Source organism: Burkholderia sp. HMSC10F09, assembly GCF_001806955.1.
Classification (GTDB): Bacteria; Pseudomonadota; Gammaproteobacteria; order Burkholderiales; family Burkholderiaceae; genus Burkholderia; species Burkholderia multivorans.
This window is the reverse complement of record NZ_KV786629.1, coordinates 1-53958: the sequence shown is the minus strand read 5'-3', so window position 1 is coordinate 53958 and position 53958 is coordinate 1. Positions and strand designations below refer to the sequence as shown.

The 53958-nt window shown below is 65.0% G+C and carries 48 protein-coding genes; 14 read left to right on the top strand and 34 right to left on the bottom strand.

Annotated features, from left to right (window positions below; genetic code table 11):
- On the top strand, window positions 1-1072 hold a 1072-nt coding region (locus tag HMPREF3115_RS09050; protein WP_256276109.1), incomplete at its 5' end, for an MFS transporter.
- 259 nt (window positions 1073-1331) lie between these two features.
- Here the strand turns inward: HMPREF3115_RS09050 and HMPREF3115_RS09045 are convergent.
- Window positions 1332-1769, bottom strand: coding sequence for a RidA family protein (locus HMPREF3115_RS09045; RefSeq protein ID WP_070554169.1), 438 nt, complete (start codon window positions 1767-1769; stop codon window positions 1332-1334).
- Window positions 1770-1872: 103 nt separating this feature from the next.
- On the opposite strand from HMPREF3115_RS09045, the gene HMPREF3115_RS09040 reads away from it, so the two are divergent.
- Window positions 1873-2811: a LysR substrate-binding domain-containing protein gene (locus tag HMPREF3115_RS09040; protein WP_070554167.1), complete on the top strand. Its 939-nt coding sequence runs from the start codon at window positions 1873-1875 to the stop codon at window positions 2809-2811.
- A gap of 142 nt (window positions 2812-2953) precedes the next feature.
- Here HMPREF3115_RS09040 and HMPREF3115_RS09035 read toward each other — a convergent pair whose 3' ends face one another.
- Window positions 2954-3607, bottom strand: coding sequence for an HD domain-containing protein (locus tag HMPREF3115_RS09035; protein WP_006403932.1), 654 nt, complete (start codon window positions 3605-3607; stop codon window positions 2954-2956).
- Window positions 3608-3793: 186 nt separating this feature from the next.
- On the opposite strand from HMPREF3115_RS09035, the gene HMPREF3115_RS09030 reads away from it, so the two are divergent.
- The 4 genes from HMPREF3115_RS09030 (at window position 3794) to HMPREF3115_RS09015 (ending at window position 7021) form a co-directional block, all read left to right on the top strand.
- Window positions 3794-5206: a MocR-like pyridoxine biosynthesis transcription factor PdxR gene (locus tag HMPREF3115_RS09030; RefSeq protein ID WP_070554165.1), complete on the top strand. Its 1413-nt coding sequence runs from the start codon at window positions 3794-3796 to the stop codon at window positions 5204-5206.
- 118 nt (window positions 5207-5324) lie between these two features.
- Window positions 5325-5750: a cupin domain-containing protein gene (locus HMPREF3115_RS09025; RefSeq protein ID WP_006409898.1), complete on the top strand. Its 426-nt coding sequence runs from the start codon at window positions 5325-5327 to the stop codon at window positions 5748-5750.
- A gap of 25 nt (window positions 5751-5775) precedes the next feature.
- Window positions 5776-6231 (top strand): carboxymuconolactone decarboxylase family protein, encoded by a 456-nt coding sequence (locus HMPREF3115_RS09020; protein ID WP_006409901.1) that lies wholly within the window; start codon window positions 5776-5778, stop codon window positions 6229-6231.
- A gap of 238 nt (window positions 6232-6469) precedes the next feature.
- Window positions 6470-7021 carry a 4-hydroxylaminobenzoate lyase gene (locus tag HMPREF3115_RS09015; RefSeq protein WP_006403937.1) on the top strand — a complete coding sequence of 184 codons (552 nt, stop codon included), beginning with the start codon at window positions 6470-6472 and terminating at the stop codon, window positions 7019-7021.
- Between the two features lie 199 nt (window positions 7022-7220).
- Here the strand turns inward: HMPREF3115_RS09015 and HMPREF3115_RS09010 are convergent, their stop codons facing one another.
- The 3 genes from HMPREF3115_RS09010 to HMPREF3115_RS09000 form a co-directional block, all read right to left on the bottom strand.
- On the bottom strand, window positions 7221-7928 hold the full coding sequence (locus HMPREF3115_RS09010; RefSeq protein ID WP_006403938.1) for a nitroreductase: 708 nt from the start codon (window positions 7926-7928) through the stop codon (window positions 7221-7223).
- A 97-nt stretch (window positions 7929-8025) separates the two neighbouring features.
- Window positions 8026-9015 carry a LysR substrate-binding domain-containing protein gene (locus tag HMPREF3115_RS09005; RefSeq protein ID WP_070554163.1) on the bottom strand — a complete coding sequence of 330 codons (990 nt, stop codon included), beginning with the start codon at window positions 9013-9015 and terminating at the stop codon, window positions 8026-8028.
- Window positions 9016-9223: 208 nt separating this feature from the next.
- Window positions 9224-10126 carry a DUF72 domain-containing protein gene (locus HMPREF3115_RS09000; RefSeq protein WP_070554161.1) on the bottom strand — a complete coding sequence of 301 codons (903 nt, stop codon included), beginning with the start codon at window positions 10124-10126 and terminating at the stop codon, window positions 9224-9226.
- A 243-nt stretch (window positions 10127-10369) separates the two neighbouring features.
- On the opposite strand from HMPREF3115_RS09000, the gene HMPREF3115_RS08995 reads away from it, so the two are divergent.
- Complete coding sequence (locus tag HMPREF3115_RS08995; protein WP_070554159.1) at window positions 10370-12199, top strand: RecQ family ATP-dependent DNA helicase; 1830 nt, start codon at window positions 10370-10372, stop codon at window positions 12197-12199.
- A 110-nt stretch (window positions 12200-12309) separates the two neighbouring features.
- A complete protein-coding gene (locus HMPREF3115_RS08990; RefSeq protein WP_070554157.1) occupies window positions 12310-13407 on the top strand; it encodes a patatin-like phospholipase family protein in 1098 nt (365 codons plus the stop codon).
- A gap of 69 nt (window positions 13408-13476) precedes the next feature.
- Here the strand turns inward: HMPREF3115_RS08990 and HMPREF3115_RS08985 are convergent, their stop codons facing one another.
- From HMPREF3115_RS08985 to HMPREF3115_RS08915, 15 genes are all read right to left on the bottom strand, one after another.
- Window positions 13477-13746 (bottom strand): DUF4148 domain-containing protein, encoded by a 270-nt coding sequence (locus tag HMPREF3115_RS08985; protein ID WP_053298760.1) that lies wholly within the window; start codon window positions 13744-13746, stop codon window positions 13477-13479.
- A 119-nt stretch (window positions 13747-13865) separates the two neighbouring features.
- Window positions 13866-15086, bottom strand: coding sequence for an MFS transporter (locus HMPREF3115_RS08980; protein WP_059936441.1), 1221 nt, complete (start codon window positions 15084-15086; stop codon window positions 13866-13868).
- The gene (locus tag HMPREF3115_RS08975; protein ID WP_070554155.1) at window positions 15064-16383 is read right to left on the bottom strand and encodes an MFS transporter; all 1320 of its coding nucleotides are present in this window, start codon (window positions 16381-16383) and stop codon (window positions 15064-15066) included. The genes HMPREF3115_RS08980 and HMPREF3115_RS08975 overlap by 23 nt, the downstream gene beginning before the upstream one ends.
- Before the next feature lie 48 nt (window positions 16384-16431).
- Window positions 16432-17325, bottom strand: a complete 894-nt coding sequence (locus HMPREF3115_RS08970) for a type 2 periplasmic-binding domain-containing protein (protein WP_070554154.1) — start codon at window positions 17323-17325, stop codon at window positions 16432-16434.
- Window positions 17326-17369: 44 nt separating this feature from the next.
- Window positions 17370-18914 carry an acetolactate synthase large subunit gene (locus HMPREF3115_RS08965; RefSeq protein ID WP_006403945.1) on the bottom strand — a complete coding sequence of 515 codons (1545 nt, stop codon included), beginning with the start codon at window positions 18912-18914 and terminating at the stop codon, window positions 17370-17372.
- Window positions 18915-19772 carry an HpcH/HpaI aldolase family protein gene (locus HMPREF3115_RS08960; protein ID WP_006403946.1) on the bottom strand — a complete coding sequence of 286 codons (858 nt, stop codon included), beginning with the start codon at window positions 19770-19772 and terminating at the stop codon, window positions 18915-18917. It abuts the gene before it with no gap.
- A gap of 31 nt (window positions 19773-19803) precedes the next feature.
- Window positions 19804-20652, bottom strand: a complete 849-nt coding sequence (locus HMPREF3115_RS08955; protein ID WP_006403947.1) for an amidohydrolase family protein — start codon at window positions 20650-20652, stop codon at window positions 19804-19806.
- 30 nt (window positions 20653-20682) lie between these two features.
- Window positions 20683-21708 carry an amidohydrolase family protein gene (locus tag HMPREF3115_RS08950; RefSeq protein ID WP_006403948.1) on the bottom strand — a complete coding sequence of 342 codons (1026 nt, stop codon included), beginning with the start codon at window positions 21706-21708 and terminating at the stop codon, window positions 20683-20685.
- Between the two features lie 21 nt (window positions 21709-21729).
- Window positions 21730-22701 carry an ABC transporter substrate-binding protein gene (locus HMPREF3115_RS08945; protein ID WP_070554152.1) on the bottom strand — a complete coding sequence of 324 codons (972 nt, stop codon included), beginning with the start codon at window positions 22699-22701 and terminating at the stop codon, window positions 21730-21732.
- Window positions 22702-22833: 132 nt separating this feature from the next.
- Window positions 22834-23850: a LysR substrate-binding domain-containing protein gene (locus HMPREF3115_RS08940; RefSeq protein ID WP_006403949.1), complete on the bottom strand. Its 1017-nt coding sequence runs from the start codon at window positions 23848-23850 to the stop codon at window positions 22834-22836.
- Between the two features lie 28 nt (window positions 23851-23878).
- Window positions 23879-24499, bottom strand: a complete 621-nt coding sequence (locus tag HMPREF3115_RS08935) for a carboxymuconolactone decarboxylase family protein (RefSeq protein WP_227747544.1) — start codon at window positions 24497-24499, stop codon at window positions 23879-23881.
- Window positions 24447-26426 (bottom strand): tripartite tricarboxylate transporter permease, encoded by a 1980-nt coding sequence (locus tag HMPREF3115_RS08930; protein WP_256276108.1) that lies wholly within the window; start codon window positions 26424-26426, stop codon window positions 24447-24449. The genes HMPREF3115_RS08935 and HMPREF3115_RS08930 overlap by 53 nt, the downstream gene beginning before the upstream one ends.
- 75 nt (window positions 26427-26501) lie before the next feature.
- Window positions 26502-27356 (bottom strand): amidohydrolase family protein, encoded by an 855-nt coding sequence (locus HMPREF3115_RS08925; protein WP_006403952.1) that lies wholly within the window; start codon window positions 27354-27356, stop codon window positions 26502-26504.
- A 30-nt stretch (window positions 27357-27386) separates the two neighbouring features.
- Window positions 27387-28427 carry a Bug family tripartite tricarboxylate transporter substrate binding protein gene (locus HMPREF3115_RS08920; RefSeq protein ID WP_006403953.1) on the bottom strand — a complete coding sequence of 347 codons (1041 nt, stop codon included), beginning with the start codon at window positions 28425-28427 and terminating at the stop codon, window positions 27387-27389.
- Between the two features lie 124 nt (window positions 28428-28551).
- Window positions 28552-29520 carry a LysR substrate-binding domain-containing protein gene (locus HMPREF3115_RS08915; protein WP_006399677.1) on the bottom strand — a complete coding sequence of 323 codons (969 nt, stop codon included), beginning with the start codon at window positions 29518-29520 and terminating at the stop codon, window positions 28552-28554.
- Between the two features lie 121 nt (window positions 29521-29641).
- Between HMPREF3115_RS08915 and HMPREF3115_RS08910 the strand changes: the two genes are divergently transcribed.
- Window positions 29642-30658 carry an ABC transporter substrate-binding protein gene (locus HMPREF3115_RS08910; protein WP_070554149.1) on the top strand — a complete coding sequence of 339 codons (1017 nt, stop codon included), beginning with the start codon at window positions 29642-29644 and terminating at the stop codon, window positions 30656-30658.
- A gap of 67 nt (window positions 30659-30725) precedes the next feature.
- Here the strand turns inward: HMPREF3115_RS08910 and HMPREF3115_RS08905 are convergent, their stop codons facing one another.
- The 3 genes from HMPREF3115_RS08905 to HMPREF3115_RS08895 form a co-directional block, all read right to left on the bottom strand.
- A complete protein-coding gene (locus HMPREF3115_RS08905) occupies window positions 30726-31871 on the bottom strand; it encodes a porin (RefSeq protein WP_006403955.1) in 1146 nt (381 codons plus the stop codon).
- Between the two features lie 212 nt (window positions 31872-32083).
- Entirely contained in the window at window positions 32084-33256 is a 1173-nt protein-coding gene (locus HMPREF3115_RS08900; RefSeq protein WP_006403956.1) for a lactonase family protein, read from the bottom strand.
- 151 nt (window positions 33257-33407) lie between these two features.
- Entirely contained in the window at window positions 33408-34334 is a 927-nt protein-coding gene (locus HMPREF3115_RS08895) for a helix-turn-helix domain-containing protein (RefSeq protein ID WP_227747545.1), read from the bottom strand.
- A 271-nt stretch (window positions 34335-34605) separates the two neighbouring features.
- Between HMPREF3115_RS08895 and HMPREF3115_RS08890 the strand changes: the two genes are divergently transcribed.
- Window positions 34606-35670: a RodZ family helix-turn-helix domain-containing protein gene (locus tag HMPREF3115_RS08890; protein ID WP_227747546.1), complete on the top strand. Its 1065-nt coding sequence runs from the start codon at window positions 34606-34608 to the stop codon at window positions 35668-35670.
- A 48-nt stretch (window positions 35671-35718) separates the two neighbouring features.
- On the top strand, window positions 35719-36756 hold the full coding sequence (locus HMPREF3115_RS08885) for a porin (RefSeq protein WP_227747547.1): 1038 nt from the start codon (window positions 35719-35721) through the stop codon (window positions 36754-36756).
- 146 nt (window positions 36757-36902) lie between these two features.
- On the opposite strand, the gene HMPREF3115_RS31520 is transcribed toward HMPREF3115_RS08885, so the two are convergent.
- The 5 genes from HMPREF3115_RS31520 to HMPREF3115_RS08865 form a co-directional block, all read right to left on the bottom strand.
- Window positions 36903-37247: a hypothetical protein gene (locus HMPREF3115_RS31520; RefSeq protein ID WP_175835625.1), complete on the bottom strand. Its 345-nt coding sequence runs from the start codon at window positions 37245-37247 to the stop codon at window positions 36903-36905.
- Window positions 37208-39019, bottom strand: coding sequence for a hypothetical protein (locus HMPREF3115_RS08880; protein WP_227747548.1), 1812 nt, complete (start codon window positions 39017-39019; stop codon window positions 37208-37210). The genes HMPREF3115_RS31520 and HMPREF3115_RS08880 overlap by 40 nt, the downstream gene beginning before the upstream one ends.
- Before the next feature lie 217 nt (window positions 39020-39236).
- On the bottom strand, window positions 39237-40223 hold the full coding sequence (locus HMPREF3115_RS08875; protein WP_006399668.1) for a DODA-type extradiol aromatic ring-opening family dioxygenase: 987 nt from the start codon (window positions 40221-40223) through the stop codon (window positions 39237-39239).
- A gap of 90 nt (window positions 40224-40313) precedes the next feature.
- Window positions 40314-41609, bottom strand: a complete 1296-nt coding sequence (locus tag HMPREF3115_RS08870; protein WP_070554143.1) for an MFS transporter — start codon at window positions 41607-41609, stop codon at window positions 40314-40316.
- A gap of 141 nt (window positions 41610-41750) precedes the next feature.
- Window positions 41751-42725 (bottom strand): ABC transporter substrate-binding protein, encoded by a 975-nt coding sequence (locus HMPREF3115_RS08865; protein ID WP_006399660.1) that lies wholly within the window; start codon window positions 42723-42725, stop codon window positions 41751-41753.
- 297 nt (window positions 42726-43022) lie between these two features.
- Here HMPREF3115_RS08865 and HMPREF3115_RS08860 point away from each other — a divergent pair, with 297 nt between their 5' ends.
- Complete coding sequence (locus HMPREF3115_RS08860; RefSeq protein ID WP_053298772.1) at window positions 43023-44048, top strand: porin; 1026 nt, start codon at window positions 43023-43025, stop codon at window positions 44046-44048.
- A 582-nt stretch (window positions 44049-44630) separates the two neighbouring features.
- On the opposite strand, the gene HMPREF3115_RS08855 is transcribed toward HMPREF3115_RS08860, so the two are convergent.
- The 5 genes from HMPREF3115_RS08855 to HMPREF3115_RS08835 all read right to left on the bottom strand — a co-directional run bounded on the left by HMPREF3115_RS08855 (window position 44631) and on the right by HMPREF3115_RS08835 (window position 50326).
- Entirely contained in the window at window positions 44631-45500 is an 870-nt protein-coding gene (locus HMPREF3115_RS08855; protein WP_006399656.1) for an IclR family transcriptional regulator, read from the bottom strand.
- Window positions 45501-45595: 95 nt separating this feature from the next.
- The gene (locus HMPREF3115_RS08850) at window positions 45596-47005 is read right to left on the bottom strand and encodes an MFS transporter (RefSeq protein WP_006403965.1); all 1410 of its coding nucleotides are present in this window, start codon (window positions 47003-47005) and stop codon (window positions 45596-45598) included.
- A 103-nt stretch (window positions 47006-47108) separates the two neighbouring features.
- The gene (locus tag HMPREF3115_RS08845; RefSeq protein ID WP_006403966.1) at window positions 47109-47942 is read right to left on the bottom strand and encodes a sugar phosphate isomerase/epimerase family protein; all 834 of its coding nucleotides are present in this window, start codon (window positions 47940-47942) and stop codon (window positions 47109-47111) included.
- A 30-nt stretch (window positions 47943-47972) separates the two neighbouring features.
- Complete coding sequence (locus HMPREF3115_RS08840) at window positions 47973-48584, bottom strand: NIPSNAP family protein (RefSeq protein WP_006403967.1); 612 nt, start codon at window positions 48582-48584, stop codon at window positions 47973-47975.
- Window positions 48581-50326 (bottom strand): FAD-dependent oxidoreductase, encoded by a 1746-nt coding sequence (locus HMPREF3115_RS08835; RefSeq protein WP_053298773.1) that lies wholly within the window; start codon window positions 50324-50326, stop codon window positions 48581-48583. Before HMPREF3115_RS08835 ends, HMPREF3115_RS08840 begins: the two co-directional genes overlap by 4 nt.
- A 138-nt stretch (window positions 50327-50464) precedes the next feature.
- On the opposite strand from HMPREF3115_RS08835, the gene HMPREF3115_RS08830 reads away from it, so the two are divergent.
- Window positions 50465-51385 (top strand): NAD-dependent epimerase/dehydratase family protein, encoded by a 921-nt coding sequence (locus tag HMPREF3115_RS08830; protein WP_070554141.1) that lies wholly within the window; start codon window positions 50465-50467, stop codon window positions 51383-51385.
- Here HMPREF3115_RS08830 and HMPREF3115_RS08825 read toward each other — a convergent pair.
- Window positions 51382-52440, bottom strand: coding sequence for a Gfo/Idh/MocA family protein (locus HMPREF3115_RS08825; RefSeq protein WP_006403970.1), 1059 nt, complete (start codon window positions 52438-52440; stop codon window positions 51382-51384). The genes HMPREF3115_RS08830 and HMPREF3115_RS08825 overlap by 4 nt on opposite strands.
- 183 nt (window positions 52441-52623) lie before the next feature.
- Here HMPREF3115_RS08825 and HMPREF3115_RS08820 point away from each other — a divergent pair, with 183 nt between their 5' ends.
- Window positions 52624-53922 carry an ABC transporter substrate-binding protein gene (locus HMPREF3115_RS08820; RefSeq protein WP_070554139.1) on the top strand — a complete coding sequence of 433 codons (1299 nt, stop codon included), beginning with the start codon at window positions 52624-52626 and terminating at the stop codon, window positions 53920-53922.
- Window positions 53923-53958: the final 36 nt, after the last annotated feature.

The following is a 53958-nucleotide window of genomic DNA, read 5'->3' as shown; positions in this document are numbered from 1 at the left end:
CTGGATCGCGCGGATCATGATCACGTGGGGCATCGTCTCGTCGTCGCTCGCGTTCATCGCGCCGCTCGCGCGGTTCTTTCACGTCGAAGCGTCGACGATGTTCTACATCCTGCGGTTCCTGCTCGGTGCATGCGAGGCCGGTTTCTTTCCGGGCGTGATCCTTTACATGAACTACTGGTTCCCTGCGCGCCGCCAGAGCACCGCGATGTCCGGCTTCCTGATCGCGATTCCGGTGAGCCTCACGCTCGGCGGCATCGTCTCCGGCTGGCTGATGGAAAACACGCACGGGCTGCTCGGCCTCGGCGGCTGGCAGTGGATGCTGCTGCTCGAAGGCATTCCGTCGATTCTCGTCGCGTTCGTCGTGCTCGCGTTCATGGGCGACGGCATCGCGTCCGCCAAGTGGCTGTCCGCGAGCGAAAAGGCGCTGCTGCAGCGCAATCTCGAACAGGAAAGCACGCGCAAGACGCACAGCATCGGCGCGGCGTTTCGCAATCCGCACGTCTGGCTGCTCACGTTCATTCTGCTCACGTTCAACACGGGCTTTTACGGGCTCGCGTTCTGGTTGCCGTCGATCATTCGCGCGTCGGGCGTGCAAAGCCCGCTGAGCATCGGGCTGCTGACCGCGATTCCGTATCTGAGCGCCGTCGTCGCGATGCTGTGGAATGCCGCGCATTCGCGCCGTACCGGCGAGCGGCGGCTGCATGCGGCGATTCCGGCCGGCATCGGCGGCGTCGGACTGATGCTCAGCGCGTTCTTCGCGAGCAACGTGCCGCTGTCGATCCTGTTCCTGACGATCTCGACCTGCGCGATCCTCGGCCTGATGCCGATCTACTGGACGTTCCCCGGCCAGATTCTCGCCGGCACGGCCGCCGCGGCCGGCATCGCGCTGATCAACTCGATCGGCAACCTGTCCGGTTTCACCGGCTCGATGATTACGAGCGTCGCGAAAAACCTGACCGGCAACATCAACAACGGCACGTATGCGCTCGGCGCGTGCCTACTCGTCAGCTGCGTGCTGATTCTCGCGATTCCGAAACGGCTGCTCGACAACCGCGTCGACGAGCGGGAGTGAGGTCGGCGGGTCGGCATTCGGCGGTGCGGCGAACGCGTGTCGAACGGTTCGCGGACGCGCACCTGCCGGGGAAATATGCGCGCTTGCCGGAACGCGGCGCGCATTCGCGTTTGCGTCCGATCGGCTAACGCAACGCCGAAAGCTGCACGCTCCCTTCTTCTTTGATCGCCGGTGCGTCGTCGTCGACGCGGCGCACCGCGCGGCCGATGCGTCATCGATCGGCTTCGATGCCGGTTGTCGCGTTCGCGAATCGTCTGCTTCAACTGCCGCCGCTCGCTAATACGGCGGCTCGCTCACCGGCCGACCTCGAATCCGACACGACCGCAATCGCTTCGACTTCGATCAGCGCATCCGGCGAAAACAGCGCGGACACCTCGACGAGGCTCTCCGCCGGATACGGCGCGGTAAACCATTTCCGCCGAACATCGACCATCTTGTCGAGATACGACATCGACGACAGGAATACGGTCGTCTTCACGACGCGATCCATGCCGGAGCCGGCCGCCTGCAGCACGCGTGCGAGATTGCCGAACGCGCGCTCGGCCTGACGGTCGAAGTCGCCCGGCCCGTCGATCTCGCCATCCTCGCCGATCGCCGGCTGGCCGGAAACGAATACGAAGTCGCCGACACGGATTGCCTGTGATAATAGGAACGGCGCATAAGGGTCCGGATTCGTGTGGACTTGCTCGATTTTCATGCGGATCTCCCGATTCGGTTCATCGTGGGGACGGCAGTATCGGTCGAGCGCCCGCGCACAACAAATGGTCAATTCTCACCCGACAGATGAGCCGTTCTAATCCATGCGCAAACTCCCTCCCCTGAGCGCGCTGCGCGCGTTCGAAGCCGCGGCGCGGCGCGGCGGCTTCAAGGCCGCGGCCGAGGAGCTCAACGTCACGCCGACCGCGATCAGCCACCAGATCCGCCAGCTCGAGGACTGGCTCGGCGTGAAGCTGTTCGAGCGCCGCACGCGCAGCGTGCGATTGACCGAAGGCGGCACCGCGCTGTTTCCGGCGCTGCGCGACGGGTTCGACAGCTTCGAGCGCGCGATCGAAACGACGCGAAACCTCGACGGCGGCAAGGTGGCGACACTGACCTCGACCGTCGCGTTCACGGCCAAATGTCTCGCCGCGCGCGCGGGCGGTTTCCGCGCCGCGTATCCGGACTGGACGCTGCGGCTCGATGCGACCAACGCGATCGTCGATCTCGACCGGTCCGCCGACGCGTCAATCCGGTACGGTCCCGGCTACTATGCGGGGCTCGTGTCGGAGCTGCTGTTCAAGGATCATTTCGCGCCGGTGTGCCGCCCGCATCTGGCGATCGCGACCGCGCAGGACTTGCAGCGCGCGACGTTGATTCACTTCGACTGGGGTGCGCCCGTTCGCGACGATCCGCGCGCGATCACGTGGGCGCACTGGCTCGACGCGGCGAGGATGTCGGCCATCGATCCGAACGCGGGGCTGCGGTTCAACGACGAGATTCATGCGATGCAGGCGACGCTCGCCGGACAGGGCGTCGGCCTGATCAGCCTGACGCTCGTGGCCGACGAACTCGCCAACGGTACGCTCGTACAGCCGTTCGATCTCGCGCTGGAGAGTTTTCAGTACGACCTCGTCTACAGCCCGCGGTCCGCGAGCCGACACGCGACCGGGATATTGAAAAGCTGGGTGCGCGGGGAATTTGCGGACGCGCATGCGCGGGTGTCGGGTTGCGGCGTGCCGTGCGAGGCCGAGGAGGATTGACGCGGCGCATCGGCGCGCTGCAATGCCCCGATCGGCGGACGTCGAAAGCTGCCCCGCTCATCGTTTGCCAACGGCAGCCGGGCCTGGCGCCGCGTCGCCGCGCGGACCGCCCCGGAAGGCCCCGATGCAAGAGCCTGCGCAGTCAGTGGCAATCGCACACCCAGCGCGAATTCAGCATGACGCTGCACATATTCACCCTGACGAACCGAGGATCCTTGTGTGCAAGAAAGTCGTCGTTGAAGGTGCCGAACGTCGTTTCCGGACGGTGCTTCATCCCGTCGTAGAACGCGTCGATCATCTTGTTCGCAAAATCGGCTTCGCGCGGATACGCGGCGACCACCGCCGCGCGCTGCTCGTCGGTGAACTGCTCGAAGCCGCGTCCGGCCACGTCCATACCCGCGCCGGCCTGCACGAGCGCAATTTCGCCGTGCATGTGCTCCGGAATGCCCGGCGTCGTGTGCAGCGCAACAGCGGTCCACACCTTCTCGATGTCCGCGTCCGAGATGCGATGGCTCCGAAGGAAATCGCGCGCCGCATTGGCGCCGTCCACTTCGAAGCGAAGCCGGCTGTCGCGATAGGCGGACGTCAGCCCGATGTCGTGGAACATTGACGCAACATAGAGCAGTTCGGGATCGAACACGATGTTCCGGCGTTGTCCGAGCAGTGCGCCCCACAGGTATACGCGCGCCGAGTGGTTGAACAGCAATTCGCCCTCGGTGTCGCGGATGAGTTGCGTGACCTCGCGCGCCAGCTGGCTGTCGGGGATCACGGCGTCGATCGATCCATTCGTCTGCACGGTATCTTCCTTCGTCTGTTCGCTCGATTGGATGCGGCCCGCTCGAGCAGGCCGCCGAAGCCGACGGCCGAAGGCGGTCGCCGGATTCGGGCTGCGGCCGATTGGCCGCGTCGATACGACAAAGTACGCTTCCGTCCGGGCAGCAAACAGTCCCAAGATCGAAAAATCGAAATGCACCATCGACCCATGACGACGCTCTCCATTGGCCTCGACCGCTCCGGACGCACGTCGCTGTCCGCCCAGATCTACGGCTCGATCCGCGATGCGATCGAGTCCGGCAAGCTCGCTTCGGGCGCACGGCTGCCATCGTGGTCCGATCTGGCCGCGCAGCTCGGCGTGTCGCGCGGCACCGTCCGCGCCGCTTACGAGCGCCTGATCGACGAGCAGTTCGCGATCGGGCTCGGCGCCGCGGGCACGCGCGTCGCCGAGCGTCCCGCGGTGCCGGTCGCGGGCGGCTGGTCGCCGGAGGCGCCGCCCCTTCCCGACCTGTTCGCCGGATTCGGCAACGCACCGCTGCCGTTTCAGATGGGCGTGCCGTCGCAGGCGGCGTTTCCGTTCAAGCTTTGGTCGCGCGTGCAGGCGCGCGCGGCGCGGCGCGCATCGGCGGCGCCGGTCGGCTACCCCGACCCGCGCGGCGATCCGGACCTGCGCAGGGAAATCGCCGCCTATCTCGCCGTCGCGCGCGGTCTTCGCTGCAGTCCGTCGCAGGTATTCATCACGGCGGGGTTCTCGGGCGCGCTGGGCCTCGCGATCCGCGGGCTCGGACTGGAAGGCCGACACGCGTGGATCGAAGACCCCGGCTTTCCGCTCACGCGGACGGCGCTCGGTCTGGCCGGCATGACGGTCACCGCGGTGCCGGTGGACGCGGACGGACTCGATGTAGACGCCGGAATCCGGGATACGAACGACGCGGCGCTGGCCGTCGTCACGCCCGGCCAGCAGGCCCCGCTCGGCGTGACGATGTCGCTGGCGCGGCGGATTGCGCTGCTTGCATGGGCACGACAAAACGACGCGTGGATCGTCGAAGACGACTATCTGAGCGAGCTTCAGTTGACCGGGCGTGCGGCGCCCGCGCTTGCGTCGCTCGATCAGGACGGGCGCGTGCTGCATATCGGCAGCTTCAGCAAGACGCTGAGCCCCGCGCTGCGTCTCGGCTTTCTCGTCGTGCCGCCGGACATCGCGCGGCGCTTCGGCGACGTTGCAGCGTGCCTCGCACCCGCGCCGGCCGCATGCGCGCAGCACGCAGTGACGGAGTTCATCCAGGACGGACACTATCTTCGGCATTTGCGCCGAATGAAGCGGCTGTACGCAGCGCATCGCGAGGCGCTGCTACGCTGTCTGAACGAGCAGCGTTCGACTGCGATCGCGGTTCAGGCGACGGCCGGCATGGCCGTGGTGACGGCGCTGCCGGCCGACGTGTCGGACGTCGATATCGCGATGCGTGCCCGCGCATGCGGGCTGTCCCCGGTCCCGCTGTCGCCGTGGTACATGGGCGCTGCGCGGCAGCAGGGCCTGCTGCTCGGCGTGACGAACCTGAACCACAGCACGCTTGCCGACGATTGTCGCCGCCTGCTCGCGCTGGTTCGCGAGCATCGCTGACGCACCGGCCACGACTGCACTCCGACGGCCGCTTGGTACAAAGAAAATGTTCATTCCTGGTGCTTTTTCGTGTTCCTTTCGCACACGACAATGGGGAACCTCAACGAGCCAGACAACCATGAACATTCGGAACATTCAGTCGATTGCAACTGCCGCATGCGCAGGCATCGCGTTCGGCATCGCGGTGCCTGCCGCGGCGCACGGCACCGGTGAAACCGTCACGCCGAACTTCCGGCACGCGATTCCCAACCTTCCCGGCAAGACCTTGACGGCCGTCGTCGTGGACTACGCGCCGGGCGCAGCATCGCCGGCGCACCGGCATGCGGGCTCCGCTTTCATCTATGCGTACGTGTTGTCCGGCGACATCGAATCGCAGGTCGACGACGGCCCGACACGCGTCTATCACACCGGCGAAAGCTTCTTCGAAGCACCGGGCGCGGTGCATCGCGTCAGCCGCAATGCGAGCACATCGCGGCCGGCCCGGTTGCTCGCGGTATTCGTCGCCGACAGCGACGACACGGTCCTGACCACCCCGGTCAAGTAAATCCCCTTCTTTCAGGAGTTACCTCATGAGCAAGCGTCTCGATTACAACCAGATTGCGCCCGCGGGAGTGAAAGCGCTCGGCGGCGTCTACGGTTATGTGATGCAGAGCGGGCTGTCGCCAGTGCTCGTCGATCTCGTCTATCTGCGCGTGTCGCAGATCAACAACTGCGCGTACTGCCTCGACATGCATACGCGCGACCTGCTGAAGAAGGGCGTGAAGATCGAAAAGCTCGCGCTCGTGCAGGCGTGGCGAGAGGCCGGCAATCTGTTCGACGAGCGTGAGCGTGCGGCACTCGCGTGGGCGGAGTCCGTCACGCTGGTCGCGACGACCGGCGTACCGGACGACGCATTCGAAGCGGCACGTGCGGTATTCAGCGAGCGCGAGCTCGTCGATCTCACGATCGCAGCGAGCCTGATGAACACGTACAACCGGATGGCGATCAGCTTCCGCAACACGCCGCAGGCCGTGCTGGAGCAGTGACGCGCGGGCACCGCGGGTCGGCATCGCGCGGCGAGGATCGACCTCGCGATCCTCGCGCGCGATGCGCAGCACTTCCTGCATGCGGCCGCTGCGGACAATGCACGGCATGCACGACGCTTCTGCAAGACTTTCGCTTCATCAACCGGCTTCGACATGGCATCTTCGGATCGCTGAAGCACGCCCGACGCGCGCATGAGCAGCGGCGACGTGCACGGCGATCGAACCAAGGAGAAAGCGAATGTCCGAAGCATCCACTGCACACCCGCGAGATCAGCTGATCGCGCGTTGCCTGCCGTTTCTCGAAGAAGTCAAAGACATGACCGCGGGCACCGAGGCGGAGCAATGGCTCAACGCCAGGTACGGCGTCGAAAGCGCGTTGTACAAGGATCTTGCACGCCTGATTACGCTCGGCGTCGAACAAGGCTGGGCAGCCGACGTCGAAATCGCCGGCCCGAAGTATCGCCGCGCGCGACTCATGCCGCCCGTCGCCGAAACGTTCTATTTCAGCATCACGGCCGTGCTGATGGACAGTACCGGCAATACGCAACGCAACCCGGAGCACGCATTTCGCGGCGATTATCACGCGCATCCGTATGGCGAGTTCAATCTCGTCGTGCCGCTCGACGACGGCGCGGCGCTCGCGGGCCCGAATGGATGGTGTTACGGCGGCTGGACCGCGCCCGCGCCCGGCAGCCATCACTTTCCGGAGGCCAAAGGCGGTGCGGTGATCGCGCTGTTCTTCTTGCCCGCCGGACGAATCGCGTACGACGTCAAGCCGCCCGCGCACTGAATCGTCGATCGATGCAGGCGTCGCGTGACGCTCGCATCGATCGACCGAAGTCGGCCGATGTGCGCCGACGGTCGCGCACTCGCGCGCTCGTCGGCCCGCGCATTGCCCGTCATCGGATCCAATCGAAAAGCCCGAACAGGGTCGCGAACGACCATGTTCGAGCGCGTGGGGTCTTCAACCCGTCGATGGCCGGGCCGCTTCAGAACCCGTGAAACGATGCGAACGCTTCAACGGGCAGCTTCGGCATCTGCGGACGCTTCTTCGCCCACTCCGGATCGCCATAGCCCATTGCCATCGTGCACACTACCAGCTCCTCGGGCGCGAGCGTCAGCTGCTCGCGAATCACCGCGTGATAGCGCGCCAGGAATTCCTGCGTGCACGTGTCCAGCCCGCGTGCTTTGGCCGCGAGCATCACGTTCTGGATGAACATCCCCAGGTCCAGCCAGCTTCCTTTCTCGAGACGACGATCGATCGTGAAGATCAGTGCGACGGGCGCGTCGAAGAACCGGCAGTTGCGCGCCGTATTCGCCGCGCGCGCGGCGGTGTCCTGCGGGCCGATGCCGAGCGAACCGAAGAACACGGCGCCGAACTCGCGTCGACGCGATGCAAACGGTTCGGGCAGCGGCTCCGGCAGGTAACGATACTCGGACGCGTGATCGTCCGGCGAAGTCGCGTGCGCGGTACCGAGCGCATCGACCAGCCGCTCCTTCGCGGGTCCGGCGGCGACGTGAACGCGCCACGGCTGCACGTTCGCGCCGGTCGCCGCGTAGCGCGCGGCGTTGAGAATGCCCTTCACGACGGCCGGATCGACTTCGCGATTCAGATAGAACCGGTTCGCAAACCGGCTCATCATGATCCGTTCGAGTTCGGTCAGTTCGTGTGCGGTTTCAATATCGTCGGTGAACATGGAGCCGCCCTTCGTTGAATGCGTTGTCGCAGGCTACATGAGCGATCCACGTCGAAGAAGTGCATTTTTCTTAACGGCGAAATGCATCGCATGCAGTTCACAGTGCCGGTTGCCGGCCGTCCCATGCGGCGTTCGCGGCCGCTACGTCGTGCGCCGCGTCCGCAAGCCTGTCTCGCAGCCACGCATGGCCCTGATCGTCGGCGTGCCGCTCGTGCCAGATCATCTGCAGCGCACGCGTGGTCGGCTCCCACGGCAGCTCCGCCGCGTGCACGAGGCCCGACAGCGCGAAGAACCGCGCAAGCGATGCCGGCACGATCGCCGCCGTCTGCGTGCCGGCGAGCAGGCTCGGGATCGCGAGGAAGTGAGGCTGCACGATCCTGAACGCCGGCCATTTGCCGATCGATTCGAACGCGGCGACCAGCGCAGCGCGGTCGAACATCTCGGTCCGGCGCGTCAGCCCCCGTTCGGACAGAAAGCCGTCGTCGGAACCGCCGGTCGACACCACCATCAGCGGCAGAGCAGCGAAGTCCCTCAGCCCGATTTCCCGTCCGGCGAGCGGGTGATCGGCGGCGATCACCATCATGTCGCGCTCTTCCAGCAGCACGCGTTGCTGAATACGCGGCGGCACGTTGGAAAACGATCCGAGCGCGATCTCGACCCGGCCGACGTCGATCTGCGTGGTCAGGTCGATCCGGCTCGCGGGCAGCACCGTGACGTTCGCGTGCGGCGCGTCGGTCGCCAGCGCACGAAAGAACGGTGGCAGCAGCACCGCGGTCATGTAGTCGGTCGCCGCGATGCAGAATTGCCGCTGCGTGCTGCCGGGATCGAACTGCTTCGGCCCGATGGCACGCTCGACGATCACGAGCGCATCGCGCACGAGCGGCGCCATCTCGAGCGCGCGCGCCGTCGGCTCCATGCCGGTGGCCGTCCGCACGAACAGGTCGTCGTTGAGAAATGCACGAAGCCGTGACAGCGCGTGGCTGACGGCCGACGGACTCAGATGGATCGCCTCGCTGGCGCGCAGCACGTTGCGCTCGCGCAGGATCGCATCGAACACACGAAGCAAGTTCAGATCGAGATTACTCATTGCTTTACCCCGCTTTGGCGTCAGCGGCCGGTTCGGTGAGCGCTGAACGATTCGTTTTGACCGGATGAAATCCGGGCGGCGGCCGTGCGACGTCCGCGTTCATATCGCACATGGGATCGTTGCAAAGATAGCGGAATGCCGGGAAGTACGAACGGGACCGGGCATCCGGCATCGCGCGCGTCGCCTGCCGGCCCAAGCCTTTCCCCAATCACGGCCGGGCGCCCGCCGCATCGACCATCCGCATCATCGTCCGCGCATTGCGCTGCGCGACATCGCGGTAGCAGTTATTGAACAACACGTGCGTCTGCGCAGCGCGCCCGGCAATTGCCGTGATCGGCCCCGCCAGATCTCGCAGTTCGTCGTCGCTGTACTCGTAGTTGAACCGCTCGGCCACCGTCGCCGAGCCGTTCCAGGTCGCCGCGTTGCGGCCATGCAGCCGCACGATCGCGAGCTCGCTCGACGTCGCCTCCCACACCGAGTGCACGCGCTTCGTCACGCCTTCCGGCGCATCGACGATCACGTGCACGATCCCGTGCGCGCGCTCCATCGCCAGCGTCGACTCGCGATGCTTCTCGTCGAACCAGCTCTCGTGCCGGAATTCGAATGCGGTGAGCAGCGGATGCATGCGCTCGGCGCAGTGCTCGACGTGCGCGCGCGACTTCGGCGCCGCGGTCACCCAGTGCGGAAACTGAAACAGCACGGCGCCGAGCTTGCCTGCGTCGTGCAACGGCCGCAGCGCCTCGAAGAAGCGCGACCACAATTCCTCGACGATCGACGCCGGCACGTCCTTGTAGTAGAGGTTCTTTTTGCCGGTGCTCGGCAGCTCGATCTGCAGATCCTTCGGAAAGAATCTCGGCTCCGTCTGATGGCCGGTGAAGAGCCGGAACGCCTTCATGTCGAACACGAAGCCCGGCGGCGTCCGCTCGACCCAGAGCGCACTGTTCGTCGCGCTCGGCATCGCGTAGTACGACGAATCCACCTCGACCACCGGAAACACGCTCGCGTAATACCGCAGCCGCGCCTCCGCGCTCTTGAAGCCGGGCGGGTAAAAAGCGCCGCATTCGATCAGCGTCTTGTCGGCCCAGGAAGCCGTCCCTACGAGTATCGACATACGCGTCTCCGGTTAAGCGACGGTGCGCGGGCGCTCTGCGCGCTTCGTTCCGCGTTCGCTGCCCGCGGCAAGGGTTGCCGCGCAAGCGTACGCAAACCGCCGCGAACAGACAATTCGCGCTGTCCCGCAATCGCGCCGCCGCAAAAATTGCGCCAGCGCGACCGCTGCATAGCCGGCGTGGTGGCGCGCGCTCCTGCGTGCGGCACGCGCCTTGCGACAGCCTTCCCGCCTTCACGGACGGGGATGCAGATGACGCTGGATACACGGCTGCGCGACCTGCGCAGGACGATGCGCGAGCGATTCGGGATTGGCCGCCTGCGCGGCGGACAGGAGGCCATCATCCGCAGCGTGCTTGCACGGCGCGATACGCTGGCCACGATGCCTTCCGGCGCCGGCAAGTCGCTCTGCTATCAGTTGCCGGCCCTGCATCTGAACGGCGTGACGCTCGTCGTTTCGCCGCTGATCTCGCTGATGAAGGATCAGGCCGACAAGCTGCATGCGCTCGGCATCGACTGCTTGCTGCTGAACAGCACCCTCAAGCGCAAGGACGAACAATCGGCGTTGCAGGCGTTGCGCGACGGCCGCACGCGAATCGTCTTCGTGACGCCGGAACGACTCGCGCAGCCCGCGTTCGTCGACGTGCTCGCGGGCGGCACGCGCGTGCCGGTCGAACTCGTCGTCGTCGACGAAGCGCACTGCGTGTCGAAGTGGGGCCATGATTTCCGGCCGGCCTTTCTCGACATCGCGCATGCCGTCGACACGATCGGCGGCCCCCCGGTCCTCGCGCTCACGGCCACCGCGACGCCCGAGGTCGTCGACGACATCGTGCACGCACTGCGGCTGCGCGACCCCACGATCGTGCGTACCGGGACGTACCGGCCTAACCTGCACTACCGCGTCGTACACACCGGCGGCGGGCACGGACGCCGCGAAGCCGCGCGCGCGCTCGAACTCAAGCAGCAGCGCCTGCTCGATCTGATCGGCGAACTGCAGGGCGCGGGCATCGTCTATGTCGCGACCGTGCGCGACGTGCAACGCGTATGGGCGTGGCTGGCGGCGAGCGGCGAAAGCGTCGCGCGCTACCACGGGCGAATGCCGGCCAGGCAACGCCGTGACGAGCAAGACCGCTTCATGAACGGCGACGCGCGCCTGATCGTCGCGACGAACGCGTTCGGCATGGGCATCGACAAGCCGGACGTCCGCTTCGTCATTCACTACCAGATCCCCGGCAATCTGGACGCGTACTACCAGGAAACCGGGCGCGCCGGGCGCGACGGCGAAGCCGCCGATTGCGTGCTGCTGTTCGACCTCAACGATCGCCGCATCCAGCAGTTCTTCCTCGCCGGGAAGTATCCCGATGCCGCACTGGTATCGCAGGTGTTCGATGCAATCGCGGCAGCGACCGGCGACGCGCAGCAGGAGGCCGCATCGCCCTCGGCTGGATCGGCACGTACGTCGCTGTCGGGGAAAGCGCTCGCGGAAAAGCTGACGGACGTTCCGTCCGGCAAGCTCGATGTCGCGCTCGCGATGCTGATCGACGCGCGCATCGTTCAGCGCGACCGCCAGCATCGCTACCGGTTGCGCAAGGGCGCGGCGCCGACGCAACTGCGCGACACGATTCCGGCGGCCGCAGAGCAATTCCAGCAGATGCGCGAACGCGATCGCAAGGCATTGCAGCAGATGATCGATTACGCGCAAAGCGGACGCTGCCGCTGGCGACTGATGCTCGAGTATTACGAGGAAGACACGAAGATCGAACGCTGCGGCACTTGCGACAACTGCGTGCATCCGCCGCATGTCGAGCCGCTACCCGAAGTGCATTCGCCGGCCGCGATTGCGCGCCGCCGTGCCGAGCGCGTGGCCGAGCAGACGCGCGGATGGTCCCGTGGAGAGAAAGCGCGCGTCGCGCGATTCGGTGTGGGCGAGGTCGTCATGGCGACCGACGAGCAGGTCGCGATCCTGTTTCCCGATGGCAACGTGCGCACGTTCGTCGCGGATCGCGTGCGACACGTGCGCGATGCCGAGCCGCGCAATCGCAACGTGGGAAGCACATCGGCACGTGAGGACACATAGCGCGCCGGCCGGCGGCACGGCGCTTGCGGCTCGCATGCAGGCGAAGGGCGCGGTCGCGTCGTCTTCGTTGTTCGCGCCGTGCTTGCAAAACGATGGTCAAAGGAACCCCCATGCAGACATCAACCAGCACTGAAGATCATAGGCCACATGTCGCGCTCGCCCTGCAAGGCGGCGGCGCGATCGGCGCGTTTCAGGCAGGCGTGCTCGAGGCGCTCGATACCGCCGGCGTGCACATCGATGCGTGCTGCGGCGCATCGATCGGCGCAATCAACGCGGCGCTGTTCTTTGGCAACGAGCCTGCCTGCAGGATCGAGCGGCTGCGCGCGTTCTGGGATGCGATCTCGGTCCCCGACGGCTTGTCGCATGCGGTATCGGCCGGCTGGCTGCTGCCGTTCATCGACGATGCGACGATGCGGCGCGCGCTCGCGGAAGCGGAGCAAGGCTACGCGATGATGGCCGGGCTGCCGGGCTTTTTCAGCCGCCGGCTCGTGGTGCCCGTGCTGCGCGGCAACGGCAACCCGGCCAACGCGAGCGTGTTCGACATGCAGCCGCTGTTGCGCACGCTCGCGGCACTGTGCGATTTCGATCGTCTCAATGCGAGCAGTACGCGCGTGAGCGTGGTGGCTACGCATGTCGCGAGCGGCGACGCGCATTATTTCGACAATCGGGACACGCGTCTCGACGTCACGCGCATCGCTGCATCGAGCGCGCTGCCGCCGTGGTTTTCGGCCGTGAAGATCGACGACGAATGGTACTGGGACGGTTCGCTGTCCGCAGGCCTGCCGCTGAAGCGTATCGTCGAAACGGCGCCGGCGGACCGACCGACGGTCGTGCTGCGCGCGGATCTCTGGAGCGGCGAAGGCGCCGTTCCGGACAACATGACGGATGTCGAGATCCGGCAGAAAAACATTCTGCAGGCCAGCCGGGCGGCGCTGTTCGAGCAGGGATGGCGCGATGTTTCGGAACTGCAGGCGACGCTCGCCCATGCGCTGGAGCGCATCGATGCGCGCGCGATCGCCGACGATCCTCGGCTGGCGCACGCCGCATCGCGGCTGCCGCGTCACGCGCTTCGGATCGTGCCGGTCGACTACCGCAGGACGCAATGCGAGACGCACTTCAAGGACGGCCAGTTCGGCAAGGCGGCGATCGCCGAGCATTGGGAGAATGGGCGACGCGCGGCGGAGGCCGTGTTGGCGGAGGTGGGTTGACGATGGCAGGAAAGAAGGTGGACGTCGCTCGCCGTCCTGTCGGCTGGAAGCCGTCGATCGCCCGCACCGTCATTTTCCCGACTGCGCCGTACCCTTCGGATCCGGGCCATACGCCGTCGCGACCTTGCGTTGCTCCTCGAGCCTCGCTTGTGCCTGCTGAAGGCTTTCACGGCATTCCCCTGCCGGGCAATCGGCGAGCGGGTTATAGCCGACGCTTTCCAGTTCGGCGAGCTCCGCGCGAACCTGGGCGCGTGTGAGCGCAGCTGTGGATTGTGCGAATCCGATGGCCGGTACGAAGACGGCGATGGCAATGACGGCAGCTTTGATCAACGAGTTCATGGTCCTACCCTTCTAACGAAACGTCAGCCGCGCACGACCGCAGCAACATGGTTAGTATTAGACCTTAAGGGTAATTACCTAGTCCATTGACTTCGTCTGCAGATGGGTTGAGCGTCCGGTTAAGTCGTGCCGCTCCCTCCGTGCAATGTGTCGCGTTCGGCGAGCGGCCGGAAAAACCGGCTCCAGGCGATGCTCACAAGAACCGTCGCACATCCGCCGGCGACGACAGAGGCGACCGGACCCAACGCGGTCGCACTCAAGCCCGATTCGAATTCTCCCAGTTGATTGCTCGCGCCAACGAAGAGGGTGTTCACCGCAGCGACGCGTCCGCGCATGCGGTCCGGCGTTTCGAGCTGAATCAGCGTTTGCCGGACGACGACGCTGACCGTGTCGGCCGCGCCCGAGATCGCGAGCAGCGCAAGCGACAGCAAAAACGAGCGCGACAACCCGAAGGCGGCAATGCAGACGCCATACGTCGCGACCGCAACCAGCAGCTTCTTGCCGACCCCATTGCCGATCGCCCGGCGTGACAGCACGAGTCCGACAGCGAGCGCGCCCACGGCGGGCGCCGAGCGCAACAAGCCGAGGCCTTGCGGCCCCACGTGCAGAAGTTCCTTCGCATACACCGGCAGCAATGCGGTGGCGCCACCAAACAGCACGGCGAACAGATCGAGCGAGATGCCGCCCAGCAACAACGGATGGCTCCATACGAAGCGCAAGCCCGCAAGCACCGAGTCGGTCGTTACCGGTTCGCGCGGCGGCGCGACGTAGTCGTAGCGGATCAAGGCATACATCACCGCGCTCGTGCAAAAAAGCGTCGCACAAGTCAGATAAAGCGCGTTGATGCCGGTCGCGAACAGCAGGCCGCCAAGCGCAGGACCCACGATCACGCACACCTGCTGGACCACCGTGCTCAGCGCCATCGCGCGCGCGAGCAGGTTCTGCGGGACGAGCATCGGCAGCAGCGCCTGCTGCCCCGCCATCTGGAATGGCCGGATCGCGCCCAGTAAGAGAGACAGTGCCAGCAGCAGATCGCGTGTAACGACCTGTGTCGTCGTCGCCGCGGCGAGCACGGCGGCAACCACGGCCTGCCCGACGAGACACGCAGCCACGATCCGCCCGCGGTGCAGGCGGTCCGCACAGTGGCCGGCGAGGAACGTGGTGCCTAGGCCCGGAACAAACTGAAACAGGCCCACCAGCCCGAGATACCACGCACTCAGCGTCAGCTCATACATGTGCCAGCTGACGGCAAGCATCAGCATCTGCTGCGCGCTGATGGCGCCCGCTCGCGCAGCGAGGAACTGGGCCAGCAGACGACTAGCGGACGCTTTTGTTCGCATAAGCCTGTGCGCCCCGCCCGTCCTGCGGCTCCTCACATCCGCTTTCCTTGATCTTCGGCGCCCACTTGCGCCGCAGCAGCACCACCGTGCTCGTCGCGCCGAGCAACAGGAACCCGAAAATCGCCGCCATCGGCAACGTGTAACTGTGGCCTACATGCAAGAGCCAGCCCGACAGGCTCGCCGACACCCCGCCCGCGAGGCTGGTCGCCACTTGCTGCAGGCCCGTGTTCAGGCCCACCGCCGGCTTGGGAATCAACGTGAGCTTGACCAGCGCGAGATTGTTTGCGGTGACGAGCCCCACCAGCGAAAGTGAAGTGACGTTCCAGAACAGCGCCGACTGCAGCGACGGCGCATATGCGCCGAAAAGCACGGTCGTACCGCCGACGAACCCGGCGACGATGAACGACTTGCGGACCAGTACCGCGTCATGGCCGCGCGCGATCAGCCGATCCGCGGCCCATCCCGCCAACGCAGCCACCAGCGCAATGCCGGCAAAGCTGAAAAACGTATAGAGCCCCGACTGCCGCAGCGAAAGTCCCCGTTGTTCGACGAGATACGCCGGCATCCAGGTCATGCAGTAGAACGCGAAATAGCTGTAGCAGAAATTGGTGATGAGGCCGCCCCAGACCACCGGGCTCGCCAGCAGGTTGCCGAGTGGCACCGATGCCGCCCGACGCTCTGCCGCCGCCAGTTCTGCTCGCGACGGGAAGTCGTTGGGCAGCAGCATCTGCCACGGCAGCAGCCATACCAGTCCCGCGAGCCCCGTGATCACGAACATCGCATTCCAGGAACTGGCCGCAATCAGCCACGCGGCGAGCGGCGCGCCGAGCGCCGGTCCCATCTTGCCGCCGATCGAATAGATGCCGAGCGCCGTGCCCTTGCGGGTCTCGTCGAAATGGTCCGCCAGATACCGATAGGTGGCGGGCACGACCACGGCTTCCGCTGCGCCGATCACGAGACGCACGAGGATCAATGCGGATAGCGTGGTGACGAGGCCAGTGGCCGCGGCCGCAAGACACCACAGCAAGAAGCACACGGAGTAAGGCCATTTCACGCCGTAGCGGTCGACGAGCCAGCCCATCGGCATCTGCAGTAGGCCGTACGACCAGAACATGGCGGAACCGAGCCAGCCGCGCTCGACGTTCGTCAGCGCGAAGTGCGCGACGAACCGATGATCCGCGAGCGCCGCCGACATGCTCGTGCGGTCGACGAACGAAATCATCAGCCCCAGCGCGAGCAGCAGCAGAACGGTCCACCGGCGCTCAGGCCGCACTGCTTCCTTTCCCATGATCTGCACGGGTCGGTCTCCGGTTTTTGGTGTTCTATCGCGCTACGCTGCCTGCCATTACCCGAGATTCGCGGTCACGTCATCGAACAACTCGTCCACCGACAGGCGCCGCGGCAGAATCTCCTGGTCGAGCGCCCACTCGATCGCGAGTTCGATGCCTTTACGGTTCGCTTCCAGCCCGATCGGCGGGAACACCGCCGGCACGCCTTCGGCCAGCGAGCGGCTTTCCACGATCATCCGATAGATCTCGCGCACGATGTCGGGTCGCTCCTTCGATACACGCTCGTGTACCACGAACATGTGATTGATCGGCACCACCTGTTCGCGCGCGAACCAGTCCTTCGCGGCCCGCTGCGCATCCGGCACCAACGTGCGCACGCGCTCGTCCTTCGGCATATCTTCGCCGAGCAGCGCAGCAGCCAGTTCGCCGCGAAGCATCATCTCGGGAATCGACGAGCCCTTCGGCAGCCGCTGACAGTTCGGCGGATCGTTGTACTCGGCCAGATGCCCGTCGTTCAGCGTCATCCATGTGACCTTGTCCAGATCCACGCCGTACTCGTGGCGCAGGATGCCGCGGATCCACAGCGCGGTGGTCTGCGTGTACGTGCGCACGCCCACCTTCTTGCCCTCGATGTCCTTCGGGTCGAGATGGCCGAAGTCGATGTTGTAGCCCGCGCAGTGATGCTGGAAACGACCCGAGATCGGCGTCGGCAGCAGCACGTACGGCTTGCCGTACGCCTTCGCCTGCAGGAACGTGACGATCGCGAGCTCGCCCGCGTCGAATGCGCTCTCGCGCACCATCGCCTTGAAGCCGTTGTGCGCGGGCGTCGGTCCGCAGAAGTCGAGCGTCACGAGGTCGGACTTCACGCGACCGTCGCGCATCGCTTTTGTGACCGCATATTCGGACAGATTGGTGCGCAAGGTCGGCACCCCGGTCAGTGTCGTGGTCATTGCTCTCTCTCCATACTCGGTGGTCTTCATCCTTTTATCGTCGGCTATAACCGAACCTCGATCAGGCGTGGTCCAGGCTCGCGCGTCGCATCGACGAGCGCCTGATAGAAGGCCTGCGCCGTGTCCACGCCGACGCCGGGCACGCCCATGCTTTTCGCCATCGCGAGCCAGTCGATGCGCGGACGGTCGATGTCGATCATCGAGAGAGCGCGCTCGCCCGGCGTTCCTGCGCCCATGTTCGCGTACTCGGCCTTCAGGATCGCGTAGCTGTTGTTCGCGAAAATGATCGTCGTGACGTTCAGGTTCTCGCGCGCCTGCGTCCACAGCGACTGGATCGTGTACATTGCGCTGCCGTCGCCGACCATGCATATCACGCGCCGCTCCGGACAGGCCAGCGCTGCGCCGGTGGCCACCGGCGTCGCGTAGCCGATCGAGCCGCCCATGTTGTTGATCAGGTCGTGCGGCGCCGCGCCCATCGTGTGGCCCATCGTCTCGCGGCCGGTGGTCAGCGATTCGTCGACGACGATCGCGTTTTCCGGCAGTGCTGCCGAGAGCGCGTGTGCAATGCTCAGCGGCGTCAATGCGCCTTCGGGCACCGGTGTTTGCACGCGCGCCTGCAGCACCGGCCGGACGCTTCTCGCATTCAGCGCATCCAGCAGCATCTCGAATGCGAGTGCGCTGTCTTCGTCGGCTTCCACCAGCGTGTGCACGAGCGTGCCTTCGGCCTTCAACAAGCTCGGTTTGTCCGGGTATGCGAAGAACGCGACCGGCTCCTGGGTCTCGACCGTGACGATGTGCCTGAAATCCTTCAGGAACGCCTGTGCGAGCGGCACCGCATACGGGATTCGCTCGATCGGCACGCGCCCCGCCCCGCGCTCGATGCGCGCGGTGAAGAACTGCGAGCCGAGCCGCGCACCGGTTGCCGCTGCGACCTTGCCGGCACGTTCGAGCGCCGCACCGCGCGTCGCGCGATTGCCGAGAATGATCAACGTCGGCTCGCCCGAGCGCAGCACCTTCGCGACGTGCTCGATACGGGCCGGATTCGGCGCCTTGCGCGCCGCCACCGTGCGCGGCGGCGTAAGCGCGGCAGTTGCCTGATGCCACGACGTATCGCCTGGCAGGATCAACGTCGCGATCTTGCCGGGATGCTCCGAAGCCTTCGCAACGGCGGTCGCCGTATCCCACGCGATCGTGTCCGCCGAATCGGCGCGGCGTATCCAGTGGCTGAGCGGCCGCGCCAGTCCTTCGATATCCGAGGTGAGCGGCGGATTGTATTTGAGGTGCGAAGTCGAATGCTCGCCGATGATGTTGACCATCCCCGACGATGCCCGCTTCGCATTGTGGATGTTCGCGAGGCCGTTCGCGAGGCCGGGCCCCAGATGCAGCAGCGTCGACGCGGGCGTATCCTTCATCCGGTACCAGCCGTCGGCCGCGCCGGTCGCGACACCTTCGAACAGGCACAGCACGCTGCGCATTTTCGGGTTCTCGAGCGCCGCCAGAAAATGCATCTCCGACGTGCCCGGGTTTGCGAAGCAGATATCGACGCCTTGATCCACCAACGTCGCGACGAGACTTTGCGCGCCGTTCATTTAGTAGCCCGCCGCCTCACGCGCCATCCCGACCACGCCGTAGCTGCGCATCGGCGCGGACAGCAGCAGGCCGTATCCCTCCTCGAGCACGCGCTTGTGGTTCTTTGCCGAAACGTGCGGATGCGCGACTACGACGTCATGACGCTTGCACGTATCGACAATTCGGCGCATCGCATCGACCACGATCGGGTTGTCGTAGTCGCGCGGACAGCCGAGCTCCTGACTCAGATCGCCCTCGCCGATCATGATGAAGCCGATCCCCGGTACGTTCGTCAGGATGTCGTCGAGGTTCTCGATTGCCTCGGTGCTCTCGCACATCAGGCCCACGAGAATTTCTCCTTCCGGTGCAAGCGGCCATACGTCGGCCTTTTTGTAGTACTCGGCTATCGTCAGGCCCCAGTAGCGCGATGCATTCGCCGGGCCGTCGCCGCGCACGCCTTTCGGCTCGTACAGCGAGGCATTCTTCGGTCGCGCGTAGCGGCACGACGCGACCGCGTTGTAGGCCTGTTCGACGGTCGAGACGTGCGGCCAGATCACGCCGTACACGCCGCGATCGAGCACCTGCTTGGCGAACGCCTGGTTCATCTCGGCACCGTTCGCCGGGATACGCGCGAGCGGCGTAACGCTCGGTGCAATCGAACCGGAGGACGCGATCGCCTTGCGGTTCAGCAGGTACTGCAGCGCATCGCCCAGCGCGGTGACGTCGTACGGATTGTGCTCCATCTCGAAGACGAGACCGTCGTACGGCGATTCGCTCATGTCGATCGCGGTCTGCCGGTCGAGTTTCGAAAACGCGGCAAACGCGGGCTTGCCCGATTCGAACGCGCGGATCAGGCCATTCAGGCGGGTTTGGCTCATTGGGTGTCTCCGTGGTGAATCATGTGCGTTCTTATGCCAACGCCGGATACAACTTCAGCGCGGTCTTGCCGAAAATCCACTCGCGATCCGTTTCGCTGAGACACTGCAGTCCGTCCTGAGCGGTCGCCAGGATTTCGGTGAGCGTGCCCGGCGAAGTCGGGAAGTTCGAACCCCACGCAAGGCGCGCAGCGCCGAACGCTTCGACCACGCGCGGAAAAAACGTCTCGGCGCTTGCCTTTTCCTTCTTCACATCGCCGAAAATGCGCGGCGTGAGCTTCAGGTAGACGTTCGGCAGATCCGCCATTGCGAACAGGCTCGCAGCATTCGCGTACGGCGGCCCGTCGAGGACGTCCGGCCGTGCGAGGTGGTCGAGGACGATGTTCACGCGCGGGAACTTCTGCGCCAGCATCCGAACCTGCGGCAGGCCGATCGGCCCGGTCTGGATGCACATCGGCAGCTTCAGCTCCGCGAGAATCTCCCACGCGCGAAACGACTTCGGATTCTCCAGCTCGCTCGGATCGAAGTCCTTCGTCGAGCCGCCGGTGAAGATGCGCAGCCCCGCCAGACCGCTGCCGACCCACTTTTCGATGACCGATGCAACGTCGTCGCCCAGCATGTCGACCGAGCCGACGGCAACGAGCCGATCCGGAAAGCGCGCACAACTGTCGACCACGTAGCTGTTGTCGAAGCCATACGTCGTCGACGAATGCACGACGGCCGCCTTCGCGACACCGGCTTCGTCCATGGCGCTGATCAACGCTTCAACGGTGTTCGGCCGTTCCTGCGACCATTCCGAGCGCTTGCCGAACAGCGGCGCCGGTGGGTAGCGCTTCTCGTCGTCCGAGATAATGTGCGGATGAATATCTACGATTGATGTCATGGCGTTTCTGTTCCTGTGCCTGCCGTTTGCCTACAGTCCGCGTGCCTTCAGCCGCGCATCGAGTCGCGGGTACACGCGCCGTGCGTTGCCTTCGTAGATCTTGAAGCGGTCCTCGTCGCTCAACGACGGGATTGCGTCGATGTAGCGCTTCGTGTCGTCGAAGAAATGCCCCGTGCACGGATCCTTGCCGCGCACGGCGCCGATCATCTCCGAGCCGAACAGCACGTTGTCCGATGGAATCACCTTCGTCAGCAACTCGACGCCCGGCTGGTGATACACGCACGAATCGAAGAACACGTTCTCCAGCAGCCCTTCGAGCGGCCGCTCGCGCATCTCCAGCGACATCCCGCGATAACGGCCCCAGTGGTACGGCACGGCACCGCCGCCGTGCGGGATCACCAGACGCAGCGTCGGGAAGTCCTTGAACAAGTCCGACTGCAGGATCTGCATGAACACCGAGGTATCGGCGTTCAGGTAATGCGCGCCGGTGCCGTGAAAGCACGGGTTGCACGAAGCGGCGACGTGAATCATCGCGGGCACGTCGAGGTCGACGAGCGCTTCGTAGACCGGATACCACGCGCGGTCCGTCATCGGCTTGCCGGTCCAGTAACCGCCGCTCGGGTCCGGATTCAGGTTGCAGCCGACGAAGCCGAGCTGCTCGACGCAGCGGCGCAGTTCCGGAACGACGTTCTTCGGCGGCGCGAGCGGCGACTGCGGCAGCTGGCACACGGGTACGAAATTGTCCGGAAAGAGCTCGCTCACGCGGTAGACGAGATCGTTGGAAATCTCCGCCCATTCCAGGCTCGTGCGTTCGTTGCCGAGGTGATGGCTCATCAGGCCGGCGATCGGCGAGAACAGCGTGATGTCATAGCCGCGCTCCTTCTGCAGCTTCAGCTGTCCGTTGCCGATCGCTTCGCGGATCTGGTCGTCGCTGACGTACGCACCGTCGCGCGACGGTGCATTGGCCGGATCGTTCGCGGCCGCAACCTGCTTCGCGCGCCATTCGCGAAACGACGCGGGGACGGTCGTGAAGTGACCGTGGCAATCGATGATCATGGTGGTCGTCTCCGGGATGCGTTACGCCTGCGGGTCGACGAAGAGTTCGTCAATCGACATGCGCCGCGGCGTCAGGCCCTGCTTGAACGCCGTCGCTTCAAGCGCTTCGATGGTCTTGCGGTTCGCGTCGATGCCGAACGGCAACGGATCGTGCCCGACGATCTTTCGCAGCGCCAGGTACTTGGTGCTGTTCTTGTCGCTGAGCTCCCCCGCATCGAGTTTCGCGAGCCAGTCCTTCTTTGCCTTGTCGAATGCGGCGTATAGCGACTTCGCGACCCAAGGATGCTCGGCGAGCACCGAATCCTTCACGACGATCGTGCCGTGCATCGGATAAACGCCAGTGCGCGCGTAGTATTCCGCTTCGAGTTCTTCCGCATTCGGCAGCAGATCCGGGTAATGGGCTTCGACCTCCTTCCAGCCACCGTTCGGCTTGCCCGTGCGGCCAATGCCGGCGTTGCCGTGCAGGCCAGCGACCAGTTCGCCGTTCGCCATCATCTCCGCAAGCGAACTGCCGGCCGGCGCGTGGATCACGTTCGGCGGCAGCTTCAGTTGCGTGACATGTTCCTCGTCGTCGACCACCCACGTCACCTTCGACGGATCGAGACCGAATTCGTCCATGAACACCTGGCGCGTCCACGCGCCCGTCGTGACCGAGTAGGCGCGCACGCCGACCTTCTTTCCTTCCAGATCCTTCGGCGTCCTGATGCCTGCGTCGGGGCGTACCAGCATGCCCGCGTGGTGGAAGCGTCGCACGACGAAAATCGGCAGCGCGACGAATGGCGCGCCGTACGCCCGGGCGATCACATAGGTCGTCGGCGCCAGTTCACACACGTCGAATTCGAGGTCGCGAACCATGCGGCGGAATGCGCCGATCTGCGGCTTCACCGTAATGAACTCCGCTTCCACGCCTTCGATCGGAATCGAACCGTCGCGGATCGCGGCGGTATGCGGATACTCGGCGATAGCGAGCTTCAGGTGTACTTTGCTGCTCAATTTAGTCTCCTTGAAACCAGGGCAATCGGATCGCCGAACCAGCGGCGTTGGTGTGGCTATTCGTGCGATCTCGTTGCAGTCAATGATGTTCGCCGGCCGGTTTTGCGTCTATTGAATTAAGCTGCGCGGGACTTAACGATCCGGTAAAGGCGGCGCGGCTACCGCGTTTGCGCGTCCCGCATTGCCGGGCGATGCGGCGCGCAACGTCGGCTGCTCACGCGCGCGAAGGCCCAGCGCGGCCTCCTCGAGACACGAAACCATCAACCTCGCGCTCGGCGTCAAGCCCCGGTTGCGGTTCCACAGCATGCCGGCCGGCCGAAGCAGCCGAGGCAGGCTCAGCGGCAGCGTATGGAGCGGCTGGACGGTGTCGCCGCCCGGCGTGCCGGCCATTACTGCGATGAAATCGGAAATCTGGAGTTGCGCGCGCATCACGTGGATCGACAGCGTTTCGATGTAGTTGTTGGTCAACGGCACATCGTGCGCTTCGAGCGCGCGTTCCAGCGGGTCGCGCAAAATCGAGCCTGGCGGCGGCAGGATCCACGGGTAGGGCCGCAAGTCGGCCCAATCGAGCGTCTTTCTGCGTGCAAGCGGATGTTGGCGGCCCGTCATCAGCACCACTGGCTCCTCGAGCAGTTCCTTCTCCTCGAAGCTGCCGAGCGTATCCGGCGCCGGCAGGCGGCCGACGACGAGGTCCAGGTGGCCCTGCCACAATTCGGGCAGCAGCGACGCGGTCGTGCCTTCCGTCACCATCGCGTTGGTGCCCGGCGAGCGCTGCTTGAGCAGTCTTAGCGCCTCCGGCAGCAGCACTGATGCAGAAGCCGGGAGCATGCCGATATGCACCTTCCCTTCAGTGCCCGAGCGCAGCGCTTTCAGTTCGTCGCGCGTCTGATGCAGGATCGCGAGCATTTCTCGCGCGTGACGAATCAGGCACTCGCCGTAAGGCGTCGGCGCGACGCCTTGGGCGGTACGCTGAAAAAGCGTAAGGCCGAGGCCGCGCTCCAGCTCCGCCAGCGATTTCGAAACCGCCGGCACCGTCACGTGCGTGACGTCGGCCACCTGGGTCAGATTGCGGTAGGTGTCGATCGTCACCAGCAGGCGCAGGTGCCGCGCCTTCAGATTGATCTGCAGGTACCAGTCGAGCGCTGACACGTCGTCTACCTCCGCGGCCTTTTGTCGTTCATGCTTTGGGCTCGAGTGCGTGAAACGTCATGCCGAGCGAAATCGACGTGAAATAGCCGATCGTGACCAGCAGTTCGGCGATCACCGCACGCCCGAGCCCCGTGTCGTAACGGGCAAAGCGAGCATCGTCGATCGCGGCGCCCGCGAGAAGGTCGTGCACGGCCTCGCTCACGAGCGCGAGCCGATCGTCGCCGAGTCCGGTTACATCGGTCCTGCGCCTGTCGAGAATCGCATCGACGAGCGCCTGCGGCACCCCTGCCTTCAGCGCATGCCGACGGTGATTCGCGATCACATACGGCGCATTCCAGAACACCGCTGTCGAAAGAATCGCCACTTCCGTTTCCGCCTCGCTCAGCACAGGCGAGCGGTCGACGTGGGTGCCGATGATTTCCATGCCTTCGGCCAGACGCGGGTTGTGCAGCCAGATGTGGAACGGTGTGGGAATTCGCCCGCGCCCTTCACCGAGTCTCGCGATCACCTTCTTCTGATCGTCGGTCGCACGTTCCGGGTCGATACGTTGAAGTCGGTTGTCCGTCATGCGTCTATCCTTCGTGAAAATTGCGTCCTCAAAGGAGGCTGCTCGGCCATGGAATGTGAATGATCTTCTCGAAGACGCCATAGATCAGCGCCGTCACGCAGGCTGCAACGATCAGGCTGAGCCGCCACGGCTCGCGTCCCTCGATGCGCATGAACGCGACGATGATGACCGGCACGGTCGGAACGAGACCGATCACCGACATGCATAAAAGAAACAGCACGAACCAGCCGAGAAACTTCGCGGCACGCAGCAACTCGGTGCCGGGAGGCAGCTTGTCTGCGTGATCGCTAGGCACGTCCATGTGAATACCGCCCCCGACACCGGCGGCGCCGGCGTGAGCGGGTATCACGAATATCTTGTAAAGAAGACTCAACGTTGCCGCGATCACGAGAATGCTGGCGATGACCGTCGGCCCGATGCGGGCCATTAGCACCCAGCCTTGTGCACTGGCCACGACGTACGCGCCGACGCCGATAAAAAACACGTACATCAGGTCTTCCGGTTTCGCGACGATCCTGGCGCCCGGGCGCAGCCGGGCGTGTGCGCCGCTGCGCAACGCAGTGAACAACGGCTTGAAGAACACGAGCGCCGCAAGCGTGAGCAAAACCATCACGACCGGATGCGTCAACCAGCTCGCTCCGTAGCGCACATAGGAGATGGACATATAGCGTTCCATCAGCACGCCCAGCACGAGACCGAGAATGAGCGGCGGGCGCGCCCATCTGAGACGCTTCATCGTCCAGCCGAGCACACCCGCAATCAGCAGCACGAACAGGTCGCCCCAGCTGCGCGAACCCTGGAATGCGCCGACGTAGATGATCGGCATGATGATCGGCAGGATCAGCGTGTAGCGCAGCGTCGAAACCTTGGCGAATTGCCCGCTCAGCAGGAAGCACAGGCCCGCGCCGAAAATATTGGCGAGCGCGATCGACCAGACCATCGAATAGGTGAAGTCGAGGTGTTTCGTCAGCATGTCGGGCCCGGGGATGAACCCGTGCACCATCATCGCGCCGAGCAGAATCGCCTGTGCTGCACCGCCGGGCACGCCGAACGACAGCATCGGTACGAGGCTCCCGCCTTCGCGCGCGTTGTTGGCGGCCTCCGGCGCGATCACGCCGCGGACATCGCCGGTGCTGAAGGTCTCGCGCGCGCCCTTCGACGTCTGCAATGCATGCCCGTACGCGATCCAGTCCGTCACCGCACCGGTAATGCCCGGCACCGCACCGAGGACCGCGCCAAGGCCCCCGCAGCGCACGATCAGAAACCAGTTGCGAAATCCGTCGACGACGCCCTGACGCATACCGCTGCGCGAACTGAACTGCACGTTCTGCGCTATTGCGGTGCGCCGTATCGCCAGCTCGCACAGCTCGGGCAGCGCGAAGACGCCGAGAATGATCGGCACGAGCGGAATGCCATCCTGCAGATAAAGGATGTTGCCGGTCCAGCGCATCTGCCCCGTTGCGACGTTGGTCCCGATCATGCCCACGAGAATGCCGAAGCATGCGGCGACCACACCCCTCAGCGGCGCATTGCCCGACAGTGCAGAGACCATCGACACGCCGAAGATCGTCAGCGCAAGCATTTCGGGCGTGCCGATCGACAGCACGAACGGCCGCACCAGCGGCAGGGAGATCGCGAGAATCAGCGCACCGATGAGGCCGCCGAGCAAGGACGACGTGTAGCACGCGCTCAAGGCGCGTGCCGCTTCGCCGCGCTTTGTCATCGGCAGGCCGTCGAGCACGGTCGCCTGCGAAGCGGCATGGCCTGGCACGCCGAACAGCACGGCAGGGATCACGTCGGATGTCGTAATGACCGACGCCATGCCGAGCAGCATCGCAAAGGCCGCATACGGGTCCATCGTGTAGGTGAACGGCACCAGCAACGCGAAGCCGGTCAACCCGCCGATGCCCGGCAGCAGTCCGATCGACAGCCCGACCACCACCCCCAGCACGAGGAAGATCAGGCGATTGAATTGCAGGAGCGTCGTCAGCGCATGGCCTGCCGCCATCAGCGTTGCTTCGTTGAAAAATTCCATGCGTGATCCTGATGAGAGGGCGAACCGCTGGGTCCACCTGTGCCGGTTTCAGTCGGCAAGCGACGGGTAGAGAATCTTGGCCGTGCGGCCCCAGACCCATGCGCGTTGATCGTCGGTAAGACTCGCGAAGCACGCATGCCCCTGATCGATCAGCTTCTTCAAAGGCCCTGCCGATGCCGGATAGTTCGAACCGAATGCCAGGTGATCCGCGCCAAATATCTTCACGAGATGCGGGAAAAAGGCATCGGCGCCGCCGGGCGCTGCTTGTGCCAGATCGAAGGTACGCGGCGTGATCTTCATGTACACGTTGTCGTATTTCGCAAGGTCGAACAGACCAGCGCAGCGCGCATACGGCGGCCCCTCCTCGATATCGGGCCGCGCGCAGTGATCCAGCGCGATCCTGACTGCCGGAAAGCGCCGCGCGAGCTCGGCGACCATCGAGAGACCGTCCGGCGTGGTCTGCACCGCCATCGTCATGCCAAGCTCCGCGCAGCGCTCCCAGATCGGGAACGTCGCCGGGTCGACAAGCCAGCTGCCGTCGCTCTGGTGCGTCGCGCCGCCGGTGAAGAGACGGATGCCGCCCATGCCGTGCGCGAGCCAGTAGTCGAAGGTCTTCAATGCATCCGGCGCGAGCAGGTCGAACGAGTACACGCCGGTGAACCGCCTCGGGTCGCGTGCAACACTGTCGGCGACGTAGGCGTTGTTGTGGCCGTAGGTCGTCGACGAATGCACGATGGCGGCCTTGGCGACGCCCGCCTCGTCCATTTCGGCAACGAGTTGCTCGAACGTGATCGGACGCGTGGCCGACCATGTCGAGCGATGTCCGTGCTGCGGCGCGATCGGGTAGCGTGCGGTATCCGTCGAAATGATGTGCGGATGAATGTCGATAATTTCGGGGGTCATGGACTATCCAGCGTCGAGTTGATTAAGCGTTCAGGGCGAACTGAAGATGAGCTTGCGTGCCGCATCGATCTGCGCTCGTGGCGTCGCATAGAGCTTGCCGACAATCTGTTCCACCGCGTTCCCGTCGATCGGATCGGGCGGGAAGCCCGAGTTTTTCATCGCCGCGATGAACGCGGGATCGGCGATCGTTTTGGCGAACGCCTCGCGCAGCGCATTCAGGCGATCCGCGGGCACGCCCTTCGGCACCGCAATCGGGCGCCCGGCATCGAACGGCAGCAAAAACAGATTGAAGAGCGCCTTCACGTCGGGGTCGGTGATGTACGCGCTCAGGTTCGGCGCGTCGGCGAACGGCGCCGGGCTGGTCCAGCCAAGATGCAACAGCACCTTCATCTTGCCGCTGGCGAGCATGCGCACCGGCTCGCCTTGCTGCAGCCCGTCGATCGTGGACGCCCAGCCGTCCACTTCGCCCCGCTGCATCGCCAGATAGACTTCGCCGCGTCCCGTGTATCCCGGCACGATGCTCATCTTTGCGCCCAGATACTCGTCGAGCAGCGCGGGCAGCGTGCGGTCTTCGTTTGCGAAGCCCGTGGCGCCGATGTACATCTTTTTCTTCGTGAGGTCAGCTGCGCTCGTCACGCCGGAGCGCGTCATGGACACGATGCAGTAGTCGACCTTGTTCAGGCTGCCGAGCCAGCGCACCTCGCGCGGGTCGAAGCGGTTCTGGCGCGGATCGAGCAACGGGATGTAGAGATTATTGCGCTGCAGAAAACCGATAACCGTGCCGTCGTCCGGCTGCCTCGACTGCAGCGATGCCGCCGCCACCATGCCGCCCGCGCCCACGACGTTCATGACCACGGCATGCGGCTTGCCGGGCAGGTAGTTCACAAAGAAGCGCGCGAACTGACGCGCGATGATGTCGGTGGGGGTTCCCGCGTCCGCGCTGACGACGAGCGTCACCGTCTTGCCATGATAGAAGCGCTCGACCGACTGACCGTAAGCCTGCGTGGCGAGCGCCATGGCGGCCATGCCGATCAATGCCGCGCAAGCGCGAATGGCGCTCCAGTACTTCATGGTCGTCGTGTCTCCAATTAATGACTGCTCACCCGGATTCTGGCCAGCGTGCGAACGGTCATCAATTGAGAAAAATGGCGGCGGGCTTGAGCAAACGGTTAAGCGCCCGCGGCGGCCCCCGCGATCATGCAGACTTGAGCGATCGGCGCGCCCGCTGGCTGCGTGCCGCAACGCGCGGTGCGGCCTCTTCGAGACATGCCACCACGAGTTGTGCGCTCGGCGTGAGACCGCGGCTGCGATTCCACAGCACGCCGGACGGGCGCAGCAGCCTCGGCAGGCTCAACGGCAGCGTGTGCAGCGGCTGTGCGGAATCGTTGGCGGGCGTATCGGCCATCACGGCGATGCAGTCGGAGACCTGAAGATGCGCGCGCACCACATGGATCGACAGCGTTTCGATGTAGTTGTTCGCGAGCGCCACCCCATGCGCCTCGAGCACGCGCTCGAGCGGATCACGCAGGATCGAGCCGGGTGGCGGAAGAATCCACGGGTACGGTTCGAGGTCCGACCATTTCACGCTCTTTCTGCGCGCGAGCGGATGGTGACAGCCGGTGACGAGCGTCACCGGGTCTTCGAGCAGTTCCTTTTCCACGAAACTGCTGAGCGTATCCGGCGGCGGCAGACGACCCACGACCAGGTCCAGATGGCCTTGCCACAGCTCGGGAAGCAGCCATGACGTCGTCCCCTCCATCACGGCCACGTTGGTGCCCGGCGAGCGTTGCTTCAACAGGCTGAGCGCCTCCGGCAGCAGCACGGAAGCCGACGCCGGCAACATGCCGATGCGCACCTTCCCTTCGGTTCCGGAACTCAGCGCCTTCAGTTCGTCGCGCGTTTGATGGAGGATGGCGACCAGTTCGCGCGCGCGTCGCACCAGGCACTCGCCGTATGGCGTCGGCACGAGACCGTGAGCCGTGCGAGAGAACAGCGTGAGCCCCAGCCCGCGCTCCAGTTCGGCCAGCGACTTCGACACCGCCGGTACCGTCACATGCGTGACTTCTGCTACCTGCGTCAGGTTTCGGTAGGTATCGATCGCCACGACGAGATGCATGTGCCGCGCTTTCAGGTTGACCTGAAGGTACCAGTCGAGCTCTGACACGTTCTCTCCCCCGTTGTGTAGCCTTCACCAGCCGGTTAAGTCAACGGCCATTTTACTCAATTGCCTCCGTGGTCAGCTTTCTGCCACATTACGGTCCGCACCACTCATAGCGGACCGACCGATGACCCAGCCTTTCGCCCGACGACGCTTCCTGCGCAACGCGGGTCTCGTCGGCCTCAGCGTCGCTGCCAGCAGGATAGCCGCACCCTTGCGCGCACGGGCCGCCGACACGCGGATCCGCATCGTCAGCAACCCTGGCCTCGAAAACGCAACCCTTAACGCGTTGATCGATGAAATGGGCTACTTCCGGCGATTCGGCGTGAACGCGTCGATCATGCAGGTACCCGGCGTCGCCGGCCCGTTCAATGCAATTGAAGCCGGTACGGCGGACCTCTGCATGGTCTCGGGCTACGACGGCGTGCTGTCGCGCATCGAACGAGGCGCACCTGTGAAGATCGTCGGAGCGGGAATGCGCAAATGCGCGCTGACGGTATACGCGCGGCCCGGCGAGGTCGAAAGCCTGGCCGGATTGAAGGGCAAAACGGTCGCGGTCGGGCCGGCGCTCGGCCTGCTGCACACGCTGATGCTGCAATTGCTGAAGGAAAAAGGCATCGATGCTTCGCAGGTCCGCTTCGTCGACAAGGGCAGCAACGACCAATGCTATGCGGCGGTCGTGAACGGTGAAGCCGACGCGTGCTGTGCAAGCATTTCGCACCGCAACGACGGCAACGGGCTCACGGCGATTCGGGAAGCCAATCTGTGGGAAGCGCTGCCTCGCTGCATTTTTCAGACGGCTTATGCATCGAATGCCGCCCTGCGCGACAAGCACGAAGCCATGGTGACGGTCATGGCCGCGTACGGCGCACTCTACGAATTTCTGATGTCCCCTGCGTCGCACGACGCGTTCTTCGACGCACGAAAACGCGCGCAGAAACGATTCGACGGCGCATCGGCACAGGCGATCTGGGATTTCAACCAGACAGACCGACCGTACTCGCGAGACTTGACGCTTACGCCCGACGACATCGGCTATCTGCAGGACATGTTCGTCGGCGTGGGGATCCTCCGGCACAAGCAGCCGTTCGCGGATGTAGCCGACATGTCGGCCGCTGCCGCTGCGGCCAAACTTCCGGTTTGAACAACCGACAACAGGGAACCGCCCGGCGCTGCGCGTTCGGGGCGGTTCACGTTACGCGGCGTTCACGTCAGAACGTATGCCGGATACCGGTGATGACCGACAGCTGCGAACTGCCCGCGGGCGGCGTCGGCACGGCCGTAATGGTCGTCGCCGCGAGCGCGAGATTGCCGTAGTTGTGAATGCGTTCGGCCGTCACATAAACGAGCGTGCGCTTCGACAGCAGGTATTCGCCGCGCAACACCAACACCAGCGCCTTGTTGCGCGAGTGATCGTATTTCAGCTGCGCGACCATGCCGTCCACATGCAGGAAAGGCGTCACCGGCACCGTGCCCGTCACCCAGAGCAAGTTGCTCTTTGGCGTGGCGAGGCCCTCGTCGTCGCGCCTGATCCAGCCCACGCCAACCTTGGCCCTGGAGAGCTTGAAGTAGCCTCCCAGGGAGAAACGGCTATCCGTGAGCTTCGGCGACGTGAGCCCGCCGAAAGTCCCGGACGTGCCGCCATAATTCCGCTCGTACGAAGTCGCCAGCCCCCAGAACCCTCCATCGTATTTGGCCATCACGGAGTATTCGCGGCATTCGTTCGACGGTGTCGTTTGTCCGGGGCAATTGGCAGCGGCGGCCGTGGCGGGATTGCCGTTCACCGCATCGCGACCGAAGCTGTAGTTCACGCCCGTTTCGAACGGGCCGTAAAAAAAGCGGTAGCTGATCGAGTTGTCCGCCCGGGCGTTTGCGATTCCGTTATCGAGCGTGGTCAAGCCTTGAGCGCCCGTGCCGAACGGATTGATGAAGGAAATCGCATAAAAGCGCATCGTGTACTGACGGCCGAACGTGATGCGACCGAATCTTCCGTCGAGGCCCACGTACGATTGCCGCCCGAACAGCCGTCCGCCCTGCCTCGAGCTTCCGTTGCTCGGCATGAAGCCGCCCTGCAAATCGAAAATGGCCTTGGTACCGCCGCCCAGATCTTCCGTGCCGCGAATGCCGAAGTAGGACGTCGCAGTGCCGTCGCCCATGCGGAAAACGTGGGTAGTGCCGTTTTTGCCTTGCGCCACGTTGTTGACGTACTCGAGGCCCTGGTCGATCAGTCCGTACATCGTCACCGCACTGGTCCCGGCGAATCGGCTGTCGGCCGCGGCTTCGTCTCCGGCATGCGCCAGCGTGGGCGCAATACAGGTCAACGCCGCGCACGCGAAAGTTGCGGTCCTGTGTCCCATGATTATTGCTGTCTCCTGAAGGGTCGGGGAACCCGTTTTTTGTTTGTAACGCGATGAAAGTTTTGCCCATGCGCCACGGCGACGCCATTGAGAAATGCGGCGTCCCGGTGGAGCAATTGGTTAACGCGTTAGCAGCCGGGCTCTTTGCCCGTTTTTTTCCCCTGTACGGAGACTGACCTGCGCTCGGAGCGTGCCTGGACGTTGTTACGGACTCATCTGACGAACGCGACGCTGACTGCCGTCGGCACCTCCGCTGTCGCACCGGTCGCGGCGAGTTTGCCGGAAGCCGGATCGACGCTGAACACGGCAACGTTTCCGCTGTGCTGATTCGCGACGAACAACCAGCGGCCCGACGGATCGAGCGTCATGCCCCAAGGCCGCGCGCCGCCGCTCGCAATACGCTGCAGCTCGCTGAGCTCGCCGGAGTCGCGATCGACGCGGTAGACGACGAGCGTGTCCTCTGCCCTGTCCTGTGCGTAGACGAAGCGTCCGTCGCCGCTGATCACGACCTCTGCTCCGCTCTTCGTGCCGCCGAATGAAGCGCTGCCGAGCGGCACCGTCTGCACCGCCGCGAGGCGTCCTTGCGCGGCCTCCCAGCGCAGCACGAAAATTTCGCCGCTCAGTTCGGTGATCAGATACGCGAACCGACCGTCGGGGCCGAATACGAGATGACGCGGCCCGCTGCCGGCCGGCGCCGAGAACGTACGCGGCGGGTCGGCATCGTCCGGCAGCAGTGCGCGCGTCGCCGCATCGAACCCGTACACGAACACGCGGTCCGCACCGAGATCGGGGACGAGCACGTATCGGCCGGACGGATCCACGACTGCATTGTGTGCATGCGCGCTGGCCTGCCGGCGCACATTCGGACCGGAGCCCACGTCGCGCACGGTCGACGCGCGCGCGCCAAGACTGCCATCCGGTTCGAGCGTGATGCTCGACACGGTGCCGCTGTCGTAGCTCGCGGCCAGCAACGTCCGCGACCGCATGTCGAGCGAAAGGTGGGTCGTCCCGCGCCCTGCCGAATCGACGCGGTTCAGTTCGGTCAACGCCCCTGTTTCCCGGTCCGCGGCGTACGCGGTAACGCTTCCTTCCCGCGACTTGTCGTCGTCGACCGCGTAGATCACCGGTCTTCGCGGGTCGCTCTCCACCCAGGTTGCGTTGATCCCTTTCGCGACCGGGCCGATCGCGGCCAGTGAACCCGTCGACGGGTCGAAGCGCAGCGCGTAAATCCGGGCCTGTTGGGTTCCCACATAAACCAGTTGCGTGCGGCCGCCCGGCGACGCAGCGTGCGCGTACGAGCCGATCGCGAACGCGCCGGCGAACAGCAACGATACCGCCGTCACCGCACGCCCCGTCCAGCGGACCGCAAGAATTCGTCGAATCATCTTTTTCGAGCTCCTCCATCCGGCCGGCAGCCGACCGCGATTCGGTCCGCCAGCACGATGGTTGCAGCCTATCCGCGATGCGCGCGGCCGTCCCGGTACAAAGCGTGGATTCGCCTGGACTTTCGGCATCCGGCTGCCGGCCGCCCGCGACTTATTGCGGCAATGTGCCTTCCGCGTGCTGGCGGGCGCTCACACGAAACTGGCTCGGCGTTTGCCCCACTTCGCGGCGAAAGAAGCGCGTGAAGTACGCGGCATCGGCAAAGCCGAGATCGAACGCGATCTGTTCGACCGACATGTCGCCGAAAATCAGTTTGCGCTTCGCTTCGGTCACGATGCGCGCGCGAATCATCTTCGTCGGGCTTTGCGCGACCGCCGACGCGCATGCGGCGCGCAGCTGGACCGGCGAGATCGCCATCATCGATGCATAGTCCTGCAGCGAGAGGTTCGATTGATAGTGCTGATCGATCAGCTTGCGAAAACGGTCGACAACGCGAAAGTCGTTGCGCGTTTCACCGTCGGCGACCCGCTGATCGAGCTGCGCTTCCCTGACGAGCAACAGCAGCAGCATCGTCAGCAGCGCGCGCGTGCCGGCGATGTGTCCTACCGAATGCGATTCGGCTTCCCGCTTCAGATCGCCGATCAACCGATACAACTCGATGCCGGTTTGCGTAGAACCGGCGAGCGGAATCAGACGGGGCGCCGACCACAGCGTGCAGAATTCGCGCAGCTCCGCGTTGATCTGGCGGAGATACGCGTCGTCGATCGTGACTACCCAGCGGTCCACGTCCACTTCATAGTCCAGACCGTGCACGCACTCCGTCGGCAACAGCAGCGCGCACGGCCCTTCGAATGGCACGCTGCTTCCTTCCAGGTTCATCACGCCGCGCCCGCGCAACACGAAAATCACCTGTCCATACGCCGGGTGCGCATGCGGCTCGGTGCGCCAGCGGCCGCGCTCGGTCACGTGGCCCACGTGCACGAACCAGTTCTCGTCCTCGGGGCGTTCCACATAGAGCCGGACCCTCGGCACCGTGGTCTGCCTTGCGCTACTGCTGTGCTTGTGATGCTGATCTTTCATCGCGCGACTTCGAACGTTCGACCAGAAAACGGCCAATCGTTTCACACATTCCGCGCATGTGCGACCTGATATTTACCCGGACGCGGATACCGGAGAAAAGTGCCAGCGAATCTAACTTTTGTGTAAAGGCATTCAAACCGGCATCGCATACATTGCGGTCCACGGCGACCATCCTGCGCGTCGACATCGTCGAGCGCCGTCACCGTGTTACGAAAAATTCAGAGTCGTGAATCGACCGCTTCCTGCATATCAACGAAATGTGGAAGGAGACATGAAAAAATCCACCGCTATCCGCGCGCGGCTGCTCGGCATCGCCGTGCTCGGCGGTATCGCCGGTCCGGCGCATGCAGCCGAAACACTACCGGGCCTCGACGCAGCGAGCGACGCCGCACGACTTGCGCAGGCCGAAAGACCAGCGCCAGCCGACCCAGCGGCACAGTCCGCGACGCCCGTCACGCTGTCGCAGGCGAGCACGCTGACTGCACCGCTGTCGCCGCCCGCGCAGGTCAGTGCGCCGACCTCATGGAACGATACGTATATCGGTTACCGCGTCGGCACCAATTTCTACTACCCGGGCGTGCGAACGGCGACAGGCGCACCGGCGAAGGTCACGCAGAACATCGGCTTCCTCACGACGACCGGTGGATTCCGGTACGGCAGTTATGCGTTCAACGTCGACTACCTCGTGTCGAACATGGCCAACCCGGAGGCGGGCCCGACGAATCAGTACGGCTACCCGACGCCCGGGTCCGGCGGTGCGCAGGAAGTCTATAGCGTCGGCCGCGTGTCGCTCAGTGCCAGCAGGATTTTCAACCGGCAGTTTTCGTACGGATTCGTCCGCGACGTCGGAGTGACGCTCGGCTACGAGTTCGGTACGAAGAACGACGCCTACGCGGAACGGGCCCGGATGTTCGTGGCCGGCGCGACCATCGAATTCGCGATTCCGCGCGGCTTCTGGAATATGACGCTTGGCGTGCGCACCGAGAGCAACCACGACGGCATTACGAACGTCGACGTTCACTTCAACCCGGCCGTGCACTTCGAGAGTTCGTGGCTTTATCCGTTCCGTCTCGGCCCGGTCCCGCTGGTGTTCAAAGGCTTCGCGAGCGTGACGGGGCCGAAGGGGAAAGATGGCTTCGGCGTGCGCACGACCACCGAGTTTCTCACGCGCGCTTATCTCATGGCGGACGTCGGATCGTTCGTCGGCCATCCGCGCACGATCTATGCGGGCATCGGCTACGAGTACTGGCACAACATGTACGGCACGCCGGCTTCGGAACAACCGGGGACCACGCAGACATCGGTGCCGATGTTCGTCGCGGAACTTCATTTCTGATTCGCGTGCAACCGCGTGCAGACGCGGTTATCCGCCTCGATGAACAACATGGAACGCACGATGCGCAAACCTCTTGTCGCTTTAGCCGGCGCGATGTCGGCTGCACTGATGCAGCCTGTCCTTGCCCAGTCGTCAGTGACGCTGTATGGCGTCATCGATGACGCGATCGAATACCAGAACGGCGGCAACGGCGCCGTCGCACGGATGACCTCCGGCGGCCTGTTCGCGAGCCGGTACGGGTTCAAAGGCAGCGAAGGCATCGGTGGCGGCTTGCATGTGAACTTTCAGCTCGAGCAGGGATTTTCCGGCGTGTCAGGCGCCGCCGCGAACGGAACCGCGGCTTTCAATCGCCAGGCATGGATCGGACTATCCGGCGGATTCGGCGAACTACGCTTCGGCTTGCAAAACACGCCGCAATACATCTTCCTGAATCCGGAGCTCGATCCCGTTGCGGTGATGAGCATGGGCTCGCCGATGCTCAATTTCAACAGCCTGACGATTCGCGTCAGCAACGCGATCGCGTATTTCACGCCGAACTTTCACGGGCTGACCGCGCAGTTCATGGTGGCGATGCGTGATTCGACGACGAAGCCGACCAACGGTATCCAGTTCTATAACGCGGCTGCGCGCTATGAGAATGGTCCGTTTCGCATTGCCGCCGGATACGAGCAGGCGCAGAACGCGTCAGGAACATCGACGCTGAAGGTGTTCAACGCCGGTGTGTCGTACGGCATCGGCAACGCCCGGCTTTTCGGCGCATACCACACCGAGAAGCAGACGGACAACAGCGTGAAGCGCGACTCGTACGAAGCCTCGGGCTCCTGGCTGTTCGGCCCGGCCGATCAGCTCGTGCTGATGTACGGTTACGTTCATGACCGCACGGGCAACGGCAACAATGCGCAGCAAGTCGGCATGACTTACGAGCATTACCTGTCGAAGCGGACCACGCTGTATGTGTCGGCCGCATTCATCGACAATCGCAACAAGGCCGCGTTCACGCTGAACGGCACTGCCTATGCAGGCGTGACGGTTGCGCCGGGATCGAATGCACGCGGTGCGATTTTCGGAGTCGTGCACAAGTTCTGAAGCGCTGCCACGTCGCCTGCCGACGATTGCCGGCCGCGTTCTACGTCGATGCCCCGGATCGCGCCGGACACCGAATCGCCGATTGCGACGTTGCTTTCGCCGGGCAGCCCCGGACGCCGCTGCCTGCATCGGCAATTGCGTCCTTGTTACGACAGCGTGACGCGCTTCTCCGACATGACCTTGCGAGCGTAGACCTCGTCAAGGTCTTTGCCGCTGGCGGCTCCGTTCGGCGCGTCGGGCGCGACCGGACTGCCGACCGTGAGAATCGAACGATTGCGGGCGACGTTGACTCCGTAATTGAGTCGAGCCTCACCGCCCATATCGGCACAACGACGCGCAGCAGCATATTCGAATGCTTTTGTCGCTCCATTTCCGACCAATATGGCAACGCCAATAAAAAAAGGCACTGCGCGTCGAACCCGCAGTGCCCCGAGACCCAGCACGAACCGCTTTAAAGCTTCGGAATATAAAGCGGCATCGAGTCTTCCCACAGCGTATCGGTAATCGCATGCCGGTCGCTACCGTCCGCATTCATCACCCAGTTCTGGCCGTCCGGCTGGAACGTGTCGTCGTACAGCGACAGCTCGTCGCGAAATCCGTACTCGCCCGAGCTGTACGCGATGCGCCCGTCCCATGTCCACGTCGCGTGAGCCTGGTTGGCGCCCGGCGGCGTCAAGCGGCGCACGTCGGTGCCATCCGGCTTGATCGTGTACACGTCGAAGTGAAACTTGTTCGCGTCGTTCGGGTTCACCTCCTTGCGCGTGAACACGATCCTCGTGCCGTCCGGCGACCAGCCGGGGAGATTGTCGGGCTCGGTGGTCAGCACCATCGTCTTACGCGTGTTCAGATCGAGAATTCGCAGGCCCTTGTCGGTCTCGCTCCACACGCGATAGACGATGCGCGTGCCGTCCGGCGAATAGCTCGGGAAGCCCGCGTTCTCCTTGCCGTCGGTCAGGATCTCCGGCTTGCCGTTCATGCTGCCGTCGGCCCTGATGCGCGCGATGCGGCCGGGCATATGGGCTCGCGTGAAGAACCAGCTGCCCACGCCAAACGCAACCCACTGCTTGTCCGGCGACCACGTCGGCTGGAACGCACCCGCGAGACCCATTGCGACCAGCTTGGGATCCAGACCGCTCGTCGCCGGATCGTAGATGTGGCGCGCATGACTGAAGTCGGTATCCGCGACGACGATCGACGAGCCGACCGCCTTCTCCGTGTACACGAGCGATTTTCCGTCGCGCGACAACTGCGGGAACACGTCGACGAAGCGATAGTTCCATTGCGGATCGAAGCGATATAGCGGCATACCGTTCGGGTGGAACGGTTTGCTGTACACGACTTTCTCGTAGACAACCTTCTTGCCGTCCGCCGAATAACGCGGCGAGCGAATACCGCTGCCCGCCGTCGCACGGGACTGCCCGGCGGTCGTATACAACCCTTCGGCTGCGCCGTTCTTGACCTGATATGCGACGTCGGTCGCGCCAACATATTGCGGGAACACCTTGAATCCCGGCGTATCGGTCAGCTGCTTGCGCACGCCGGTCGCGACGTCCACCTGCATGATCTGCGAGCTCACCTTGCCAATCGCTTCCGGGCGGTGCGCACCCCAGGTCGATTCCACCGGGGTTTCATAAAACACGATCTGCTTGCCGTCGTTCGACCACGACGGCGATCCGTCGGCGTAGCCCGCACGCGCCGCGATCTGTCGGAATCCCGTACCGTCCGGACGAATCTCATAGATGGCCGTTTCCTGCGTGCGCTCCCAGCCAACCGGCAAGTTGTGACCGCGCCACTCGGTGCCGAGATCGGAAGAAAACGCGATCCATTTGCCGTCCGGCGACCACGACGGCCGGAAGAAGCTATGCGGCTTGTCCGGATCGAAGCGGATGTCGCCCGTCACGTTGTGCAAGGCGCCAGTCTTCAGGTTAAGCGTCCAGATGTTGGTCGTGCCCCAGGTGTCGTTATCGCGACGCGACGATACAAATGCAATCACGTCCGGATCGGCCGGGTCGTAGACGGCCGCATCGCTCACACCGGTCCAGTCCGTCAAACGCTGCAGGCCGGTCCCGTCTATCCGCACGCGATACAGGCTTGCATGACCAAGACCGTCGCGCTCCGACGTGAACACGACCCATTTGCCGTCCGGCGAAAACGAGCCGTGGTAGTCGAAGCCGCCGGACGCGATCAACCGGTGTTCGTCGCTGCCATCGGCATTCGCGATGTACAGTTCCGACGTCGTGGGGCCGATGCGGTAAAGCAACAAGTCCCCTTTCGAACCGTCGGTCGCTGCTCCGGCTGCCGAAACGAACGCAGCGGCCACGGCAAACGCTGCAAACGACAGCGGTTTTCGTTTTATCTGAAGCGAAGAACACACAGTAACCGTCTCCATTTTGTAGTGAGGATCACATCGGTCTGCATCGTCCGGCAACGTGCGAGTGCCGGCAAACGACGTTTCTCTCGTCGACATGAATGCCGGCGGCTCAGTCGGCTGCGCGCCAGTACATGAAGCCCATTCCCTCGCCGGTGCCGGCCGGTGTACGCCAGCACGGAACGTAGTCGACCAGCGTCATCGGGGCGCCGGTCTTTTCCATCGCTTTCATCACGCTCGCATAGAGCTTGATTTCGGACGTGCCGGACTGATACGCACGGTTGTCGATCGCCGCAAGGCCGTCGTAGTCGTAGTCGGCGAGCATTTTCAGGATTCGGTGGTCGAACTCCTCGTCGTTCACGAAATGCGACAGGCCGCCGGACGCGAAAATGCCGATCCGCACGTCCTCCGGCCACGCGTTCAGCGCGTCGCGCAGCACGTCGCCGAATGCAATACAGCGCGACATCGACGGTTGGGTCGGCGGATAGAAGCAATTCATCAGCACCGGTACGTGAGGCGGCGGATCGTCGCTCATGATCTGGTGGTACACGAAGCTGTATGCGTGCGGTACCACGGGATAGTCGGGCAACGGCTTCATCCATACATTGTCGGGCCATGCGAACAGGTCGGTGAGGTCGAAGCCCTCGCGCTGAAACCGTTCGATGAGCCAGGCGGCGAGTTGCGGATGACAGCGGTGTGTGACGTGCCGATCCGGCGCATAGACCGCACGCTGGGGCGGCCCGTTATGCACTTCAGCGCCGCTGTAGATCGCAATCGACGGCGACTGATGCGTGAAGATTTCCTTCTGGTCCTTGCCGAGGATGATCGCGACGTCGATGCGTGCGTCGCGATACGCAGCGGCCATCGCGTCGAGCGCCGCCCGGCAGCGCGCCGCACGCGCGCGGCGCTCCTCGAGCGTCAGATACGGCTCGAAAGCGGCACCGCGATGCGCTTCGAGTTCGGGATAGGTCCATGTCCGGTTACGGAACCACAATTCAGGGTTCGCGCGGTCGCGTTCGCCGTTCTTGAGCCAATCCTCCGGCGCCTGCCCCAGCATGCCGCTATGGGGCACCGCCATCCCGAATACGATTTTCGCCATGTATGAAATATCCAGTCCAATACCGCGGGATCACCCGCCGTTACGTTTATCCGAAAGGAAATCCGGAAAAATTCCTGTGGTCGGCGACGGTTACGCCTCGCGCAACGGGCGCGGCGCCATGCTGACCTTCGGCGCCCATTCAGGGCGAAACAGCGTCAGCGTCGCCACTGCGCCGATCAGCAAGAACACGAGGATCACCATCATCGGCAGGTCGTAGCTGTTGCTGACGTGCAGAAGCCACCCGGACAGACTCGCCGCGACGCCGCCGGCAAGGCTCGTCGCGACCTGCTGCACGCCGGTCACGAGTCCGATCGCTTCGCGCGGAATCAGCGTGAGCCGCGACAGCACGAGATTGTTTGCAGTCGTGAAGCCGAGCAACGACAGCGACAGCACGTTCCAGAACAGCGCCATGTCGAGCGAATGCGCGTACGCGCCGAGCAGTACGGTGCTGCCGCCGCAGAAGCCGGCGATCGTGAAGCCCTTGCGTACGACGAGCGGGTTGCCGCCGCGCGCGATCACGAGATCCGCGGCCCACCCGGCCAGCGCGGCGACGACCGCGATGCCGACGAAGCTGAAGAACGTGTAGAGCCCCGACTGCGCAAGCGACAGTCCGCGCTGCTCGACGAGGTACGCGGGCATCCACGTCATGGAATAGAACGTAAAGTAGCCGTAGCAGAAGTTCGTGATCATGCCGCCCCACACGACCGGACTTGCAAGAACGCTGCCGAGCGATACCGAGCGCGCCGTGCGGCGGGCGTGTCTCAGCGACTCGCGGCTCGGCAGGTCGTTTCGCACGAGCAGCAACCACGGCGCGAGCCACAGCAATCCCAGCAACCCTGTCGCGACGAACATCGCCTTCCACGACCACACGACGATCACCCACGCGGCTACCGGCGCGCCGATCGCCGGCCCGAGCTTGTTGCCCATCGCAAGCAGCCCGACCGCGAGCCCGTTGCGGCGTTCGTCAAAGTTATTGCGAATCCAGCGGTAGCTCGCCGGAATCACGATCGCTTCGGCCACACCGATCACGAGCCGCATGACGACAAGGCCTGCGAGCGTCGACACGGCACCCATGAGCGCAGTCGCGATGCACCACAGCGCAAAGCAGATTGCATACGGCCACTTCACGCCGTAGCGGTCGGCTACCCAGCCCATCGGTACCTGGAACAGGCCGTAGGACCAGAAGAACGCTGCATTGATCCACCCGCGATCGATACTCGTCAGCGAAAATCGCGTCACGAAACTCGCATCTGCCAATGCGCTCGAAATGCTGCTGCGATCGACGAACGAAATCAGTACGCCGAGTGCAAGGAGCCCGAGGATGAACCAATGGTTCGAACCGCTGCGGTGCCCTGGTTTTGCTGTCTCCATCTGCCTTGTCTTCATGGTTCGCACTGCATTGCTACGCGTCCGGCGAGATGCGCACTGCGCGCGCCGGACCACTTGCCAACGTTCCGGCTCGAATCAGCGCCGGGTGCGGCTGCCTTGCCGTCTTACCGAAGAGACCATGCCGGTCTCCGGGGTGCGTTACGCTTGCGGGTCGACGAACAGCTCGTCAATTGACATGCGCCGCGGCGTCAGCCCCTGCTTGAACGCCGTCGCTTCGAGCGCCTCGATAGTCTTGATGTTGTCGTGCAGCCCGTACGGCAGCGGGTCGTGCCCGACGATCTCGCGCATACGCAGGTACTTGTTGTCGCTCGGACCGGCGACTTCGCCCGCATCGAGACGCGCAAGCCATTCCTTTTTTGCCTGAGCGAACGCGTCATATAGCGATTTTGCAATCCACGGGTGCTCGGCGAGTACGGAGTCCTTCACGACGATCGTGCCGTGCATCGGATAGATGCCGGTGCGCGCGTAGTAGTCCGCCTCCAGTTCGCGTGCGTTCGGGAACAGCTCCGGGTAATCCGCCTCCACCTCCTTCCAGCCGCCGGTCGGATTGCCGGTGCGGCCGATGCCCGCCGCCGCGGCAAAGCCGGCCGCGAGCTCGCCGCTCGCCATCATGTCGGCGAGCGACGTACCGTTTGCCGCGTGGACGACGTTCGGCGGCAGCTTCAACTGCGTCACATGCTCCTCGTCGTCGACGACCCACGTGACCTTCGACACGTCGACGCCGTATTCGTCGATCAGGACCTGCCGGGTCCATACGCCGGTCGTCACCGAGTACGCCCGCACTCCCACTTTCTTGCCTTCCAGGTCCTTCGGCGTGCGGACATTCGCGTCCGGGCGCACGAGCAGCCCGCCATGATGGAACGTACGCGTGACGAAAACCGGCAACGCGACGAACGGCGCTCCGAACGCGCGCGCGATGAGGTAAGTGGTTGGCGCGAGCTCGCACACGTCGAATTCGACGTCGCGCACCATCCGTCGGAATGCGCCGATCTGCGGTTTGACCGTCACGAATTCGGCCTGCACGCCTTCGATCGGAATCGAGCCGTTACGGATCGCTGCCGTATGCGGATATTCCGCGATTGCAATCTTGAGAGGGACTTTCCTGATCAACATCGTCTCCGCATGGTGGACCGTCGCCGTTGGCTGAAGCGGAAATGCCAGCGCCGGCGATCGGCTTGCAGACAGAACGATAGGCACAGGGCAAGGCGCCGTCCCTACAAAAATTGCAGATTCGCTGGCACTTTTCGCGAGCGCGGTAACGCACCCCGAAAAAAAGTACCAGCGAAAGCATCGTTTCTACAGAGACGTGGATCGTGCGAGGTTTCTATCATCCGCCGTACACAACAACGAACGCTCGCATTGCCCGGTTCGCGAAGCGCAGCCAGGCCGAAAAAAAACAGACGGAGACAAATGAAAAGGACTTCTCTCGCAGCAGTCGTCATGCTGTCGGCGTGCGCGTATCAGGCCGCTCACGCCCAGTCGTCGGTCACGCTCTATGGCGTCGTCGATAACGGCATCGAATATCAGAGCGGTGGTGCGGGACACGTTGTCCGCGCATCGTCGGGCGGGCTCTTCGCGACCGTCTACGGGTTCGTTGGACACGAAGACCTCGGCGGCGGGCTCCGGGTGAACTTTCAGCTGGAGCAAGGTTTTTCGGCGGTCAACGGCGCACCGCAGAATTCGGCGGATGCCTTCAATCGCCTCGCATGGGTCGGCATGTCCGGGCGCTTCGGCGAATTGAGGATCGGCCGGCAGAAGAAGCCGCAATATCAGTATCTCGACGGCGAAATCGATCCGCTGGCTGCGAAGTCGATCGCGTCGCCGCTGAACGACTTCGACGACGTGTCGGTGCGCGCGAGCAATGCGATCACGTGGTTCACGCCGGCGTGGCACGGACTCACTGCGCAGTTTCTCGTGGCGATGCGCGACTCGACGACTACGCCGTCGAACGGCCTGCAGTCGTACAACGTGGTTGTCAAATACGTCAACGGTCCGTGGCACATCGCGGCCGGCTACGACCGGCAGGACAACGCAGCCGGAACATCGGTGCAGAACGTGTTCACGGCGGCCACGTCGCTGAAGGTCGCCGCCGCGCGCTTCTACCTCGTCTATCACACCGAAACGCAAACCGACCACAGCCAGAACGAGGCGACCTGGTCGGCGTCGGTCTCGTGGCAAATCAACCCGACCAACGAGGTCGCCGCGCTGTATGGCTATCTGCACGATCGCACCGGCAACGGCAACAACGCACAGCAATTCGGCCTCGCATACGAGTATCTGCTGTCGAAATCGTCGATTCTCTATGTCGCCGCGGGGCTAATGGACAATCGCAGACGGGCTGCGTATGGACTGAACGGCACGGAGTACTCAGGCGTCGACGTCACGCCGGGCGCGACCGCGCGCGGCGTCATCGTCGGGCTCACGCACAAGTTCTGATCGGTCGGCGATTGCTCGCGCTGGCCACAAACCCACATGCCTCCCACACTTCGTGAGGGAGCCCGGCGGGACGTCAAGGATCGTCGCGCGCAGGCCGTTACGCATAAACCGCTTTCAAATCAGCGATCTGGATGACGCCGGCGGAAGAAGTGGAAACGGGGCCGAAGCCCTTATGGCGGAAGGCAGCCGACTGCAAGTATCGCTCGCGGAGATCCGCCAGGTGAGACTCCCGCAGGCGCAGATAGCCGCCTACCCACAATCCTGCCCATGTTTGGCGCCCCGCGTTCTGGTATCGACGGCAACGCCCTAACCGCAAAAGATGCGAGCAGTTTCCGGCCAAAATGTCACCTAACAGCGCCCTTACGGACTGGGTTGCGTTCGGACGCTCGCGGCGAGCCACCACGATGCTGGCATGCGTGCCATACGCGGATTCAGATGTCGCAGCGCCTCAGCCGAAGTCATGACGGGGCGCGATCCACAGCTCCGTAAACAGAGCGACCACAGCCCCCGGATGAGCAGCGGCACGTCGGTCGTGTCGCCCTCGTTACGAAAAGGAGCGTTTCGACACCGCCGTTCATCTCATCAATCCCTCGCCCCTCGCTTGCGCGTCGACGTTCTCGGCCTACTCACCGGGTCCGCTGCCAACTTCGCGGGCACGCCGGCAGCACCCGCCCGTTTGAACAGTGGAGAACCCAGCGTAGCTGCACTCATGTCCGACGCCGCCTGAAGCAGCAACGGCGCAAGTTCCTTGAGCCGTGACTCCGGCAGGCGGCTCGTCGGGCCGGCCAGGCTGACGATCCCGACCACCTCGTTCGTGACCGGATTGCGTACTGCGGCAGCGATCGACGTCATGCCGATCTCGTAGGTCTCGATCGCGACTCCGTAGCCGCGCTCACGCGCGCCCTTCAGATCTTTCAAGAACTGCTGGATCGTCTTCGGCGCCCGCGGCACATTCTGCGCCTTTGCACCAAGCCCGCCCTGCTTCGACACCAGCTCGAGCGCACGTTCGTCCGGCAGCGTGGCAAGCCAGGCCTGCCCGCTTGCGGTGCAATGCAGCGGCGGCTGGCTGCCCATGTCGGGGTCGTAGCGCAGCCCCGACTTCGCGCCCTGTGCCTTGCCGACGAAGGTGATGTGATCGTCTTCGACCACACCGAGCCGCGCCAGTTCGCCGGACGCCTCGGCCAATCGGTCGAGCACCGGCTGCGAAATGTCGAACACCCCACTCGTCGATAGGTAGATCAGCGCAAGCGATACCAGCTTCAGCGCAAGCATGTACTCACCATGCTCCCTGTCCTGCCGCACGAAGCCTTCGTCGATCAGCATCGACAGCAGTCGATGCGTACCGCTGCGCGGAATATTGAGCGTATCGGCAATGGTGGCCAGCGACATGCGGCCGCCGTTCTTTGCCAGCAATTCCAGCACTGCGAGCGCACGCTCGAGATTTCCTGCCATAGCGCCTTCTCATTCGTATCGTGATGGCAAATGAGAACACAATTCCATACTGGAACTCAAGCAGATCCTCGAGCGAACGCTCCCGCGACGCGCGCTCAGTGGCCCGCGCTCACGCTGACGGGCACGAAGGTGCCGCGATGACGCGCGCCCTTGAGCAGCACCGCCGCGCCGCCCACCGCCGCTGGCACCGCGAGCGCCGCGAACACCTGCCCGAAGCTCCAGTTCGCGTGCAGCATCGCCGCACCCAGCATCGCGCCCGCAATGCCGCCGAAGCGGCCGACGCCGAGCATCCAGCTCGTGCCGGTCGCGCGCATCTCGGTAGGGTAGGAGCCGGCCGCGAGCGCGCAAAAGCCGGTATTCGAGCCGTTCATGCAATAGCCGATGCCAAGCGCCAGCACGCAGATGACCGCGAACGAATGGGCCGACGCGCCCATGTACCATGCGAGCGCGCCACCCGCCAGCACGGTCGCGCCGAGCGCGCGGTGCGGATTGAAGCGATCCATCTGCCAGCCGATCAGCACTGAGCCGACCGTGCCTCCGGCCTGGAACAGCGCGCCGACGACAGCCGCCTCGCCCAGCGAAAACCCGAGCCCGCGAATCAGCGTCGGCAGCCAGTTGCCGAGCAGGTAGACGGTAAGCAGGCCCGCGAAATAGCAGATCCACAGCATCACCGTGCCGAACGCATGCTCGCGCGACAGGATCGCCCGCACCGGGCTGCGCGCGTCGCGCGCCGGTTCGTGCGACACGAAACGCGTGCGCTCATCGGCGATGCCGGGCTGCACGCGGTTCAGCACGCCGACCAGACGCACGCGCCGGCTCTCCTTCAGCGCAAGATAGCGTGCGGATTCGGGCAGCCATCTCGCGAGCACCGGCACGTAGGCGACCGGCAGCACGCCACCCAGCAGCAGCACCGAATGCCAGCCCCAGGTCTCGATCAGCCATGCGCTCACGAAGCCGCCGCCCGCCGCGCCGAACGTGAAGCCGCAGAACACCGCCGTCACCATCAGTGCCCGGCGCCGCGGCGGCGCATATTCGGCCATCAGCGTGGCCGCGTTCGGCATCGACGCGCCCAGGCCGATGCCGGTCAGGAAGCGCAGCACCGTCAGCGACGCGACGCCGGTCGCAAAGGCGGACGCCACGCTCCATATCCCGAAGAACAGCACCGCGCCGACCATCACCGTCTTGCGTCCGAAGCGGTCGGACATCGGGCCGGCGGTGAGCGCACCGAACGCGAGGCCGAGCAGGCCGCCGCTCATCACGGGGCCGAGCGCGTCGCGCGGAATCGCCCATGCGCTTGAAATCGACGGCGCGATAAAGCCGATCATCACCGTGTCGAGCCCGTCCAGCATCACGATCAGCATGCATAACAGCAGAACCAGCCACTGGAAGCGGCCGACCGGTTGCGCGTCGAGGAAGTACTGGACGTCGAGCGGCTCGATCCGATCCGTTTCGCGATACTGATTAATATGAGGTCGTGGCCGAGCGGCCGCTTGCGAGGAAGTCATCGAATGTCTCCGGAGTATCGTTGTTGTCGTCGCGTCGAATGCCCGGGCCACACGCGGGCGTTACGCCGCAGGTGAAGCCCGGCCCGTCGTTGCCGCCGCGCGCTCAGGCCGGCACGGCCGCCGCGTCGATCACCGCGCGTGTCGCTTCGCGCAGCCGGCGCGCGCGCGCCACCGCAGGGGTCGTGTTCGCCCATTGCTGGTTCGGCACCTCGACGCTCACCGGCAGGTGCGCGGGCAGCGCGCGCAGGATGCCCGTCAGATCGAGGCCGCCGTCACCCGGCATCAGCCGCGCGCAGCGCGCCTGGAACAGCAGCGTGTCGACGTCGGTCGGCCGCTCGGCCGGCGCATCGCAGAACTGCACGTAGCCGAAGTAGTGGCGCGGCAACGCACTCAACGTGTCGAGCGACGACCCCGCGCGGTCGAAGTGGATTGGATCGACGATCAGCCCGGTGTTGCGACGGCCACATGCATCGACGATGCGCGCGCCGATGTCGAGATCCTTCACGTCGGTCCACGGCATCGGCTCCAGCGACGGCGACAGGCCGAGCGGCGCGGCGAGATCGCACAGACGGCCGAGCCGCTCGACGGTGCGCGCTTCGTCGGGATCGTTGCCCGCGACGAGCACGTAGCGCGCGCCAAGTTCCGCGGCCGTTTCGAGCATCGGCAGGTAGTCCGTCACGTCGGTATCGGGCTTCAGACGTGCGATTTCGACGTCGAGCACGCGCATGCCCGTATCGCGCAGGACCGCCAGCGTCTCGCGCCGCAGCGGCGTGTCGCCGACAATCGCGTGGCGGACCTCGGTATCGGTGGCCGGCAGCAGGCGCAGGCCGACGTAGTCGTAGCCCGCGTCGACCGCGCATTGCACCATCTGCGGCGGATTCAGCTCGAGCACGGTCAGCGCCGACAACGACAGCGCGCGGGATTGAGGCTGGGTCATGTCGTCTCCTTGATCGTCATCGCGTCACGTTCAGCGCAGCGGCGAAAACGGCGCGGGCACACAGATCGTCGAGGCCATCGTCGTCAGGTGCGCCGGGCCGCCCTTCGGCGGCCAGATGCCGTCCTTGACCGCTTCCGCCCGAATGCGCGAACGCTCGTCCACGCTCGCATACGGCCAGATGTTCAGAAAGCGCGGCACGTCGCCGTCGAGCGCATACATCGCGCCGACCAGCGGCGAGCGCTTGATACGTTCCGGCACGGCCTGTTCCCACACGTCGATCGTCTGCTGCAGGCTGCCGAGCTTCGTGCCGTACACGCGCATCTCGTAGATGCCGCCGTGCACGGCCGGCTCGATCGGCGGCAGGAACGGGAACAGCGCGTAGCTGCCCGTCTTCACGTCGACGATGGCGTCGCCGCAGCCGAACGGGTTGCCTTCGAGCAGCATTCGCTTGCGCTCGGCGACCAGTGCGGCTTCCGACGCATAGCCGCGCAGCACCAGCACCTGGCCGAGCGCGCCGATGTCGGAATACCAGCAGCCGAGCAGCCTGCCGCCCTGCGGATCGCCGCTTGCCTGGATCCCTTCGAAGACCCGCGCATTCGCGCCGATCTTCACCGTAAGCGTCACTACGTCATACAGTGTCATTCCATTGTCCTCGAGGATGAATCGACGCCGGGGCGCGCGCCATCGGGCGCGGCGTCGGCAAGAGAAAGCGCGGCGAGATAGCCGAAGGTCATCGCAGGCCCGAGCGTGATGCCGCCGCTCGGATAGCAGCCGCCCATCATGCTGGCTGCATCGTTGCCGACCGCGTAGAGGCCGGCGATCGCCGCGCCGCTTCGATCGAGCACGCGCGCATCGCGGTCGGTCGCGAGGCCCGCGAACGTGCCGAGGCTGCCGGGCAATAGCTTCACGGCATAGAACGGCCCCGCCTCGATCGGCGCGAGACACGGATTCGGCCGATGCGCCGCATCGCCCTGCACGCGGTTGTACGGCGTCGAGCCTTTGTGAAACGCCGGATCGGCGCCCTGCTTCGCATACTGGTTGTACGCGGCCACCGTGTCCGCGAGCGCACGCGCATCGATCCCGCACGCGTGAGCCAGCGCATCGAGCGTCGCGCCGCGCTTCAGGTAGCCGGAACGCAGGTACGGGCCGACCGGGAACGGCCGCGGTTTCGAAAAACCGAGCCCGTAACGCCGCTGGAAACGGTGGTCGCAAATCAGCCATGCGCAGACTTCGTCGCCGGCGGGCGTCGTATCCAGCAGCGCGGAGATGAAGTCGTGATACGACGACGCCTCGTTCACGAAGCGCCGGCCTGCGCGCGTCACCGCGATCACGCCCGGTTTCGCGCGCTCGATCAGGTGCGGAAATGCAACGGCGGCGGCGCCCGCTTGCGGCACCAGCGACACGGGCGCCCACGCGGCCGGCGCATCGAGCGTCTGGTCGAAATGCGCGCCGACCGCTTCGCCGAGCCGGATGCCGTCGCCGGTATTGCAGAGCGGCGCTGCCGACCAGTGTTCGCGCCCGGACGGCGTATACGCGAAAGTCTGCGCGCGCCGCGCCGGATCGTGCGGAAAGCCGCCGCACGCAAGCACGACCCCGCGCGCTGCGCGTACCTCGTGCACGACGCCGTCGATCTCGACCCGCGCGCCGGTCACGCGTTCGGCGTCGCGCATCAGGCCGATCGCTTTCGCATGCGTGCGCAGGTCGACGCCGCGATCGGCCGCCGATTTCAGCAGCCGAGCGACGAGCGCATTGCCGTTGACGAGATGCATCGAACGTCCGTAGCGCAGCTTGTGCCACGCAAATTCAGCTAGCCGGCGACTCGCGTACAGCGCCGACTTCGGCGAGCGCGTCGCGCGATAGAAATGCGCGAGATCCTGCCCGGACGCGAGCGCCATCCCCTTGAGCGTCGTGACCGATAGCGGCTCGCGCAGCTTGTCGATCAGCGGGCCGAGCTCGCGGCCGTCGAACGGCATCGCGCAGACCGAGCGCCCGCCCGCACCGGCGCCCGGCGTCGTATGGAAATCGGGAATGCGGTTGCCGTCGATGAAGCGCACGGCCGTATGCCGTTCGAAGAACGCGACCATCTCCGGGCCGCGTTCGAGCAGCGCATCGACCTTGTCGGCGTCGTAGTGCGCGCCCAGTTCGTGCTTCAGATAGGTGCGCGGCGCGTCGATGTCCTCGCGGATTCCCGCGCGCGTCGCGAGCGGATTGCGCGGAATCCACATCCAGCCGCCCGACCACGCGGTCGTGCCGCCGAACACGGCCTCCTTCTCCGCGACGATCACGCGCAGGCCCCGCGCGGCCGCCGTCACCGCCGCCGCGAGCCCGCCCGCGCCGGAGCCCAGCACCAGCACGTCGCAGTCGAGTATCGGTTCACGCTTCATGTTCGCTATCGCCCGTTCAGTGTCCCCAACGCCGGATGCGATGTCATCGCGACGTTTGTGGAATGTTCTTTCGATGTGGAATACTATTCCACTAATTCGAGTTTCGCAAAGACTTTGTGACGACAGGGAGGCACGACAATGCGGGTACTGGTAACGGGCGGCAGCGGTTTTCTCGGCGCGTGGATCATCAGGAGGCTGCTGGCACGCGGCATCGACTGCGTGAGCTTCGACGTGGGCGCGAACCCGCGCCTGGTCGAAGCGCTCGCCCCCGCGCGCGCCGCGGCGGTGCACTGGCGCACGGGCGACGTCGCCGATGCGGCGGCCACCGCGCGCGCGCTCGACGGCTGCGACGCGGTGATCCATCTCGCCGGCATCCTCACGCCCGCCTGTGCGGCCGACCCGCTGCGTGGCGCGCAAGTCAACCTGATCGGTACGCTGAACGTGTTCGAGGCCGCTCGCGCGGCCGGGCTGCGGCGCGTGCTCTATGCGAGCAGCGCCGGCGTGTTCGGCCCGGACGACGGCGCGGTGCCGCTGCCGCAGACCCACTACGGCGCGTTCAAGCTCGCGTGCGAAGGCTCGGCGCGTGCGTACTGGCACGACCACGGGATCGCAAGCGTCGGCTTCCGCCCGCTGGTGGTCTACGGCGCCGGACGCGAGACCGGCTCGAGCGCCGGGCCGAGCCTCGCATGCCGCGCGGCCGCACGCGGCGAGCGCTATACGATTCCGTTCAGTGGCACGACGGGCCTCGTCTACGCGGACGATGTCGCGGCTGCGTACGAGGCCGCGCTGCTGCACGACTTCGACGGCGCGCACGCGTTCACGCTGGCCGGCGAGATCACGCCGGTGACCACGCTGATCGAGCGGATCGCGGCCCTCGCGCCGGATGCGCACATCGATGCGGACGGGCCGCCGCTGCCGATCGCGACGGACTTCCTCGACGATCCCGCGCTCGCGCGGTTGCTGCCGGGCCTACCGCGCACCGCGCTCGATGACGGCCTGCGGCAGACCATCGCGTTCTATCGCCACGGCGTGCCGGCGCTCGCCGCGGCCGGTCGCTAGGGCCTGTTCACGGTCACGACGGCGGCGGGCGCCACCGCGGTGCGCGCCGCCACCGCGCGATGCACGGCGAGCGTCGCCGCGAGTGTGCGCGCCGCGTCGTCCGCCGAACACAGCGGCGCTTCGTCGCCGGCGATCACCGCCGCGAAATGGCGCAGCTGCTCCTGGTAAGGGTCTGCGTCGTGCGGCGTGCAGCGCTCGACCGTCAGCGGCTCGTGCCAGCCCTTCGCGCCGCGATACGCCCAGAGATCGAGCTGCGGCAGCGTGAGCGACGCATCGGTGCCGATCAGGAAATGGGTATTCACCTGCTGGCGCGGATAGTGCGCGGCCTCGCCCGCGGCGAGATCCCAGTTCCACGGCGACACCGCACAGTCCGACACGGCCAGCGTGCCGAGCGCGCCGCTGTCGAAGCGCAGCAGGACCGCAGCCGTGTCCTCGACGTCGAAACCGCGCACGCCGTTCGAGCTCTGCGCGCAGACTTCGACGATCTCGCCGAGCAGGAAACGCATGATGTCGATGTCGTGAATCAGGTTGATCAGCACGGGGCCGCCGCCTGCCTGGCGGCGCCACTCGACGTCGAAATACGCGTCGGGCTTGTAGAACGTCGCGAGCGCATTGGCCGCGACGGGCCGGCCCAGCCGACCCGACTGCACGATCTCGCGGGCACGCCGCAGTATCGGATTGTGCCGACGATGGTGCCCGACCAGCAGCGGTACGCCGGCTTCGCGCGCGGCGCGGCTCATGGCAGCCGCCGCGTCGACGCTGTCCGACACCGGTTTCTCGATCAGCGCGGGGACGCCGCGCGCGATACATGCGAGGCCGACCGCCACGTGTGTCGCATTCGGCGTCGCGACGATCGCGCCGTCCGGACGCACCTCGTCGAGCATCGCCGCGTAGTCGGCGAACCAGCGCAACCCCTCGGCGCGCGCGAACTGCTCCGCCGCCGGCGACGGGTCCGCGATCGCCACCACCTCCACCTGCGGATGCACCCGCGCGCGCTCCACATGCATCCGTCCGATCGCACCAGCACCGATCACTGCCAGCCGTCTCCTTGCCATCGCTTCATCTCCTTTTCGGGTTTACGACGCGTGTCCGCGACCAACCGGGTGAATACCCCGATTTCTTGAAATCGTCTTTGATTGTTGAATGCTATTCCAGTTTGAACTAGAGTTCACCAAAAAATTGCCGCGCGCCGCGAGGGCGCGGCGTCGACCCATCACCGGGAACAGGAGCGCAGACAGATGACGGACCAGCACCAGCAGGACGACACCCTTTCCAGCCATCGGCGCGACGCATCCGACAGCCCGGCGCCGTCGCGACGCGCGTGGCTCGTGACCGCGGGCAAGGCGCTCGCGGGCGGCGCGGCGGCGCTCGCCGCGCCCGCGATCGTGCGCGCCCAAGGCGAGCAGCCGCTGAGGCTCGGACTGCTGATGGCCAAGCAGGGCGTATGGACCGAACAGGGCGAAGTGATCGCCAACGGCGTCAAGCTCGCGCTCGACGACGCAGGCAACCACGCGCGCGGCCGCCGCATCGATCTCGTGTGGTACGACGAACCCAATCCGCAGTCGGCGCAGCAGAACATGCAGAAGCTCGTCGAGCAGGACAAGGCGATCGCGGTGATCGGCGGCACCAACAGCGGCACGTCGCTGGCGATGTCGTCGGTCGCGTGGCGCACCAAAACGCCGTATATCGCGCCGAACGCCGCCGCGCGCGAGCTGACCGGCAGCAGTTGCAACCCGTATACGTTCCGCGTGCTAAGCCCGACGCCCGTCACCTGCCGCGCGCTCGCGCCGTCGCTGTTCGCGATCGGCAGGAAATGGCACTTCCTGGTCGCGAACTACGCGTACGGACAGGACATCCAGCGTTCGATGTCCGAGCTGCTGAAGCAGTCCGGCGGCACGATGACCGGCGCGGACGTCACGCCGCTGAACACGACCGATTTCAGCTCGTTCATCCTGAAGATCCGCCAGTCAAAGCCCGACGTCGTGCTGCTCGGGCTGCCGGGCGGCGACCTGTCGACGTTCCTGAAGCAATACGCGGAAATGGGCATGAAAGGCCGCATTCCGGTCGCGTGCCCGATCATCGGCGATTCGGATCTGTGGTCGATCAGCGTCGATGCGGCCACCGGCTACTACGGCAAGCCGTGGCACTTCAGCTCGCCCGGCCATTCGGCGGACGAAGTCGCGTTCGTCAAGCGCTACACGGCGAAGTACGGCAAGCCGCCCGCCGACAAGGCATGGATCGGCTGGTTCACGACGCGCGCGCTGCTGCAGGCGATCAACCAGGCGAAAAGCACGTCCGGCGCGGACATCGTGCAGAGCCTCGAGACCGTGCAGCTCGTCGACGGCAGCGGCCCCGCGCACTTCCGTCCATGGGATCACCAGCTGCTGCGGCGCTGGACCGTGTTCAAGGTGAAGGACCGGATCGCCGACAAATGGGACTGGCTCGACCCGATCTCCGTCGTGCCGCAGAACCCTGCCGAACTCGACCGCCTGTACGGCACGCGGCAGGAGATCGGCTGCACGATGGCCGCGCGCTGACGGCGCGCCGCCGCCTCGCCGGCGCATGCGCCGGCA

Excerpts from the sequence above, each read along its gene's own strand:
- HMPREF3115_RS08900 (WP_006403956.1), bottom strand. The coding sequence starts at position 33,256 with ATGATTCGACGAATTCTTGCGGTCCGCTGGACGGGGCGTGCGGTGACG.
- HMPREF3115_RS08985 (WP_053298760.1), bottom strand. The coding sequence starts at position 13,746 with ATGAACTCGTTGATCAAAGCTGCCGTCATTGCCATCGCCGTCTTCGTA.
- HMPREF3115_RS08910 (WP_070554149.1), top strand. The coding sequence starts at position 29,642 with ATGACCCAGCCTTTCGCCCGACGACGCTTCCTGCGCAACGCGGGTCTC.
- HMPREF3115_RS08980 (WP_059936441.1), bottom strand. The coding sequence starts at position 15,086 with ATGCGAACAAAAGCGTCCGCTAGTCGTCTGCTGGCCCAGTTCCTCGCT.
- HMPREF3115_RS08845 (WP_006403966.1), bottom strand. The coding sequence starts at position 47,942 with ATGACCCAGCCTCAATCCCGCGCGCTGTCGTTGTCGGCGCTGACCGTG.
- HMPREF3115_RS08895 (WP_227747545.1), bottom strand. The coding sequence starts at position 34,334 with ATGAAAGATCAGCATCACAAGCACAGCAGTAGCGCAAGGCAGACCACG.
- HMPREF3115_RS08840 (WP_006403967.1), bottom strand. The coding sequence starts at position 48,584 with ATGACACTGTATGACGTAGTGACGCTTACGGTGAAGATCGGCGCGAAT.
- HMPREF3115_RS08850 (WP_006403965.1), bottom strand. The coding sequence starts at position 47,005 with ATGACTTCCTCGCAAGCGGCCGCTCGGCCACGACCTCATATTAATCAG.
- HMPREF3115_RS09010 (WP_006403938.1), bottom strand. The coding sequence starts at position 7,928 with ATGTTCACCGACGATATTGAAACCGCACACGAACTGACCGAACTCGAA.
- HMPREF3115_RS09045 (WP_070554169.1), bottom strand. The coding sequence starts at position 1,769 with ATGAAAATCGAGCAAGTCCACACGAATCCGGACCCTTATGCGCCGTTC.
- HMPREF3115_RS08990 (WP_070554157.1), top strand. The coding sequence starts at position 12,310 with ATGCAGACATCAACCAGCACTGAAGATCATAGGCCACATGTCGCGCTC.
- HMPREF3115_RS08820 (WP_070554139.1), top strand. The coding sequence starts at position 52,624 with ATGACGGACCAGCACCAGCAGGACGACACCCTTTCCAGCCATCGGCGC.
- HMPREF3115_RS08965 (WP_006403945.1), bottom strand. The coding sequence starts at position 18,914 with ATGAACGGCGCGCAAAGTCTCGTCGCGACGTTGGTGGATCAAGGCGTC.
- HMPREF3115_RS08960 (WP_006403946.1), bottom strand. The coding sequence starts at position 19,772 with ATGAGCCAAACCCGCCTGAATGGCCTGATCCGCGCGTTCGAATCGGGC.
- HMPREF3115_RS08835 (WP_053298773.1), bottom strand. The coding sequence starts at position 50,326 with ATGAAGCGTGAACCGATACTCGACTGCGACGTGCTGGTGCTGGGCTCC.
- HMPREF3115_RS09040 (WP_070554167.1), top strand. The coding sequence starts at position 1,873 with ATGCGCAAACTCCCTCCCCTGAGCGCGCTGCGCGCGTTCGAAGCCGCG.
- HMPREF3115_RS08995 (WP_070554159.1), top strand. The coding sequence starts at position 10,370 with ATGCAGATGACGCTGGATACACGGCTGCGCGACCTGCGCAGGACGATG.
- HMPREF3115_RS08950 (WP_006403948.1), bottom strand. The coding sequence starts at position 21,708 with ATGATCATCGATTGCCACGGTCACTTCACGACCGTCCCCGCGTCGTTT.
- HMPREF3115_RS09015 (WP_006403937.1), top strand. The coding sequence starts at position 6,470 with ATGTCCGAAGCATCCACTGCACACCCGCGAGATCAGCTGATCGCGCGT.
- HMPREF3115_RS08885 (WP_227747547.1), top strand. The coding sequence starts at position 35,719 with ATGGAACGCACGATGCGCAAACCTCTTGTCGCTTTAGCCGGCGCGATG.
- HMPREF3115_RS08890 (WP_227747546.1), top strand. The coding sequence starts at position 34,606 with ATGAAAAAATCCACCGCTATCCGCGCGCGGCTGCTCGGCATCGCCGTG.
- HMPREF3115_RS08905 (WP_006403955.1), bottom strand. The coding sequence starts at position 31,871 with ATGGGACACAGGACCGCAACTTTCGCGTGCGCGGCGTTGACCTGTATT.
- HMPREF3115_RS08925 (WP_006403952.1), bottom strand. The coding sequence starts at position 27,356 with ATGACCCCCGAAATTATCGACATTCATCCGCACATCATTTCGACGGAT.
- HMPREF3115_RS09020 (WP_006409901.1), top strand. The coding sequence starts at position 5,776 with ATGAGCAAGCGTCTCGATTACAACCAGATTGCGCCCGCGGGAGTGAAA.
- HMPREF3115_RS09005 (WP_070554163.1), bottom strand. The coding sequence starts at position 9,015 with ATGAGTAATCTCGATCTGAACTTGCTTCGTGTGTTCGATGCGATCCTG.
- HMPREF3115_RS08970 (WP_070554154.1), bottom strand. The coding sequence starts at position 17,325 with ATGACCACGACACTGACCGGGGTGCCGACCTTGCGCACCAATCTGTCC.
- HMPREF3115_RS09030 (WP_070554165.1), top strand. The coding sequence starts at position 3,794 with ATGACGACGCTCTCCATTGGCCTCGACCGCTCCGGACGCACGTCGCTG.
- HMPREF3115_RS08875 (WP_006399668.1), bottom strand. The coding sequence starts at position 40,223 with ATGGCGAAAATCGTATTCGGGATGGCGGTGCCCCATAGCGGCATGCTG.
- HMPREF3115_RS08830 (WP_070554141.1), top strand. The coding sequence starts at position 50,465 with ATGCGGGTACTGGTAACGGGCGGCAGCGGTTTTCTCGGCGCGTGGATC.
- HMPREF3115_RS08930 (WP_256276108.1), bottom strand. The coding sequence starts at position 26,426 with ATGGCGGCAGGCCATGCGCTGACGACGCTCCTGCAATTCAATCGCCTG.
- HMPREF3115_RS08865 (WP_006399660.1), bottom strand. The coding sequence starts at position 42,725 with ATGTTGATCAGGAAAGTCCCTCTCAAGATTGCAATCGCGGAATATCCG.
- HMPREF3115_RS08855 (WP_006399656.1), bottom strand. The coding sequence starts at position 45,500 with ATGGCAGGAAATCTCGAGCGTGCGCTCGCAGTGCTGGAATTGCTGGCA.
- HMPREF3115_RS08935 (WP_227747544.1), bottom strand. The coding sequence starts at position 24,499 with ATGGCGTCTTCGAGAAGATCATTCACATTCCATGGCCGAGCAGCCTCC.
- HMPREF3115_RS08825 (WP_006403970.1), bottom strand. The coding sequence starts at position 52,440 with ATGGCAAGGAGACGGCTGGCAGTGATCGGTGCTGGTGCGATCGGACGG.
- HMPREF3115_RS08920 (WP_006403953.1), bottom strand. The coding sequence starts at position 28,427 with ATGAAGTACTGGAGCGCCATTCGCGCTTGCGCGGCATTGATCGGCATG.
- HMPREF3115_RS09025 (WP_006409898.1), top strand. The coding sequence starts at position 5,325 with ATGAACATTCGGAACATTCAGTCGATTGCAACTGCCGCATGCGCAGGC.
- HMPREF3115_RS09000 (WP_070554161.1), bottom strand. The coding sequence starts at position 10,126 with ATGTCGATACTCGTAGGGACGGCTTCCTGGGCCGACAAGACGCTGATC.
- HMPREF3115_RS08955 (WP_006403947.1), bottom strand. The coding sequence starts at position 20,652 with ATGACATCAATCGTAGATATTCATCCGCACATTATCTCGGACGACGAG.
- HMPREF3115_RS08860 (WP_053298772.1), top strand. The coding sequence starts at position 43,023 with ATGAAAAGGACTTCTCTCGCAGCAGTCGTCATGCTGTCGGCGTGCGCG.
- HMPREF3115_RS08870 (WP_070554143.1), bottom strand. The coding sequence starts at position 41,609 with ATGAAGACAAGGCAGATGGAGACAGCAAAACCAGGGCACCGCAGCGGT.